Origin of the sequence: Pseudomonas sp. MM213 (assembly GCF_020423045.1) — a bacterium.
GTDB classification, from domain to species: Bacteria; Pseudomonadota; Gammaproteobacteria; order Pseudomonadales; family Pseudomonadaceae; genus Aquipseudomonas; species Aquipseudomonas migulae.
In genome coordinates this window covers 4,465,660-4,523,330 of the sequence record NZ_CP081943.1, presented here as the reverse complement: position 1 = coordinate 4,523,330, position 57,671 = coordinate 4,465,660, and the positions used below count along the sequence as shown (strand labels likewise).

Annotated in this window: 52 protein-coding genes and 1 pseudogene (2 of these 53 only partly in view); 40 read left to right on the top strand and 13 right to left on the bottom strand. The window is 58.9% G+C overall.

What is annotated here, in order from left to right; translation table 11 throughout:
- A protein-coding gene (locus K5R88_RS20705) for a D-hexose-6-phosphate mutarotase (protein WP_226298276.1) crosses the window boundary here: on the bottom strand, window positions 1-319 show its 5' portion. It extends 581 nt beyond the left edge of the window; only the first 319 of its 900 coding nucleotides appear in the window; the start codon lies at window positions 317-319; the stop codon falls past the left edge of the window.
- A 57-nt stretch (window positions 320-376) separates the two neighbouring features.
- Window positions 377-781 carry an acyl-CoA thioesterase gene (locus tag K5R88_RS20700; protein ID WP_007896491.1) on the bottom strand — a complete coding sequence of 135 codons (405 nt, stop codon included), beginning with the start codon at window positions 779-781 and terminating at the stop codon, window positions 377-379.
- Window positions 782-1,142: 361 nt separating this feature from the next.
- Between K5R88_RS20700 and K5R88_RS20695 the strand changes: the two genes are divergently transcribed.
- Together K5R88_RS20695 and K5R88_RS20690 are read left to right on the top strand one after the other, a co-directional pair.
- Window positions 1,143-2,441 carry an MFS transporter gene (locus tag K5R88_RS20695; protein WP_223450079.1) on the top strand — a complete coding sequence of 433 codons (1,299 nt, stop codon included), beginning with the start codon at window positions 1,143-1,145 and terminating at the stop codon, window positions 2,439-2,441.
- A 232-nt stretch (window positions 2,442-2,673) separates the two neighbouring features.
- Window positions 2,674-3,675: a phosphate ABC transporter substrate-binding protein PstS gene (locus K5R88_RS20690; RefSeq protein ID WP_008038131.1), complete on the top strand. Its 1,002-nt coding sequence runs from the start codon at window positions 2,674-2,676 to the stop codon at window positions 3,673-3,675.
- A gap of 61 nt (window positions 3,676-3,736) precedes the next feature.
- Here the strand turns inward: K5R88_RS20690 and K5R88_RS20685 are convergent, their stop codons facing one another.
- Window positions 3,737-3,883, bottom strand: a complete 147-nt coding sequence (locus K5R88_RS20685) for a hypothetical protein (RefSeq protein ID WP_157222763.1) — start codon at window positions 3,881-3,883, stop codon at window positions 3,737-3,739.
- A 44-nt stretch (window positions 3,884-3,927) separates the two neighbouring features.
- Between K5R88_RS20685 and K5R88_RS20680 the strand changes: the two genes are divergently transcribed.
- The 6 genes from K5R88_RS20680 (at window position 3,928) to K5R88_RS20655 (ending at window position 11,951) form a co-directional block, all read left to right on the top strand.
- Window positions 3,928-6,210, top strand: coding sequence for an ABC transporter permease subunit (locus K5R88_RS20680; protein ID WP_008030700.1), 2,283 nt, complete (start codon window positions 3,928-3,930; stop codon window positions 6,208-6,210).
- A 15-nt stretch (window positions 6,211-6,225) separates the two neighbouring features.
- Entirely contained in the window at window positions 6,226-7,896 is a 1,671-nt protein-coding gene (gene pstA, locus K5R88_RS20675; RefSeq protein WP_226298275.1) for a phosphate ABC transporter permease PstA, read from the top strand.
- A gap of 159 nt (window positions 7,897-8,055) precedes the next feature.
- Window positions 8,056-8,889, top strand: a complete 834-nt coding sequence (gene pstB, locus K5R88_RS20670) for a phosphate ABC transporter ATP-binding protein PstB (RefSeq protein WP_008030698.1) — start codon at window positions 8,056-8,058, stop codon at window positions 8,887-8,889.
- 71 nt (window positions 8,890-8,960) lie between these two features.
- Window positions 8,961-9,722 carry a phosphate signaling complex protein PhoU gene (gene phoU / locus K5R88_RS20665; RefSeq protein WP_008030696.1) on the top strand — a complete coding sequence of 254 codons (762 nt, stop codon included), beginning with the start codon at window positions 8,961-8,963 and terminating at the stop codon, window positions 9,720-9,722.
- A gap of 168 nt (window positions 9,723-9,890) precedes the next feature.
- Entirely contained in the window at window positions 9,891-10,847 is a 957-nt protein-coding gene (locus K5R88_RS20660; RefSeq protein ID WP_008038130.1) for a response regulator, read from the top strand.
- Window positions 10,848-11,054: 207 nt separating this feature from the next.
- Window positions 11,055-11,951, top strand: a complete 897-nt coding sequence (locus K5R88_RS20655; RefSeq protein ID WP_008038129.1) for a peptidoglycan DD-metalloendopeptidase family protein — start codon at window positions 11,055-11,057, stop codon at window positions 11,949-11,951.
- Window positions 11,952-12,065: 114 nt separating this feature from the next.
- Here the strand turns inward: K5R88_RS20655 and K5R88_RS20650 are convergent, their stop codons facing one another.
- From K5R88_RS20650 to phoB, 3 genes are all read right to left on the bottom strand, one after another.
- Window positions 12,066-13,406, bottom strand: coding sequence for a hemolysin family protein (locus tag K5R88_RS20650; RefSeq protein WP_008030693.1), 1,341 nt, complete (start codon window positions 13,404-13,406; stop codon window positions 12,066-12,068).
- Window positions 13,407-13,529: 123 nt separating this feature from the next.
- Complete coding sequence (gene phoR / locus K5R88_RS20645) at window positions 13,530-14,816, bottom strand: phosphate regulon sensor histidine kinase PhoR (protein ID WP_230427582.1); 1,287 nt, start codon at window positions 14,814-14,816, stop codon at window positions 13,530-13,532.
- 81 nt (window positions 14,817-14,897) lie between these two features.
- Complete coding sequence (gene phoB, locus K5R88_RS20640; RefSeq protein ID WP_007896474.1) at window positions 14,898-15,587, bottom strand: phosphate regulon transcriptional regulator PhoB; 690 nt, start codon at window positions 15,585-15,587, stop codon at window positions 14,898-14,900.
- A gap of 153 nt (window positions 15,588-15,740) precedes the next feature.
- On the opposite strand from phoB, the gene K5R88_RS20635 reads away from it, so the two are divergent.
- Complete coding sequence (locus K5R88_RS20635) at window positions 15,741-16,130, top strand: COG4315 family predicted lipoprotein (RefSeq protein ID WP_192228182.1); 390 nt, start codon at window positions 15,741-15,743, stop codon at window positions 16,128-16,130.
- A gap of 66 nt (window positions 16,131-16,196) precedes the next feature.
- Here K5R88_RS20635 and ubiA read toward each other — a convergent pair whose 3' ends face one another.
- Window positions 16,197-17,087, bottom strand: coding sequence for a 4-hydroxybenzoate octaprenyltransferase (gene ubiA, locus K5R88_RS20630; protein ID WP_226298274.1), 891 nt, complete (start codon window positions 17,085-17,087; stop codon window positions 16,197-16,199).
- Complete coding sequence (locus K5R88_RS20625) at window positions 17,087-17,638, bottom strand: chorismate--pyruvate lyase family protein (RefSeq protein WP_192417712.1); 552 nt, start codon at window positions 17,636-17,638, stop codon at window positions 17,087-17,089. The genes ubiA and K5R88_RS20625 overlap by 1 nt, the downstream gene beginning before the upstream one ends.
- Window positions 17,639-17,839: 201 nt before the next feature.
- Here K5R88_RS20625 and K5R88_RS20620 point away from each other — a divergent pair, with 201 nt between their 5' ends.
- The 3 genes from K5R88_RS20620 (at window position 17,840) to K5R88_RS20610 (ending at window position 19,644) form a co-directional block, all read left to right on the top strand.
- Window positions 17,840-18,007 carry a rubredoxin gene (locus K5R88_RS20620; protein ID WP_007954349.1) on the top strand — a complete coding sequence of 56 codons (168 nt, stop codon included), beginning with the start codon at window positions 17,840-17,842 and terminating at the stop codon, window positions 18,005-18,007.
- A gap of 20 nt (window positions 18,008-18,027) precedes the next feature.
- On the top strand, window positions 18,028-19,176 hold the full coding sequence (locus tag K5R88_RS20615) for an NAD(P)/FAD-dependent oxidoreductase (protein ID WP_207284973.1): 1,149 nt from the start codon (window positions 18,028-18,030) through the stop codon (window positions 19,174-19,176).
- Window positions 19,177-19,368: 192 nt separating this feature from the next.
- Complete coding sequence (locus K5R88_RS20610; protein ID WP_003213368.1) at window positions 19,369-19,644, top strand: HU family DNA-binding protein; 276 nt, start codon at window positions 19,369-19,371, stop codon at window positions 19,642-19,644.
- A 411-nt stretch (window positions 19,645-20,055) separates the two neighbouring features.
- Here the strand turns inward: K5R88_RS20610 and K5R88_RS20605 are convergent, their stop codons facing one another.
- The 5 genes from K5R88_RS20605 to K5R88_RS20585 form a co-directional block, all read right to left on the bottom strand.
- Window positions 20,056-20,451: a DUF6124 family protein gene (locus tag K5R88_RS20605; RefSeq protein WP_226298273.1), complete on the bottom strand. Its 396-nt coding sequence runs from the start codon at window positions 20,449-20,451 to the stop codon at window positions 20,056-20,058.
- Window positions 20,452-20,853: 402 nt separating this feature from the next.
- Window positions 20,854-23,190, bottom strand: coding sequence for a lipase family protein (locus tag K5R88_RS20600; RefSeq protein WP_226298272.1), 2,337 nt, complete (start codon window positions 23,188-23,190; stop codon window positions 20,854-20,856).
- Window positions 23,180-23,977, bottom strand: a complete 798-nt coding sequence (locus K5R88_RS20595; protein ID WP_226300275.1) for a hypothetical protein — start codon at window positions 23,975-23,977, stop codon at window positions 23,180-23,182. Before K5R88_RS20595 ends, K5R88_RS20600 begins: the two co-directional genes overlap by 11 nt.
- 525 nt (window positions 23,978-24,502) lie before the next feature.
- Window positions 24,503-25,351, bottom strand: coding sequence for a DUF4123 domain-containing protein (locus tag K5R88_RS20590; RefSeq protein ID WP_226298271.1), 849 nt, complete (start codon window positions 25,349-25,351; stop codon window positions 24,503-24,505).
- A complete protein-coding gene (locus K5R88_RS20585) occupies window positions 25,348-27,375 on the bottom strand; it encodes a type VI secretion system Vgr family protein (RefSeq protein ID WP_226298270.1) in 2,028 nt (675 codons plus the stop codon). The genes K5R88_RS20590 and K5R88_RS20585 overlap by 4 nt, the downstream gene beginning before the upstream one ends.
- A gap of 674 nt (window positions 27,376-28,049) precedes the next feature.
- Here K5R88_RS20585 and tssA point away from each other — a divergent pair.
- The 28 genes and pseudogenes from tssA to K5R88_RS20445 form a co-directional block, all read left to right on the top strand.
- On the top strand, window positions 28,050-29,606 hold the full coding sequence (gene tssA, locus K5R88_RS20580) for a type VI secretion system protein TssA (RefSeq protein WP_008038109.1): 1,557 nt from the start codon (window positions 28,050-28,052) through the stop codon (window positions 29,604-29,606).
- Window positions 29,607-29,638: 32 nt separating this feature from the next.
- Window positions 29,639-30,142, top strand: coding sequence for a type VI secretion system contractile sheath small subunit (gene tssB, locus K5R88_RS20575; protein ID WP_008030679.1), 504 nt, complete (start codon window positions 29,639-29,641; stop codon window positions 30,140-30,142).
- 25 nt (window positions 30,143-30,167) lie between these two features.
- Complete coding sequence (tssC, locus tag K5R88_RS20570) at window positions 30,168-31,643, top strand: type VI secretion system contractile sheath large subunit (protein ID WP_008030678.1); 1,476 nt, start codon at window positions 30,168-30,170, stop codon at window positions 31,641-31,643.
- A gap of 13 nt (window positions 31,644-31,656) precedes the next feature.
- Window positions 31,657-32,064, top strand: coding sequence for a type VI secretion system baseplate subunit TssE (tssE, locus tag K5R88_RS20565; protein ID WP_008038101.1), 408 nt, complete (start codon window positions 31,657-31,659; stop codon window positions 32,062-32,064).
- Between the two features lie 10 nt (window positions 32,065-32,074).
- On the top strand, window positions 32,075-32,587 hold the full coding sequence (locus K5R88_RS20560; protein ID WP_008030675.1) for a PAAR domain-containing protein: 513 nt from the start codon (window positions 32,075-32,077) through the stop codon (window positions 32,585-32,587).
- Window positions 32,584-33,387 (top strand): hypothetical protein, encoded by an 804-nt coding sequence (locus tag K5R88_RS20555; RefSeq protein ID WP_008030674.1) that lies wholly within the window; start codon window positions 32,584-32,586, stop codon window positions 33,385-33,387. The genes K5R88_RS20560 and K5R88_RS20555 overlap by 4 nt, the downstream gene beginning before the upstream one ends.
- Window positions 33,384-33,590, top strand: coding sequence for a hypothetical protein (locus tag K5R88_RS20550; RefSeq protein ID WP_008030673.1), 207 nt, complete (start codon window positions 33,384-33,386; stop codon window positions 33,588-33,590). The genes K5R88_RS20555 and K5R88_RS20550 overlap by 4 nt, the downstream gene beginning before the upstream one ends.
- A gap of 87 nt (window positions 33,591-33,677) precedes the next feature.
- Entirely contained in the window at window positions 33,678-34,043 is a 366-nt protein-coding gene (locus K5R88_RS20545) for a hypothetical protein (RefSeq protein WP_223450070.1), read from the top strand.
- A 124-nt stretch (window positions 34,044-34,167) separates the two neighbouring features.
- Entirely contained in the window at window positions 34,168-34,473 is a 306-nt protein-coding gene (locus tag K5R88_RS20540) for a hypothetical protein (protein ID WP_223450069.1), read from the top strand.
- A 276-nt stretch (window positions 34,474-34,749) separates the two neighbouring features.
- Complete coding sequence (locus K5R88_RS20535) at window positions 34,750-35,217, top strand: hypothetical protein (RefSeq protein ID WP_223450068.1); 468 nt, start codon at window positions 34,750-34,752, stop codon at window positions 35,215-35,217.
- 24 nt (window positions 35,218-35,241) lie between these two features.
- Entirely contained in the window at window positions 35,242-37,029 is a 1,788-nt protein-coding gene (tssF, locus tag K5R88_RS20530; RefSeq protein WP_008030663.1) for a type VI secretion system baseplate subunit TssF, read from the top strand.
- Window positions 36,993-38,000: a type VI secretion system baseplate subunit TssG gene (gene tssG / locus K5R88_RS20525; protein ID WP_008030662.1), complete on the top strand. Its 1,008-nt coding sequence runs from the start codon at window positions 36,993-36,995 to the stop codon at window positions 37,998-38,000. The genes tssF and tssG overlap by 37 nt, the downstream gene beginning before the upstream one ends.
- 13 nt (window positions 38,001-38,013) lie before the next feature.
- Complete coding sequence (gene tssH, locus K5R88_RS20520) at window positions 38,014-40,656, top strand: type VI secretion system ATPase TssH (RefSeq protein ID WP_223415122.1); 2,643 nt, start codon at window positions 38,014-38,016, stop codon at window positions 40,654-40,656.
- Window positions 40,657-40,666: 10 nt separating this feature from the next.
- The gene (locus K5R88_RS20515; RefSeq protein WP_008038096.1) at window positions 40,667-42,184 is read left to right on the top strand and encodes a sigma-54 interaction domain-containing protein; all 1,518 of its coding nucleotides are present in this window, start codon (window positions 40,667-40,669) and stop codon (window positions 42,182-42,184) included.
- A 93-nt stretch (window positions 42,185-42,277) separates the two neighbouring features.
- Window positions 42,278-42,418 (top strand): hypothetical protein, encoded by a 141-nt coding sequence (locus K5R88_RS20510; protein WP_008030659.1) that lies wholly within the window; start codon window positions 42,278-42,280, stop codon window positions 42,416-42,418.
- A 17-nt stretch (window positions 42,419-42,435) separates the two neighbouring features.
- Window positions 42,436-43,632, top strand: a complete 1,197-nt coding sequence (gene tagH, locus K5R88_RS20505) for a type VI secretion system-associated FHA domain protein TagH (protein WP_008030658.1) — start codon at window positions 42,436-42,438, stop codon at window positions 43,630-43,632.
- 5 nt (window positions 43,633-43,637) lie between these two features.
- Window positions 43,638-44,137: pseudogene (gene tssJ / locus K5R88_RS20500) on the top strand (type VI secretion system lipoprotein TssJ).
- Window positions 44,138-44,139: 2 nt separating this feature from the next.
- Entirely contained in the window at window positions 44,140-45,471 is a 1,332-nt protein-coding gene (gene tssK, locus K5R88_RS20495; protein WP_008030656.1) for a type VI secretion system baseplate subunit TssK, read from the top strand.
- Between the two features lie 5 nt (window positions 45,472-45,476).
- Window positions 45,477-46,352, top strand: coding sequence for a type IVB secretion system protein IcmH/DotU (gene icmH, locus K5R88_RS20490; protein ID WP_008030654.1), 876 nt, complete (start codon window positions 45,477-45,479; stop codon window positions 46,350-46,352).
- A 13-nt stretch (window positions 46,353-46,365) separates the two neighbouring features.
- Window positions 46,366-49,905 (top strand): type VI secretion system membrane subunit TssM, encoded by a 3,540-nt coding sequence (gene tssM / locus K5R88_RS20485; protein ID WP_008038087.1) that lies wholly within the window; start codon window positions 46,366-46,368, stop codon window positions 49,903-49,905.
- Window positions 49,905-50,633: a PP2C family protein-serine/threonine phosphatase gene (locus K5R88_RS20480; protein ID WP_008030650.1), complete on the top strand. Its 729-nt coding sequence runs from the start codon at window positions 49,905-49,907 to the stop codon at window positions 50,631-50,633. Before tssM ends, K5R88_RS20480 begins: the two co-directional genes overlap by 1 nt.
- On the top strand, window positions 50,630-51,631 hold the full coding sequence (locus K5R88_RS20475) for a serine/threonine-protein kinase (RefSeq protein ID WP_226298268.1): 1,002 nt from the start codon (window positions 50,630-50,632) through the stop codon (window positions 51,629-51,631). The genes K5R88_RS20480 and K5R88_RS20475 overlap by 4 nt, the downstream gene beginning before the upstream one ends.
- A gap of 28 nt (window positions 51,632-51,659) precedes the next feature.
- Complete coding sequence (gene tssI, locus K5R88_RS20470; RefSeq protein ID WP_226298267.1) at window positions 51,660-53,726, top strand: type VI secretion system Vgr family protein; 2,067 nt, start codon at window positions 51,660-51,662, stop codon at window positions 53,724-53,726.
- A gap of 11 nt (window positions 53,727-53,737) precedes the next feature.
- Window positions 53,738-54,544, top strand: coding sequence for a DUF4123 domain-containing protein (locus tag K5R88_RS20465; RefSeq protein WP_226298266.1), 807 nt, complete (start codon window positions 53,738-53,740; stop codon window positions 54,542-54,544).
- Window positions 54,544-55,110 carry a DUF3304 domain-containing protein gene (locus K5R88_RS20460; RefSeq protein ID WP_226298265.1) on the top strand — a complete coding sequence of 189 codons (567 nt, stop codon included), beginning with the start codon at window positions 54,544-54,546 and terminating at the stop codon, window positions 55,108-55,110. The genes K5R88_RS20465 and K5R88_RS20460 overlap by 1 nt, the downstream gene beginning before the upstream one ends.
- A gap of 390 nt (window positions 55,111-55,500) precedes the next feature.
- Window positions 55,501-55,863, top strand: a complete 363-nt coding sequence (locus tag K5R88_RS20455; RefSeq protein WP_226300274.1) for a DUF3304 domain-containing protein — start codon at window positions 55,501-55,503, stop codon at window positions 55,861-55,863.
- Entirely contained in the window at window positions 55,848-56,633 is a 786-nt protein-coding gene (locus tag K5R88_RS20450) for a DUF3304 domain-containing protein (protein ID WP_226298264.1), read from the top strand. Before K5R88_RS20455 ends, K5R88_RS20450 begins: the two co-directional genes overlap by 16 nt.
- On the top strand, window positions 56,618-57,671 hold the start of the coding sequence (locus tag K5R88_RS20445; RefSeq protein ID WP_226298263.1) for a T6SS phospholipase effector Tle1-like catalytic domain-containing protein. Its footprint extends 1,562 nt past the window's final position; 1,054 of the gene's 2,616 nt are visible here — the first part of the coding sequence; it begins with the start codon at window positions 56,618-56,620; the stop codon falls past the right edge of the window. Before K5R88_RS20450 ends, K5R88_RS20445 begins: the two co-directional genes overlap by 16 nt.

Here is a 57,671-nt window from a genome sequence, read left to right as displayed (position 1 = left end):
CGCTCAGTTCCCAGTCCATCGCCCGTACAAAACCGTGGGCACTCGGCGGTTCGTTGCTGACGCGCATCGCCTGAACGCTCTGCGGGTTGCGCGCAAGGTTGCCGAACCACGGCCAGCACACCGGCACGCCGGCGCGGATGTTCTTGCCGGTCTTGAACACGGCCTCGTCGTTGAGCCAGATCAGCGGCGGTTGGCCGGCCAATTGATAACTGAGGATGTGCGCACCTTGCTGGGCGACCAGCAATTCGGCCTGACCGTGGCGGATGCGCCAGCAGTTCAGTTCATCCAGTTTCACGGCTTCAACGTTGGGCGTGCTCATGGGGCAATTCTCGATCAGGAACAATGACTGCAATGGACCGCAAAACGCTCGCCGTGTTTAACGTGCGCGTGGCGGAACCGAACGGGTGCGACCGCTGCCGTCGATGGCCACGAACACAAACACGGCTTCAGTCACTTTACGCCACTCGCTGGACAGTGGATCGTCGCTCCAGACCTCGACCATCATCTGAATCGAGCTGCGGCCGATTTCCAGCGCCTGGGTATAGAAGGAGAGCTGAGCGCCCACCGCCACTGGCACCAGGAACGCCATACGGTCGATCGCCACGGTCGCCACGCGTCCGCCCGCGACTTTGCTGGCCATTGCGGTGCCGGCCAAATCCATCTGCGCCACCAGCCAGCCGCCGAAAATATCGCCGAAACCGTTGGTTTCACGCGGAAGCGCGGTGATTTGCAGGGCCAGGTCGCCTTGCGGGATTGGATCTTCTTGTTCGAGCTCTATCATTCCGGGGGTGCCTCTGACCCGTGACTCTTCATTGGTACTTCAGGTGAATAGCCGTCTCAGAAAAAACGATTCAGCCCCGAACATACTACGTTCGTCACGTTTTTCGTAAGGCGCCTAAAGGGAAACTCTGCGAAATCGACTGGTAGGCCAGCAGCGTCTTCGCACAGCAACCCTTTCAAACTGTTGCAAGATCCCGAGTATATCGGTCGGTAGACTCCGAGACGACCGTCCGGTTCTCATTTTGACCGTCAAATACGCACCTCTATGTGCTTTTTCGAACAATTTGCTATCGTGCCGGACCTGCCCAAGCCTCCGCCAGCGTTGTTGAGGTTGCAGATCCGACTATAAGAGAAGCCTTGCCATGACCACAGCGCCCTCGAGCATCGCGCAGCCGACCCAGCCCGCACGTCCGTTGACCCGCAATGACTACAAGACTTTATCGCTGTCCGCCCTTGGCGGTGCGCTGGAGTTCTACGACTTCATCATCTTCGTGTTTTTCGCCACGGTGGTCGGCAAGCTGTTCTTCCCGGCCGACATGCCCGAGTGGCTGCGCCTGATGCAGACCTTCGGCATCTTCGCCGCCGGTTACCTGGCGCGTCCGCTGGGCGGCATTGTGATGGCGCACTTCGGCGACCTGCTGGGTCGCAAGAAGATGTTCACCCTGAGTATTTTCATGATGGCGGTGCCGACCCTGATCATGGGTTTGCTGCCGACGTACGCGCAAATCGGCATGTGGGCGCCAATCCTGTTGCTGCTGATGCGCGTGATTCAGGGCGCAGCGATTGGCGGTGAAGTGCCCGGCGCGTGGGTCTTCGTTTCCGAACACGTGCCACAACGGCATATCGGCTACGCCTGCGGCACCCTGACGAGCGGTCTGACGGCGGGGATCCTTTTGGGGTCGCTGGTCGCCACCGCGATCAACAGCATTTACACCCCGGTGGAAGTGTCGGATTACGCCTGGCGGATCCCGTTCCTGCTCGGTGGCGTGTTTGGCCTGTTCTCGGTTTACCTGCGCCGCTGGCTGCACGAAACCCCTGTTTTCGCTGAGCTGCAACTGCGCAAGGCCCTGGCCGAGGAAGTGCCGCTGCGTGCGGTATTGCGCGACCATCGCGGCGCGATCGCGATTTCCATGCTGCTGACCTGGTTGCTGTCCGCCGCCATCGTGGTGTTGATTTTGATGACCCCGACGGTGTTGCAGACGGTCCACCACTTCTCGCCCACCACCGCCCTGCAGTCCAACAGCGTGGCGATCGTGTTCCTGAGCATTGGTTGCATCATTGCCGGCGCCCTCGCGGATCGTTTCGGCGCGGGCCGAGTGTTCGTGTTCGGCTGTGCCGCCTTGCTGGCCAGCTCCTGGACCTTCTACCACAGTCTGGCGGAGCATCCTGACTGGCTGTTCCCGATGTACGCCTTGACTGGCCTGCTGGTGGGCACCATCGGTGCAGTTCCGTATGTCATGGTCAAGGCATTCCCGCCGGTGGTGCGCTTCAGCGGCCTGTCGTTCTCTTACAACGTGGCTTACGCCATTTTCGGTGGCCTGACGCCGATGATCGTCAGCCTGCTGCTCAAGGAAAGCCCGATGGGCCCGGCGTATTACGTCGCGGTTCTGTGCGGGGTCGGAATTTTGGTGGGTGCGTATCTCTGGAAGAAGGGGCGCTGATCCCGAAATTGTCTGTAGCTGTACCGGCCCAAATCGCTAGCAGGCTAGCTCCCACATTGAAATGCATTCCAATGTGGGAGCTAGCCTGCTAGCGATTTGGGGCGCATGAATTATCCGGTAAAAACTCGAATACTGGCCTTTCATCCAATTGTCATATTTCAGCCATAGAGTGTTCACACGGCCTGCTGATACTTGGCCCCGACTAACACACCCTATCTGCTAGGAGTAAGGCATGAAACTGAAGCGTTTGATGGCGGCAATGACTTTTGTCGCTGCTGGCGTTGCGACTGCCAACGCGTTCGCCGCTGTTGACCCTGCTATCCCGAGCTACACCAAGACCACTGGTGTGTCGGGCAACCTGTCCAGCGTCGGCTCCGATACCCTGGCCAACCTCATGACCCTGTGGGCTGAGAACTACAAAAAAGAATACCCGAACGTAAACATCCAGATTCAGGCCGCTGGCTCCGCCACTGCGCCACCTGCGCTGACTGAAGGCACCTCCAACCTGGGCCCGATGAGCCGCAAGATGAAGGACACCGAACTGGCTGCCTTCGAGCAGAAGTACGGCTACAAGCCAACCGCTATCCCGGTTGCCGTGGACGCCCTGGCCGTCTTCGTTCACAAAGACAACCCGATCCAGCACCTGACCATGGAACAAGTCGACGCGATCTTCTCGTCCACTCGTCTGTGCGGTGCTAAAACCGATGTGAAAACCTGGGGTGACCTGGGTGTGACCGGCGACCTGGCCAACAAGCCGGTTCAACTGTTCGGTCGTAACTCGGTATCCGGCACCTACGGCTACTTCAAAGAAGAAGCCCTGTGCAAAGGCGACTACAAGCCAAACGTCAACGAACAACCAGGCTCGGCTTCGGTCGTGCAGTCGATCAGCTCCTCGCTGAACGGCATCGGTTACTCGGGCATCGGCTACAAGACCGCTAGCGTGAAGACTGTGGCCCTGGCCAAGAAAGGCAGCCAGGACTTCATCGAAGACACCGAAGAAAACGCCCTGAACGGCAAATACCCGCTGTCGCGTTTCCTCTACGTTTACGTCAACAAAGCCCCGAACAAGCCTCTGGCCCCGCTGGAAGCCGAGTTCGTGAAACTGGTTCTGTCCAAACAGGGCCAGGAAGTTGTAGTAAAAGACGGCTACATCCCACTGCCGGCCAAGGTTGCTGCAAAAGCACTGGCTGACCTGGGTCTGCAAGAAGGCGGCGCTGAAGTCGCAAAAAAGTAAAACCCTAGGTCCGGGTTGATCCCGGACCTGTAGGAGCAAAGCTTGCTCGCGAAAGCGGTGGTCAGTCGACATTGATACTGAATGTGACGACCCATTCGCGGGCAAGCCTCGCTCCTACAAGGCTCAGGGTTGCCATTTCCGGCAGCCCGGCCTCCCCAAATTTTTGATCCACTGCCAGTTCCCGCTGGCGGCGGATTTGTTGCGTCACTGCATTGTCATCTTTCTGTCATACAGGATCGCTAGGGTGTGCGCATGAATGATCTGGCCAATTCCACCATGACTACAAATCCCCCCAAGCGAATTGATTTCAATACGCCTGAGTTGCAACGCAAGCGCCGCATCCGCGCGCTCAAAGATCGCCTGACCCGCTGGTACGTCCTCGTTGGCGGCCTTGCCGTTCTCGGCGCGATCACGCTGATCTTCTTCTTCCTTGCCTACGTCGTCCTGCCCCTGTTCCAGGGTGCCGACCTGACCGCCAAGGAATCCATCACGCCCGCCTGGATGCAGGACGCCGGCAAGCCGCTGATGATCTCCCTGGAAGAGCAGAACCAGGTCGCCATGCGGGTTTCCGACAAAGGGCAGGCACTGTTTTTCGACATCGACAGTGGCGCCGAACTCAAGCGCGTCGATCTGCCGGTTCCGGCCGGCGCTACCGTGACCTCCATCGGCGAAGACCAACCGGGCCATCCATTGGTGGCGGTGGGCTTCTCCAATGGCCAGGCGCTGGTGTTCCGTCACACCTATAAAGTCAGCTACCCGGACGGCAAGAAGACCATCTCGCCGGCCGTCGAATATCCGTACGGCGAAACCCCGATTGCGCTGAACGAGGCGGGCGGTGCGCTGGAGCACGTCAGCCTCAACGCCACCGATTCGACCCTGATGCTGGTCGGTTCCACCGGTTCGCAACTCAATGTTCTGTCGCTGACCAGCGAAGAGAACATGATGACCGGCGAAATCACCAACGAGCAGAAACGCATCGATCTGCCGCAGATGACCGAGCCGGTGAAGAACATCTTCGTCGACCCGCGCCAACAGTGGCTGTACGTGATTAACGGTCGTGCCCAGGCCGACGTGTTCAGCCTGCGCGACAAGAGCCTCAACGGTCGCTACAAGCTGCTCGAAAACGGCGAAGCCGAGATCACCGCCAGCACCCAACTGGTGGGCGGTATCTCGCTGATCCTCGGCGACTCCAAAGGTGGCCTGGCCCAGTGGTTCATGGCTCGCGACCCGGATGGCGAACTGCGCCTGAAGCAGATCCGCACCTTCCAGATGGGCACCACGCCAATCGTTGAAATCACTGCCGAAGAGCGTCGCAAAGGCTTCATCGCCCTCGACGCATCCGGCAAGCTCGGCGTATTCCACAGCACCGCGCACCGCACCTTGCTGGTGGACCAGGTCGTGGAAGGCCAGGGCCTGTTCGGTCTGTCGCCACGGGCCAACCGCGTGATCGTGGAAGCCGGTGGCAAGATTCAACCGCTGCTGCTCGACAACCCGCACCCGGAAGTGTCGTGGAGCGCGCTGTGGAGCAAGGTCTGGTACGAGAACTACGACGAGCCTAAATACGTCTGGCAATCGACCGCCGCCAACACCGATTTCGAACCGAAGCTGAGCTTGTCTCCGCTGACCTTCGGCACCCTGAAAGCCGCGTTCTACGCCATGCTGCTGGCCGCGCCACTGGCCGTCGCTGCGGCGATCTATACCGCGTACTTCATGGCCCCGGGCATGCGCCGCAAGGTCAAGCCGGTGATCGAGCTGATGGAAGCGATGCCGACGGTGATCCTCGGTTTCTTCGCCGGTCTGTTCCTCGCACCGTATGTAGAAGGACATTTACCGGGCATCTTCAGCCTGCTGATGCTCTTGCCGATCGGCATTCTGGTGGCCGGCTTCGTCTTCAGCCGCCTGCCTGAATCGATCCGCCTGAAAGTGCCGGACGGTTGGGAAAGCGCGATTCTGATTCCGGTGATCCTGTTCGTGGGCTGGCTCTCCCTGTACATGAGCCCGTTCATGGAGAACTGGTTCTTCGGCGGCGACATGCGCATGTGGATCTCCCATGACCTGGGCATCACCTACGACCAGCGCAACGCACTGGTGGTCGGTCTGGCCATGGGCTTCGCGGTGATCCCGAACATCTACTCCATCGCCGAAGACGCCGTGTTCAGCGTGCCGCGTGGCCTGACCCTCGGTTCCCTGGCCCTCGGTGCCACGCCGTGGCAGACCATGACCCGCGTGGTAATCCTCACCGCCAGCCCGGGCATCTTCTCGGCGCTGATGATCGGCATGGGCCGTGCGGTCGGTGAAACCATGATCGTGCTGATGGCCACCGGTAACACCCCGGTCATGGAAATGAACCTGTTCGAAGGTCTGCGAACGCTGGCCGCCAACGTCGCGGTGGAAATGCCCGAATCGGAAGTCGGCGGCAGCCACTACCGCGTGCTGTTCCTCTCGGCGCTGGTGCTGCTGTTGTTCACCTTCGTCATGAACACCCTCGCAGAACTGATTCGTCAGCGTCTGCGCAAGAAATACTCGTCGCTTTAAGAAAGGTAGAAGTCTGTGAAACAGAACTCCCTGAATGGATGGTTCAAGAGCGGCGCCCCCGGCGTCTGGATCAGCGGTGGCGCGGTGTCCATCGCGGTCATCATGACCATTGGCCTGCTGGCGGTGATTGCCGTGCGCGGTCTGGGTCACTTCTGGCCGGCTGATTTGATTCACGCCAGCTACGACGTGCCGGGCCAGGCCAATCACCTGGTCATCGGCGAAGTGGTACAGAAAGAAGAAGTGCCGCGCGCGCGCCTGAAAAGCGCCGGGCTGCCGGTGCCTGACGAAGGCCCGGAGTTCATGACCCGCGAGCTGATCAAGGTCGGCAACCGTGACTTGAACGGCAACGACTTCACCTGGATCGTCGGCGAGTGGCTAACTAACCAAACCACCCCGCCTGAGCTCATGGCCATCGAGCGTCGCGAGTGGGGCAATTTCTACGGTTACCTGGTCAACGTCAAACAGGACGGCAAGGTTATTGCCGAAGGCGAAGCCGCGTGGCCTGAGTTGCAGGCCCGTGTTGCCCGCGTCAACCAGCTCGCCTCTCAGCTCAAGACCCTGGAAAAAGTCGACATCGGCGCGATCAACTCAGGCCTCGAACGCATCCGTCTGCACGGTCGCAAACTGGAACTGGCCGGCAAGCTCGATGCCACCGCGCAAGCGGACATGGAATCCGAGCGCGCCGAGCTGAACGCACGTTATCAGGACATCGAAGCACGCCTGAACGACCTGCACGCCCAGTTCAATCGCGACAGCCTGACGGCCCGCGATGCCAACGGCAAAGAGATTGAAATCGGCATCGGCAAAGTGGTTCACGCCTATCAGCCGAACGCCATGGGTACGATGACCAAGATCGGTTTCTACTTCAGCAAGGTCTGGGAATTCCTCAGCGACGACCCGCGTGAAGCGAACACCGAAGGCGGGATTTTCCCGGCCATCTTCGGCACCGTGATGATGACCCTGATCATGGCAATGATCGTGACCCCGTTCGGCGTACTGGCGGCGGTTTACCTGCGTGAATACGCCAAGCAGAACACGCTGACGCGGATTATCCGCATCGCCGTGAACAACCTGGCGGGCGTTCCGGCGATCGTTTATGGCGTGTTCGGTCTGGGCTTCTTCGTTTACGTGCTGGGCGGCTCGGTCGACCGGTTGTTCTTCCCAGAAGCGCTGCCGGCACCGACCTTCGGTACACCGGGTCTGCTCTGGGCTTCGTTGACCCTGGCGCTGCTGGCGGTGCCGGTGGTGATCGTGGCCACCGAAGAAGGTCTGGCGCGGATTCCTCGCACCGTGCGTGAAGGCTCGTTGGCCCTCGGCGCGACCAAGGCGGAAACCCTGTGGAAGATCGTGCTGCCGATGGCCAGCCCGGCAATGATGACCGGCATGATCCTCGCCGTGGCTCGCGCCGCCGGTGAAGTGGCGCCGCTGATGCTGGTGGGTGTGGTGAAACTGGCGCCGTCGCTGCCGCTGGATGGCAACTACCCGTACCTGCACCTTGACCAGAAGATCATGCACTTGGGCTTCCATATTTATGACGTCGGCTTCCAGAGCCCGAACGTCGAAGCCGCACGACCGCTGGTGTACGCCACAGCGTTGCTGCTGGTGCTGGTGATCGCGACATTGAACCTGTCGGCCGTTTATATCCGTAACCACCTGCGCGAGAAATACAAAGCGCTGGATAGCTAATTTAGCGCCGCTCCCTGTAGGAGCCAGGCTTGCCGGCGAAGGCGATTTCAAGGACGCCTTCGCGGGCAAGCCTCGCTCCTACAGGACGGCAACACCGCTGGCCCATTATGTGAGGCCAGCGGACAACCGAACCGAATTTGTCAGCACAGGGAGCTTCCCATGCAGCACGAAACACATACCCACGGCATCAACATGTCTGCCCTGGGCCGCGACAAACAGAGCCTGAGCCTTGCGCAGGAAACCGTGGCCATTGAAGTGCCGGGCCTGAGCCTGTTCTACGGCGACAAACAAGCGCTGTACGACGTCAGCATGAACATCCCGAAACAGCGCGTGACCGCCTTCATCGGCCCGTCCGGCTGCGGCAAGTCCACGCTGCTGCGCACCTTCAACCGCATGAACGACCTGGTTGACGGCTGCCGCGTAGAAGGTGAAATCAACCTCTACGGCAACAACATCTACCGCAAGGGCGAAGACGTGGCCGAGCTGCGTCGTCGTGTCGGCATGGTGTTCCAGAAGCCGAACCCGTTCCCGAAAACCATTTACGAAAACGTGGTTTACGGCCTGCGCATCCAGGGCATCAACAAAAAGCGCGTCCTCGACGAAGCCGTCGAGTGGGCGTTGAAAGGCGCGGCACTGTGGGACGAAGTCAAAGACCGTCTGCATGAATCGGCACTCGGCCTGTCCGGTGGTCAACAGCAACGTCTGGTGATCGCGCGCACCATCGCCGTGGAACCGGAAGTGCTGCTGCTCGACGAACCGTGCTCGGCACTCGACCCGATCTCGACGCTGAAAGTCGAAGAGCTGATCTACGAACTGAAATCGAAATTCACCATCGTCATCGTGACCCACAACATGCAACAGGCCGCGCGGGTTTCCGACTACACGGCGTTCATGTACATGGGCAAACTGGTGGAATTCGGCGACACCGACACCTTGTTCACCAATCCGGCGAAGAAGCAGACCGAAGACTACATCACTGGTCGCTACGGCTAGGAAGCTGTTGTTGCTCACTGAACTGACGCTGCGGTCCACCGCACCTTACCGGACGCTCCAAGGACGCCAACATGATTAGCAAAGAAGGCCTTACCCATCACATCTCCCAGCAGTTCAACGCTGAGCTCGAGGAAGTGCGCAGCCACCTCCTGGCCATGGGCGGGCTGGTCGAGAAACAGGTCAACGACGCGGTCACTGCGCTGATCGAGGCCGACTCCGGCCTGGCCCAGCAAGTGCGCGAGATCGACGACCAGATCAACCAGATGGAGCGCAACATCGACGAAGAATGCCTGCGCATTCTGGCCCGTCGTCAGCCGGCCGCGTCCGACTTGCGTCTGATCATCAGCATCTCCAAGTCGGTGATCGACCTTGAGCGCATCGGTGACGAAGCAACCAAGATCGCCCGTCGCGCCATCCAGTTGTGTGAAGAAGGCGAAGCCCCGCGCGGCTATGTCGAGGTGCGCCACATCGGCGACCAGGTGCGCAACATGGTTCGCGATGCACTGGACGCGTTTGCCCGTTTCGACGCCGACCTGGCGTTGTCGGTGGCGCAGTACGACAAGATCATCGACCGCGAATACAAGACCGCCCTGCGCGAGCTCGCCACCTACATGATGGAAGACCCACGCTCTATCTCGCGGGTCTTGAGCATCATCTGGGTGCTGCGTTCGCTGGAGCGCATCGGCGACCACGCGCGCAATATTTCCGAGCTGGTGATTTATCTGGTGCGCGGCACCGACGTGCGTCACTTGGGCCTCAAGCGCATGAAAGAAGAAGTTGAAGGCACAAGTGGTGAAACCGCTAATGTTCCGGGCAAAGTTGACGATAAGTAAGATTGCCCAAGTAAAGCGCCCGGCCTTTTGGCCGGGCGTTTTTGTTTACGGGTTTGTGAATTTGAATGCAGCACCCGCGAACGAAAAGTCCCGGCGTGACTGAAGGTTTATGGCGATGCGCCATCAGTAAAGCGGTATGCTTGCCGGGATTTTTTAAAGGGGTGATGGATGAGTAAGGTCAGTGTATTGGTCGTGGATGATGCGTCGTTCATTCGTGACCTGGTGAAGAAGTGCCTGCGCAACTACTTCCCGGGGATCCGGATCGAAGACGCGGTCAACGGCAAGAAGGCTCAGGCCTTGCTGGCGCGGGAAGCGTTCGATCTGGTCCTGTGCGACTGGGAAATGCCGGAAATGTCCGGCCTGGAACTGCTGACCTGGTGCCGCGAGCAGGACAATCTCAAGACCATGCCCTTTGTCATGGTGACCAGCCGTGGCGACAAAGAGAACGTTGTCCAGGCGATTCAGGCCGGTGTATCCGGCTACGTCAGCAAGCCGTTCACCAACGAACAACTGCTGACCAAGGTCAAGCAGGCGCTGAACAAGGTCGGCAAGCTCGACACCTTGATGAACAGCGCACCGACCAAAATGAACTCGGCGTTCGGCAATGATTCCTTGAGCGCGTTGACCGGCGGCAAGCCTGCCATGGCCAGCGTTGCACCTGCTGCTGCACCGATTGCCCGACCTGCCGCCGCTGCACCAGCGCCAGCACCCGCGGCGGCTGCCCCGTCCCGTGGCCTGCTCAACAGCCCGCCGGTAAAAGCACCGGCGGCGTCTGCAGCACCTACCGGTGGTCGTGGCCAAGGCCAATTGCGCCTGCCCAATGGCATTCAGCAATGCGTGATCAAGGCGTTGAGCCTCAAGGAAGCGCTGCTGGTGGTCAAACGCAGCGAAGCCCTGCCGCAAGTGCTCGACAGCGCCGTGCTCGATCTGGAGCAGGGCGACAACGCTGAAGTCGCCCGCCTGAACGGTTACCTGCACGCCATCGTCGCCCACGAGCAGAAACCCGACAGCGAATGGCTGCAACTGACGTTCCGCTTTGTCGACCAGGATGCGCAGAAACTGGATTACATCTCCCGTTTGATAGCACGTGGTACGGCGCAGAAGCATTTCGTTCCAGGCGCATAACCTTCGTCGCCTGACAGTCCGCCATCGCGGGCAAGCCTCGCTCCTACAGTACGGTGTGAACCTGTAGGAGCGAGGCTTGCCCGCGAAGGGGTCATCAGATTCACCACACATCCCCCCGACCTGCCCATTTTGAAACATCTGCCGACTACCCGGGTCCATTGCAGCTGCTAGGCTCATCCCCAGGCCTTACTCGACAGAATCCTGCCCATGCTCGCGCGCCTGCTGTTTTGCTGTGGTCTGTTCATGGCGTCCTCTACGGCCATGGCCATGACCATCTACAAATCCACCGATGCCAATGGCGTGGTCTCCTACAGCGACCGCCCCACGAAAGGCGCCAAGGTGTTCACTTTTCGTGATCGCATGGTCGAGCACCTTGAGCGTCAGGTGTACCTCGTCATCACCAAGAAAAAAGGCGTGGACAGTGTGTACGTGCGCAACGACCTGTACGCGCCGGTACAGATCGAGTTGAGTTTCGCCGGGCTGCAGAACGTCAGCGGTGCGCCGAGCCGACCGATTCGCCGGGTCATGCCGGCGCGCAGCAGCATTCGTCTGGCGCTGCTCACGGCGACGCGGGCCGAAAGGCCGCTCGCGTACACCCCCAGATTTGAATACTTCCTGGGTGATCCCTCAGGCGCCGCCATGGCCTATCGATACCCGTTCCCCTGGCGCGGTGGGCCGTTTCGGCTGAGTCAGGGCGCCAATGGCCAATACAGCCACTTCGGCCCCAAGAATCGCTACGCCATGGATATCGCGATGCCTGAGGGCACGCCGATCATTGCTGCGCGGGGCGGGGTGGTGGTGAAAACCGAGAACGCCCAGACCGGGCGCGGCAACGATCCGTCAGGCAATTTCGTGCGGGTGCTGCACGATGACGGGACGATGGGCGTGTACTTGCACCTCAAGCGAGGTTCGGTGAGTGTTCGCGAGGGGCAGCGGGTGTCGGTGGGCAGTCCGCTGGCGCTGTCGGGCAACACCGGCAACAGCAGCGGGCCGCACCTGCATTTTGTGGTACAGCGCAATACCGGGATGGGGCTGGTGTCGATTCCGTACCAGTTCAATCAACCGGTGGGGGCATTGCCCAACTTTGCGTTGGGCAAACAATGATGTGTTGCCTGGGCTGACGCCTTCGCGGGCAAGCCTCGCTCCTACAGACTCAGCGAAATCCTGTAGGAGCGAGGCTTGCCCGCGAAGGGATCGACATGGTTCCGGATCAGCCGATCAATCCAGCATCAACACCTTGGCCAAAATAATCTTCGGCCCTTTCATCTTCTTGATGATGATCCGCAAACCTTCAACTTCCAGCACTTCTTCCTCTTCCGGCACCCGTTTCAGGGATTCATACACCAGCCCGGCGAGGGTTTCGGCTTCGACGTGGTCCAGATCGATGCCCAGCAGGCGCTCGACCTTGAACAGTGGCGTATCGCCGCGAACCAGCAACTTGCCCGGCTGGTACGCGAGGATCCCGCGCTCGGCCTTGCGGTGTTCGTCCTGAATGTCGCCGACCAGCACTTCCAGCACGTCTTCCATGGTCAGGTAGCCGATGACGTTGCCATCGGCCTCTTCGACCAGTGCGAAGTGCGAGCCGCCTTTGCGGAACTGTTCCAGCAACTGCGACAGCGGCATGTGGCGCGACACGCGTTCCAGCGGTCGGGTCAGCTCAGCCAGGTTGAACGACTCGGGAATGTGGTCCAGCGCGGCCAGTTCCAGCAGCAGGTCCTTGATGTGCAGCAGGCCGACGAACTCCTGGCGATCGCTGTCGTACACCGGATAACGGCTGAACTTGTGGCGACGGAACATCGCCAGGATTTCCTTGAGCGGCGCGTTGAACTCCAGCGTCACCAGGTCTTCGCGGGAGTTGGCCCAGTCGACCACTTCCAGCTCGCCCATTTCCACCGCCGAGGCCAATACACGCATGCCTTGGTCGCTCGGGTCCTGGCCACGGCTGGAGTGCAGGATCAGTTTCAGTTCTTCACGGCTGTAATGGTGCTCGTGATGGGGGCCGGGTTCACCCTGGCCAGCGATGCGCAGGATGGTGTTGGCGCTGGCGTTGAGCAGGTAAATCGCCGGGTACATCGCCCAATAGAACAGGTACAGCGGCACGGCGGTCCACAGCGACAGCAATTCGGGTTTGCGGATGGCCCAGGATTTCGGCGCCAGTTCACCCACCACGATGTGCAGGTACGAGATGACAAAGAACGCGGCGAAGAACGACACGGCCTTGATCACTTCGGCCGACTGCACGCCGACGGCTTCCAGCAGCGGCTCGAGGATGTGTGCGAACGCCGGTTCACCGACCCAACCAAGGCCGAGGGAGGCGAGGGTGATACCCAATTGGCAGGCCGACAGGTAGGCATCGAGCTGACTGTGAACGGTGCGCAGGATGTGCCCGCGCCAGCCGTTTTTATCAGCGATGGCCTCGACCCGGGTCGAGCGCAGTTTGACCATGGCAAATTCCGCCGCAACGAAAAATCCGTTGAGCAACACCAGGATCAGAGCAAAAAGAATCATGCCGAAGTCGGCAAAGAGTGTTGCGAGGGTCAAGCCAGGGGAAGGGTCCATGATGGAGTTTTGCGGGTTCCGTGTATTCGAAAAGGGGGTCAATGCGGTGCCTGAAGGGCAGGCACAAGTCAGCCAATGTAGCGGCTGACCGGGTGCTTGCCTAGTGGCGAATGCTGGCCGGTATCAGTCGGCCGTGCTGATGACCCGGGATTTGGTGACCTGGGCGGGCGCGAAATGGCAGGTAAACGTACTGCCGTGGCCCGGCACGCTGCTGATTTCCATCCGTGCGCGGTGGCGCAGCAGCACATGTTTGACGATTGCCAGCCCAAGCCCGGTGCCGCCGGTGTTGGAGTTGCGGCTGGAATCGACGCGGTAGAACCGTTCGGTCAGGCGCGGCAGGTGTTTGCTGTCAATGCCGATCCCGGAATCCTGCACGCTCAGGTGCGCGCCTTGCTCGTCAGCCCACCAGCGAATGCGGATATTGCCTTCGGCCGGGGTGTATTTCACCGCGTTGAACACCAGGTTGGAAAACGCACTGCGCAATTCGGCTTCGCTGCCCTTGAGCAGAATCGTCGGATCGGCTTCCAGGGTGATGCGCTGGTTTTTCTGCCCGGACAGTTGCTGAGCGTCGCCCTTGATCGATTGCAGCAAGCCATCGATGGCCACGGGCTGGTTGTCCGACGGGTAATCGGTGGCTTCCAGCTTGGCCAGCAGCAGCAAGTCGTTGAGCAACGTCTGCATGCGCCCGCCTTGCTGCTGCATTTGCTGCAGGGCACGGGTCCAGCGCGGGTTCACGTCATCGACGTTGTCGAGCAGGGTTTCCAGATACCCGCAGATCACCGTCAGCGGCGTGCGCAGTTCGTGGGAAACGTTGGCGATAAAGTCTTTGCGCATCTGTTCCAGCTGATGGATGCGTGTCACGTCGCGCACCAGCATCAAGTGTTCGTTGTTGCCGTAACGGGTGATGTACAGCTGAATGCGCAGTCGATCGTTGATCGGCGAGGGGATTTCCAGCGGTTCGGCGTAGCTGTCCTGCTCGAAGTATTCCTTGAAGCGCGGATGGCGCACCAGGTTGGTCACTGGCTGGCCACTGTCCTGCGGCGTCTTGAGACCGAGCAGGGTTTCCGCGGCGCGGTTCCACCATTCGAGGTTGCCGTCGGTGTCGAGCATGATCACCGCGTCTTTCAACGCGGCGGTGGATTCCTGGACCCGGTCGATCACCGCTTGCAGGCGTCCGCGCACGCGTTGGTCGCGGCGTTGCAGGTGATAGATGCTGTCGAACACTTCGCCCCACAGGCCGTAGCCATCGGGCGGCGCTTCATCGGGTTTGTGCAGGCGCAGCCACTCGTGCAGACGCAGCAATTGCTTGAGGGTCCAGGCCAGGTAAAGGCCCAGGCCCGCAGCGAGGCTCCAGCCGTAGTAGCCGGTAATCAGGCCGATCACCAGGCAGGCGGTGACCAGTAGCAGCATGTGGCGAATCAGGGTGCCATGCCAGTTTTGGTTCACTTGAACGCGCGTCCTTGTCAGCTTGTCGGGCGGTAAAGGGCTGAATCAGGCTTTGGTGGAAAACCGGTAGCCGGTGCCGCGCACGGTTTGTACCAGATTTTCGTAGGCGTCACCGAGGGCTTTGCGCAGGCGACGGATGTGCACGTCGACGGTGCGTTCCTCTACATACACATTGCCGCCCCAGACCTGATCCAGCAACTGACCACGGGTGTAGGCGCGTTCCTGGTGGGTCATGAAGAATTGCAGCAAGCGGTATTCGGTCGGGCCCATCTCGGCGGGTTTGCCGTCGATGGTCACGCGGTGGCTGATCGGGTCCAGCAGCAGGCCGCCGACTTCAATCGGCGCTTCGCCATCGGTTGGGCCGGCGCGGCGCAGCACGGCTTTGAGGCGCGCAACCAGCTCACGAGGGGAAAACGGTTTGGTGATGTAGTCGTCGGCGCCGACTTCCAGGCCCTGGATCTTGTTGTCCTCTTCGCCCTTGGCGGTGAGCATGATGATCGGGATGTCCCCGGTCAGCTCATCGCGCTTGAGGCGGCGGGCCAGTTCGATACCGGAGGTGCCGGGCAGCATCCAGTCGAGCAGGATCAGGTCCGGTTTGCGGTCGACGATGATCGCGTGGGCCTGTTGCGAGTTTTCGGCCTCCAGGCAGTCATAGCCGGCCATTTCCAACGCAACGGCGATCATTTCGCGAATGGGCGCTTCGTCGTCGACGATCAGAATGCTCCTGCCAACCATGCCTTTAATCCTCTTGTCATTTAACTGTCTTGCGCCGCATTAGATAACGGAATTATTGCAGTCGTGTGACAGTATTTTAGTCGCCCGGCGATTGTCGCGAACCTGAACTAAGCTCTAAGTCCGAATCCTGACAACCACAAAAGGAAGGTTTCCATGAAGAAATACTCGCATTCCTTCAAGGCTTTGATGCTGACCGCAGCCCTGGCGTTGCCGGCAATGGCCTTCGCGGCTGAGCCTGTGATGATGAAAGACGGTGTGATGGCGGACCACAAGGGCATGACCCTGTACACGTTCGACAAGGACACCACCGCTGGCAAGTCGGTGTGCACTGGTGAATGTGCAGAGTACTGGCCACCGTTCAAGGCGGAAGCGGGCGCCAAGGCCGAAGGTGACTGGACAATCGTCACGCGTGACGATGGCACGATGCAGTGGGCCTACAAGGGCAAACCGCTGTACTACTTCAAGAAGGACGCGAAACCGGGTGACAAAACGGGCGACAAAGTGAAGGACGTCTGGCACGTGCTCCAAGGGCCGAAGATGTAAGGCCGATCCGAAATGGCGGCCTCGTTTCCGTAGGAGCGAGGCTTGCCCGCGAAGGCGTCAGCCGCCTCACCGCATCGCGTAATCCAAAACAATCCCCACAAAAATCGCCAACCCCGCCCAATGGTTGTGCAAGAACGCCTTGAAACACCGCATCCGGTCCTTGTCACGGGTGTACCAGAACTCCCACGCAAAACAGCCCGCCGCCGCCAGCAGTCCCAGGTGAAACCAGCCACCCAGCTCGAATTTCGACCCGGCCAGCAGCAGGCAACCCAACGCCAACCCTTGCAAGGTCAGGATGATCACCCGGTCCGCCTCGCCAAACAGAATCGCCGTGGATTTCACACCGATCTTCAAGTCGTCGTCGCGATCAGTCATCGCGTAATAGGTGTCATAACCCACCGTCCACAGCAGGTTGGCGATCCACAGCAACCACGCCGCCGCCGGCAGTTCGCCGGTTTCGGCAGTGAACGCCATCGGCATCCCCCAGGAAAACGCCGCGCCCAGCACCACTTGCGGGTAATAGGTGTAGCGCTTCATGAACGGGTAAGTGAAGGCCAGCGCCAAACCGCCGAACGACAACCACACCGTTGGCGCATTGGTGCACAACACCAGCAGGAAACTCACGCCCATCAGCAATGCAAAGAACACCAGCGCCTCTTTGGAGCTGATCTTTCCGCTCGGCAGCGGACGCTGTTCGGTGCGTTTCACATGGCCATCGACCTTGCGGTCCGCCCAGTCGTTGATTACGCAACCGCCGGCGCGGGTCAGCACCACGCCGAGCACGAAGATCACCACGTTGGCCAGCGACGGCGAACCTTTGCCGGCAATCCACAACGCCCACAGCGTCGGCCACAGCAGCAGGTAAATGCCGATGGGTTTGTCCATGCGCGTCAGCTGAATGAAATCCCAGGCCCGAGGGTTCAAGCGGTTCAGGGACTTGAGCAGGCTCTGGTACATCAGCAGTTCTCCGGATGGGCGCGGGTGGCGTGCCACAAGGTCGGCAGGAAAATCTCGGCCACCAGCACGCTCAAGGCGCCACGGTCGAAGCGCGAGCGACGGCCCCACAACTCAGGTGCCCGGCACTCCACCGGCAGCCACTCCTGAGGATAGTGACAAACCTCGATGGCGCGACGCTGAAACGCCTGATCGCAAAACAGCAACTCGCCCAGCGAGCGACTGCCCAACTCGTCCATGTGCAACCCGTCGCCCTGCAACGCGCTGCGTGCCGCCACGCTGCGGGCGAACACCCAAGCTTCACCGTGACCGCGCAGATACACCTCGCGCACCCAGCCTTCACTGTCTTCGGCCAGGTCCAGTGCCGCGCATTCGTCCGCGCGCAGCGGTTGCCAGCCTTCGAAAAGCGGCGTGACGCTGAAGCGGTCATTCGACAGACGGGTCAGCCGTCGGGTCAGCGAACCTTCGTCGAACAACCAGTCGAGGGTAGACGTGTCGGGGAGCGGCGAAAGTCGACTTTGGGGAAGCCAGAAAGGAGGTTTTGAGTGCGGCACAGTGAGTCATTATTGGCAGCAAATGAGGCGGCGAGCTTACCATGTCGGTCGGTGATTTTGATTGATCCGGCGCCCCATTGCGTCGAACAGGCTTGCATCTGCCGGGCCCGATCAGTACAAAACGCCCTGAGCCGGACGGCAGCGCTGCAACCATCGACCGTTCGCGCCGGCAATAAGCCTGAATCCTGAGGATGTACCTGAATGAAAAAGTGGCAATGTGTGGTCTGCGGCCTGATCTACAACGAAGCCGACGGCTGGCCGGATGACGGCATTGCGCCGGGCACCCTGTGGCAAGACGTGCCGGAAGACTGGCTGTGCCCGGACTGCGGCGTCGGCAAGATGGATTTCGAAATGATCGAAATCAACTAAGACATTTAGAGGAGTAAGGAATGAACGCACCTGTCGTGATCGTCGGCACCGGGCTGGCTGGCTACAACCTCGCCCGGGAGTTTCGCAAACTCGATAGCGAAACCCCGCTGCTGCTGATTACCGCCGATGACGGGCGCTCCTACTCCAAGCCGATGCTCTCCACGGGCTTCGGCAAGAACAAAGACGCCGACGGCCTGAGCATGGCCGAACCCGGCGCCATGGCCGAACAGCTGAAGGCTGAAGTGCGCACCCACACGCGTATCAGCGGCATCGACCCGGGCCACAAGCGCCTGTGGATCGGCGAAGAATCAGTGATCTACCGCGACCTGATCCTGGCCTGGGGCGCCGAAACCGTGCGCGTGCCAATCGAAGGTGATGCGGCGGACGCCGTGTTCCCGATCAACGACCTCGAAGATTACGCGCGCTTTCGTGCGGCAGCGGCCGGCAAACGTCGGGTGCTGTTGCTCGGTGCCGGCCTGATCGGCTGTGAATTCGCCAACGACCTGATCCTTGGCGGTTACGAGGTGCAACTGGTTGCACCGTGCGAACAGGTCATGCCGACCTTGCTGCACCCGGCGGCAGCCGCTGCGGTCCAGGCGGGGCTGGAAAGCCTCGGCGCACGTTTCCACCTCGGGCCGGTGCTCAACCGCTTGCAGCGTGTTGAAGAGGGTTTGGAAGCGCATCTATCGGACGGTCAGGTGATCCCGTGCGACGTGGTGGTCTCCGCCATCGGCCTGCGTCCGCGCATCGACCTGGCGGCCGCCGCCGGTGTGCAGGTCAATCGCGGCGTGGTGGTCGATCGCCACCTGAAAACTTCTCACGCCAACATCTACGCCCTGGGCGACTGCGCCGAAGTCGACGGGCTGAATTTGCTGTACGTGATGCCCCTCATGAGCTGTGCGAGAGCGCTGGCACAAACCCTCGCCGGCAACCCGACAGCCGTGAGCTACGGCGCGATGCCGATCACCGTCAAAACGCCGGTTTGCCCGTTGGTGGTTTCGCCGCCGCCACGGGGTTTGGAGGGTGTCTGGACCGTCGAAGGGCAGGGCGCTGACATCAAGGTTTTATGCCGCGATGCCGCCGGAAAACTGCTCGGTTATGCCCTGACAGGCGCGGCGGTGATGGAAAAACTCGCACTGAACAAAGAACTTCCGCCGCTGCTGGCGTAAATACCGGTCGTTCTGTCGGAATCACCCCGCTTTTGCCCCCACAAACGTCGCGCCGAGACTGGCGCGGCTCTTCCGTGCGTGCCATTCTCACTCCCGTCTGCCGCAGAGTAGAGCACCTGCGGCGCTTTGGGCGCTGTTCCAACGAGAACAGCACGGACATAACAACAAAAAACCGTCAAAGGGGCTTCACTAATGCGTAAACCAGAACTCGCCGCCGCCATCGCGGAAAAAGCAGATCTCACCAAAGAACAGGCCAACCGCGTTCTCAACGCCGTTCTCGAAGAAATCACCGGCGCCCTGCACCGCAAGGACAGCGTGACGCTGGTCGGCTTCGGCACCTTCCTGCAACGCCATCGCGGCGCCCGCACCGGCAAAAACCCGCAAACCGGTGAGCCCGTTAAAATCAAGGCCAGCAACACCGTTGCGTTCAAGCCAGGCAAATCGTTGAAAGACAGCGTTAATCCGTAACACGCACCGACGCCCGCATAGCGGGTGAGCGGAACAAAAAATGGGCACGCCAACCAGGTTGGGTGCCCATTTTTTATGGCCACGAGTTTCATGCCGGGCGCCCACGGATGAGACAACACAAAACCCTTGTAGGAGCCGGCTTGCTGGCGATAGCGGTGGATCAATCAACATCAATGTTGCCTGACACGCCGTCATCGCCAGCAAGCTGGCTCCTACAGTCCTATGTACCAGCGAATTCCCCACTCCCCCCGCAGCAATTCAGTGACAAGGGCCTCCCCATCTTTTGAGCTGACAACACTCACTGTAGGAGCCGGCTTGCCGGCGATAGCGCCCGATCAATCAACATCAATGTCGCCTGACACACCGCCATCGCCAGCAAGCCGGCTCCTACAGGTTTACGTGCGTAGCGAATCAGCCGGTTCGACTTTGTTGCCTGGCGAAAATCGCCGCCATTTCCGGATCATCGAGGTGATCCAGCGCTCGCTCCACCAACAAGTGCACCCCGTCGGCCATACGGCTGAGCGCCAGGGCTACGGAGCGGCGTGAGCCGTCCACATCGTCGGCAAGGTCGGCGGCGATGGCGCTGATGGACAGCAAGTCCTCCGAGGCGTTGGCGAGGAGGGCTTCGGTGTTGATGCCGGGGCAGACGCTGAAGAGCTGGCCGTTGCGTTTCGGTGGTTTTGGTTCGGTTGGCGGGAAGTGATGGTCGAGGGCGCGTTCGGCGGCTTCGTTGAGTTTGTTTGAGTCGGGGCTTTCGTATGGGGAAACCGGATCGATTTCCGGTGGGTTTGGTGTGACCTTGAACATGGTTACTTTCCTTTAGTAGGGCCGTGACCATTTCGCGACTAAACGAAAAGGAGGCGGCTGTGCGCAAGTTAGTCGACCGGTAAAGTCACCAAAAACCCGGCGCGCCCAAGGGCGCCATGCGCACAGCCACCATCAAGTGCAGGCAAACACCTGACTGGATGACACTTGTGCAACCGTAGATGACTAGCCGGGCGACTAAACCCGATCACTGATGAGCAGTGACACGAACCAAGTTACCGACCGCCCCCAAGGCGCACAAGCCGGCGGATTCTGGCGTAGCCGTAGGCAACGACGCAAGGTGTTGTAGCTCTCAGGAAGTAACTTACAAGGCTTTTAAACAAGCTCGGTCAAGTGGTGTTTAAGTGGCAGCGACACTGCCACTTTTTTTCTTTCGGGCAAGCGCTACACAATCGAATCAATATCCAAATGGAAGGGTTTGCCCACCGCATGCCCGCCCGTAATTGCCGCAATAGCCGCGCCATTGTCTTCCGGGGGTGACGGAATCATCGCCAGTGGATCGTGGGCAGTATTTTTCGGATGGGCTCTCCAACGTAGCAGGATTTCTTGCACCCACTCGGGCTGGTCGGCATGGCTGCCATAAACATCGGCCACGGTAACTGTGTGCTTGTGCGGCGCTTCCAGGCGAGCTTGGGTCATCCGGAGATTTTCGACTTCTTTTTCAAGATCCCTGATGTCTTGGGCATCTCGCTGAGGATTGGCATAAGCGCGAGACTGCCTTTCGATTTTCGTGCTCAATGCTTTCAGTTGCCCTCTGACGTTTTCCAGATTGGCGTTGACCCGTTCGAATTCCGTCAACGTCACCCGCGAACGTCTTTTTACCTGCGCTTCCTGCCAGCGGCGCAGGGTGGCCCAGCAGCCGGGAATGTAGCTGCCAACCATCGAGTGATGGCCGCCGTCTATTATCTGCCGCAGGAATGAACCACGCTTGGGCAAGCCATTGGTCTGTCGCAGCGCCTCGGCGTAGCCATGGTCGTTGATCGTACTGCAACCCGGTTCCCAGAGAATGGAGGATTTACGTCCATCGCCGAAGTCCACCGGCATGAAGTGACGTAATTTGCCGTGATGCCCATAGGGGTCACCCGTAAAGTTGATGATCCCGCCGATGAAGAAAGCCAAACCACCGACCGGGTGGAAGGCAAGTACCGCTCCATGGGTGGCATACACCGGAACGCGGTTGGACGGCGTGTTCATCCAGGTGGAAGGAACGCTCGGTACGGGGTCGTTGTGGAAGACGACGCGGTGGTGATGCAGCGGTTGTGCAGCCTCGATAAAGGTAGAGTCGGCGGCGCGGGGGGCGCCGTAGGTGTAAAGCACGATGTCTGGCGAGTATTGGGTGTCGCGTCGCAACATCTCCGCCAGTATCAGCGCCACTGCACCACCAAGACTGTGCCCGCAAATTACCAGCTTTTGTCCGCTGTAGAATTTTTCCAAATACTTCACGACAAACTTGTAGGCCACTTTCGCGGCCCGATAAAAACCGTTGTGCACCTTGCCATCCCCTTCCTCGAAGGGTACTTGGTGAGCATCCGCATCAAGCCAGGCGTCGGGCAACTTCTCACTGGTTCCCCGGACAGTGATCAATATCAACTCGTCGTGATGGCTGATAAAGGCCTGAGTGTCCGAGCTTTCCGCTAGTTTGCGATCATCGAGGAAGTGCAGCTTCGCCGGGTGTTCCTGCTCCTCACCCAACTCAGGGTCGTTGACCTCTGGATACAACTGCGGATCGAACGGCACCACTTCCAGACGTTTGGAGTAAGGCACCTCTTCATACATGGGGTAGAACTTCGCAGTCTGTGTGTCATCGACTTGCCATAGCTCATCAAATTGCGGCAAGGCATGACCGAACCAGTTGCCGCTGCTGGGCCGTAATGGAAATGACACGCTGTCGGTGGTTACGGGCTGGGTGTTCGGCTCTTGACCAAATTCGGTGTAACTCAACGTCGACATCAGTGCCAGTTGATAGAGGTTGAGTGCGCAAAACTCGTTGCCTGTCGACAACATCGGTCGCAGCGCTCTCATCGGGCGCACTTCCAACACATGATGTTTGTTCGGCAGTAAGGCAATGCCTTTTGGCTTGGGCGGCGGCGGGGCAAACCCCAGCTCGAACATGCCCATGTCTGCCGGGGTCATGACAGCGCCCATTCCTCCATCCGTGGCACCTTTATTCTGAAGCGTGAATGATCTGGTTTTTGCGGGCTGGCGGAACAGCGTGTGTAACACCGTGTTGGGTGGGGCGCTGCGCGAGGCCAAGGGGGGCAAATGCGCAACGTGCTTGACCAGTTCGCTCACTTCAACCTGGTAATAGGCTTCGGGATCAGCGAGGTCTTTTGCTGGATTTGCGAGAGTGCGTACGCCTGACTTGTCGAAAAAGTGGGTTTTTTCGGCGCGTACTTGTAGTTCTGTGATGGGGAGTGGGTAGTTCGGTCTTTCACGTAAAAACGAGTATGTTTTTTCACTCCCTTGATATGGCTGATTCAGCTTGAGCAATACCGGGCCACAGAAGTGGTTGTCTACCTTTCCAGCCCCGGTTGCATCGAGCTTTCCGGTGTAAACAGCATCCTCGTAATCAGTAACCTCGTAGGGCAAACCGGCATAAGGCTTGCCATCACCGAACTCGTCCACTAATTGAAAGCTCGTCGAATGACCTCGCAGTGGGCAAGCGTGGATATTGCCCCCCATAAATGGCACATCACTTACCGCTAAAGATTCAATGCTCATGGGGTTTGTTCCTTGTTTCCGTGCATCCCGGGTAAATGGTGCAAGTCCGTTCATCCACCAACTTGAAGGTGCTGAAATCCTCGTGATTGCCGAAGCAAAACGCGTATTGGTCTTCGAAGTTGTCGCCCATGCAGCGTTTCCATCCACCGGGCACTTTTACCCAAGTATCACCAATCGCAGGTAGTTCTTCCTCGGCCAACTTGATCTTCAGCCTCACGGTTTTGCCAGGTAGCTGGTTTAGGGTGTAAGCCGTGAAAGGGCGACCTCGGGCGACATTTCCCTGTTCATCCATTCTTTTGCAAGTAAGCAGTTTTATCAGGTAGCGCTTGGGGCCGACTGTGCGAAAAGCCCACTGGCACTCACCAAAGAACTCACCTACGCCGTCAGTGTTGAAAGTGCCCATTTGTCGCTCTAACAACTCTGGGCGCACAGCAATAACGGCATCGTCATAGCTCCGGTTGCCCCGTCCAGGGCCAAAGATGCCCATGACCTCGACCTCCACACGGTTCAACGCCAGCGGACAGCCGCTCACGGTTCTGTAAAGCGGGATCTCGGAAGTCGCTTCGTATTCCATGTAGACCTTGTTGAAACCGAGCTGAGTACCTTTCCCGCCCGGCACGGTGCACGTCTGCCCTTGGGCGGGCACGTAGTTGGCCGTCAGTTCGTACTTGAAGTCAGGCGGGAAATCGGGGACGAAGGTAAATGTCTCTCGCTTTCCAACAGCAGTACAACCCAAAGTAAGGGAAAGAGCAGCGGAGAGGGTTAAGCTTTGAATAACCCGTTTCACGTGCAAAGCAGCTCCACAGCACCCCAGCGCTTTTTGATGCTTCATAGGTTTTCATCCTTGTTTTCCGTGCAGCCAAAGTAAAAAGGGGGAAGTGTTGCGATCAGCCGGTATGTAGAAGGTCAGTTCCCTTCTGCGCTTACCTTTGATTACCCGGGGAATTTTCCACACAAAGCGTTCCCTTTGTAGCTATGAACTAAAGGTCCTAGAAACATAAGAGGGCCGCAGGCATAAAAATCAGAGTTGAATTTTTGGTCTTTGTACACCTTGCATACAGGCAGCATTAATGGGATTGGTAAAATTAGAGCCCATAGCGTAATCCCACACCACTCACGGGTTGTTTTGTCTCCGCTTCGTGTATAAGGATCAGGTGTTTTTAGGGTGTAACCAATGCAGCCAGTTAAAGAGGTCGTAATCAAAATTACGATAATTCTGTTTGCTGCTAATTTAATTATTTTCATATTGTCGTTTTTAAAGTTCGCATTGATTGGGTGATTTCGTACCTTTTTAAGGCGCTGACGACGCGCTTTATATGTCCGCATCTCCCTGCCAATACAGCACTTGCTGATACACCCGCTCAAAATGCGCCGCCGAGTCCTCTTCCGGCTTCGGTTGCCATGTCCTGGGCGGTAAGTACCCCGGTGCCTTCAAGCACTGAGTCAACAAAAAATGCACCTGCTCGGGTTGCTGCCAATTCCATAAATGGGCCAGTTGAATCAGGCCCCACAACCAGTCATCCACGTTCCGCTCTGCGGCGAGCCGAGCCAGGGCTTCGGTGTGCTCACGGACCAAATAGCGGCGCGTGTTATCGAACTGAACATTCGCGTAGACAATCTCCGGCGTCGGGGTTTTCAGCCACGCCGGCTCAAGGGGCAGCGGATGTTTGCCGGGGTCAGGGTTGTCCGTGACCGTCCATTGCTCGGCGTGCCAATAACAAACGCTGGCGATCGGCCCCAGATAATCGGCGTACTGCTCCGGTTGCAGATAGCTGAGGGCGCGCCCCAGTACGCGATTATCGTGGAAGCGATACAGCGCCAGATTCGGGCGCTCACCGACCACCAACCGGTCGCGCCAGTGAGCGACCAAAGCATCAAGGTCCGTGAGAGCGGCGCTTGCCAGCCAGCCCCAATGACACTCTGGCGTATCGAGCAGCGCCTGAATGACCGGATGTTTGACGGTCCCCAGCTGAAAAAGAACTGGGCCTGCTTGCGCCATTGAATTCGCCGCCGTGCCTATATACAGATTGCGGTACCGCTCGGCGCCCAGTTCCTTGGTTAACGCGTTGCGCTCGTCGAGATGACCGTCTGAGTCGAGCACCAGATAGAGTTCCCGTGCGGACCGGGATTGATCGAACAGCCATTGTTCAAGGGTATTCATGCGACTTCTCCGATGCTGCATTGGCCAGCAAGACAGGCCTCGCAAAGCGGGCAGTAGTCCGCCGCCTGCTGTCGGGCGCTGGCGACGATGGACATTGGGTTGGCGATAGCGGCATTCGCAGTGCGAGCCGGAACTTGTAGCGCCTGTAACGGCTGAATACCCGCCAGTGGCGCACCGCCCTCGACGATGGCCACGCTGCTGAAAATCCCGCCCGCGTTGATGACAATGTGGTGACCTCCCGCCGTGAGCGTCAGGCTCATGCCCGCATCGATCACTACGTTGGTGGCAGTGACATGAGCCTGTTGACCAGCCTGAATCACCAGCGAACCCGCGGACGTGGTGCTGCTGTTGCCGCTGATAGTGATCAACTCGTCACTGCCGATCACCGTGCTGCGCGCGCCTTGGGTGGTGTGTAATTCCTTGCCCCTGATCAGGCTGGTGCTGTTGTTATCCACCTGTTCGAAGCGGTCGTTGTTGATCAGGCTGTGGCTGTCGTTGAGGATCAGTTGCTCGATGTCGCGTTGTGCGCGTAGGTAGATTTTTTCCCGCCCGGCGCGGTCTTCAATCGACAATTCGTTGTAGCCGCCATTGCGCGGTGAGCTCTGGCTGCGCAGCACCGTTCTGGTTTTGTGCTCGGGCAGTGGATGCGCGACGGACATGACCTTGTTGGTCACACAACCGGTGATCAACGGTTGATCCGGATCGCCTTCCTGAAAAGTCACGACCACTTCCATCCCGACGCGCGGGATCGTCACCGCGCCAAATCCCTCGCCTGCCCAGCTAGACGCAACTCGTAGCCAGCAGCTGCTGTTTTCGCTATTGAGTTCTGCTCGATCCCAAGGCATTTCGACGCGAACCCGGCCGTATTCGTCGCAAAAAATTTCCTCTCCGGGCGGACCTGTGACACGAGCGGTCTGGCAGACCAACACAGGTTTTCGGGGGGGCAGAGGAGGGCGGTAGAGCACGTCTGACGGAATAGCGTTGAAGCTGTTGCGATAGCCTTGAGTGAAACCGTCCGTGGGTGGGGCGTCGCTGACGAATGCCTCTTCCAGAGATTGCGGTTGTTTCCCTTCGTGACGAAGGCTCATCAGCAACCACAAGCCGTTGCAGGTTGTGCGCGGGTGTTCAGTCAGGTCGAACAAGTAACCGCTACGCAGTGTCGGCTGATTGCTTGCTCCCTCGACCAACTGATAGTCGCTGCGGTGTCGCTCCAGTGCTTGGCGGACGAGTTGTTTGCCATGTTTCTCAGACTTCATTGGCAGCGGATAGCGGTAGTCTTCAAGCTCGGGGGTGAATTCGGCGGTGAAGCGACTTTCCAGCAACAGGCTCGGGCGTTTCAGGTCATAGTCGCGGCGTGTGACCGTGCTGGTGCGGGTGCTGAAACCCATGGCAAACCGGTGGACGACCGGATGCTCGGCGACCATGCCGGCGCCTTGCCGATAGGGGGTTGCGCCGAGAGTCGGTAAAAAGACCTGGTCGTCGGTGAACACCAGCAAATGACTTTCAGGCGAATGCTGGTGATGCCATGCAATACCGTCTTCAGCGCACAGACGCTGGACGAATTCGAAGTCACTTTCCCCATATTGGGTGCAAAACTCGCGCTTGACGCTGGTGCTGACATGGAAGGTAAACACATCCGTCTGCATGCCATGTTTTTGGAGAACCTGAGTGATGATTTGTGGCACGGTCAGATTCTGGAAAATCCGTTGGTTGTGGCTGAACTTTAAGTAGTAGAGGCTGGGGACCAGTGTCAGCTGATAGCGGGTCAGGCGCTTTCCGGATTCGCCCGCAACCACATTTTCGATATGGCCATGAATGCCCTCGCCGTTGAGGCCGAATTGGAGAAATGCGGGTTGGTTGAGCAAGCTTTCCAGATCGAAATCCGGATGCTCGCTGACCAGGTCAACCTGAATCGAATACAAGGCGCTGATGGTTTCCGTGCCTTCGAAGGCCAGCACTTTGAAGTCGTTGTGAACCGTCGGGATCAGGAGGGTGAAGTGGGCAACGTTGGCCGGTGCAAGCATGCGCTTATCCTTTTGCTACGTAGTCGCTCGTCCTTAAGCTGAAAGAAAAATCGGCGAAACCGAGCCATACGTGCCCGGATTAAGTCGCCAAAATGCCGGGCACGCTAACAAGGCATGCAAAGTATTGATGTAGGAAGGATCTTGAAGAGTGGTGTGATATTTCCCAGATACCCGAAGTTCCATTTTGGAACTTTGTTTTAAATTCAAAGTGGCCATCATAGTGATGGCACTTTTCTTATCGGCAGTTGTCACTCGTCGCTTTATTCATCGATGCCGTAACATTTCGGAATGCTCCTACATTTATATTTTTTAGTTTTTGGCATGCTGCGCGCCTGCCAAAGGGAGCAATCGGCAATGAATATGCGATTAATTCAGGTGAAAGAAGCGGAGGCCTCTACCTCAACGGTTTCAGGGCGTTGGGTCGAGCGCTGAATTATTAAACTGACATCAGGGATCCCCTTGCTACATATAGGGAGATCTCCTACGAGAGATAAACGCGCTTCGTCTTATTGTTTAATCGGGTGCTTGCTAGTGGCCATCATCGTGAGTACGATGCGCCCACTTTGAAAGAGCACGATCTCAATTGGATGAGACATTTCGCAGCTCTTTGATTCTGTCTCACGCCGTTGGAACTCCAATGAGCGTATGACCGTAATCCAAACTAAAGGCCATGGATGTCCTACTCAAGCAAACTTTCTGCTCATTACCTCGATCTCGCAAAAGCCTCTGTTTCCAAAGAGAATTTCGCGGGCGAGGATGTTCGCTTTTCGAGCGAATATGAGTCACTGGAAAGCGAGCTGGCCAAAGCCTCGTCCATGCACGAAAGCGGTCAGATCGACTGGCTGAAAATCCGTGAAAACAGCGAAAACCTGCTGCGCACCCAGTCCAAGGATTTGCGCGTCGGCGCCTGGCTGACCTGGGCCCTGTACCAGCGCGAATCCTTCCAAGGCCTGCTCGCCGGCCTCGGTTTGCTGCACTACCTGTGCGAAAGCCACTGGGCCGAAGTCCACCCGAACAAGGCACGTACGCGCTCCGCTGCGATCAGTTGGCTGGTGCCGCGTCTTGAGCAGGTGCTGACCGAAAACGTCGCGATCAAAGAGCAGTTGCCGATGTTCCGCCGTCTGGTGGAACACCTGGAAGGCCTCGACGCCGCGTGCACCGAGCACCTGGGTGACGACGCGCCGTTGCTGCTGCCAATCTCCCGCCGCCTGAAAAACATGGTGCAACGCGCCGCCGACAACCAGCCGGAACCAGGCGTGGTCGGTGCGGCCGTGGCTCAGGTCAAACAAGTCGCGACGCAACTGTTGACGCCCGGCGCGCCGATCGACAACGAAAAAGAAGCTCACAAAGCCCTGCGCGCGCAGCAAGAAAGCGCCCGGCCATTGTGCGCCTGGTGGCTCAAGCAGAAAGCCACCGACCTGCGTGCCCTGCGCCTCAATCGCACGCTGTTGTGGTTGCCCATCGACGCTGTCCCCGAGCGCAACGCCGAGCAGATCACCGTGCTGCGCGGTTTGCCGGCGGACAAGCTCAAGGCCTATCAGGACCGTTACGATCAAGGCAAATACGCCGACCTGTTGGTGGAACTGGAGGCGAGCCTGGCGAAGGCGCCGTTCTGGTTCGATGGCCAGCGAATGGTCTGGGAATGCCTCCAGGCACTCAACGCAGAAATGGCGATGCGCGAAGTGGAAATCCACTTCGCGCTTTTGGTTCAGCGCCTGCCCGGTATTGTCGAATTGCGTTTCCATGACGGCGCGCCGTTTGCCGATCCGGCTACTCGCGCCTGGATCAGCGCCAACGTCATGCCGCACCTGCAAAGCGCCAGTGCGCCGCGCAAAGTCGAAGTCGCCGACACCCAGCCCGCCTGGGAACTGGCCCTCGAAGAGGTCCTGCCGATTCTGCGCAAGGACGGCCTCAAGGCTGCCGTGCAAATCCTCAAGCAGGGCCTGCAAAGCGCCAACGGCGGGCGCGTGAGATTCTTCTGGCAGTTCGCCCTCGCGCGGCTGTGCTTCATGGCCAAGAAATACGAACTGGCCAAGACCCAACTCGAAACCCTCGACCAAACATTACAGGACTCAGGCCTGCACGCCTGGGAGCCCGATCTTGCGCTGGAAGTGCTGCATTTACTGCATAGCTGCTGCGAGTTGTTGCCGCAGAACCATGCCGTACGTGAACGCAAGGAAGAGATTTATCGCAGGCTGTGCCACCTCGATCTCGAAGTGGTACTCGAATAGGCCCCAGGGCCACAACCGCAAGGAGAAAAGCCATGGCCAAAGAAGGCTCGGTAGCCCCCAAGGAACGCATCAACGTCACGTTCAAACCTGCCACCGGTGGTGCCCAGGAAGAGATCGAACTGCCGTTGAAACTACTGGCAATCGGTGACTACACCCACCGCAAGGACGAACGCAAAGTCGAAGATCGCAAGCCGATCAGCATCGACAAGATGACCTTCGACGAGGTGCTGGCCAAGCAAGAGCTGCAGCTGACACTGAGCGTACCGAACCGTCTTCAGGAAGAAAGCGACACTGAAGAACTGGCCGTGAAACTGCGCGTCAACTCGATGAAGGACTTCAACCCGGCCAGCCTGGTCGAGCAAGTGCCTGAGCTGAAAAAACTGATGGAACTGCGCGACGCGCTGGTGGCCCTCAAAGGCCCGCTGGGTAACGCGCCTGCGTTCCGCAAAGCCATCGAAGGCGTTCTCGCCGACGACGAATCCCGCGGTCGCGTACTGGGTGAGCTGGGCCTGAACGCCGCAGCCCAGGACGTCTGAGTCTCCATCAGCCAAGGAAGCCAACATGAGCACGAGTGCAGCGCAGCAAAAGAGTAACGAGAACGGCGAATACAGCATTCTCGACAGCATCATCGCCGAAACCCGCCTGACCCCGGACGACGAAGCCTACGACATCGCCAAGCGCGGTGTGTCGGCCTTCATCGAAGAGCTGCTCAAGCCGCAGAACAACGGCGAGCCGGTCAAGAAAGCCATGGTTGACCGCATGATCGCCGAGATCGATGCCAAGCTCAGCCGTCAGATGGACGAGATCCTCCACCATCCGGACTTCCAGTCCCTGGAATCGTCGTGGCGTGGCCTGCAGTTGCTGGTCGACCGCACCAACTTCCGCGAAAACATCAAGATCGAAATCCTCAACGTCTCCAAAGAAGACCTGTTGGACGATTTCGAAGATTCGCCGGAAGTGATGCAGGCTGGCCTGTACAAGCACATCTACACCGCTGAATACGGCCAGTTCGGTGGTCAGCCGGTAGGCGCGATCATCGCTAACTACTTCATGTCCCCAAGCTCGCCGGACGTGAAACTGATGCAGTACGTGTCCAGCGTTGCGTGCATGTCCCACGCGCCGTTCATTGCCGCCGCCGGCCCGAAATTCTTCGGCCTGGAAAGCTTCACCGGCCTGCCGGACCTGAAGGATCTGAAGGATCACTTCGAAGGCCCGCAATTCGCCAAATGGCAGAGCTTCCGCCAGTCGGAAGACTCCCGTTACATTGGCCTGACCGTGCCGCGTTTCCTGCTGCGCAACCCGTACGACCCGGAAGAAAACCCGGTCAAATCGTTCGTGTACAAAGAAACCGTCGCCAACAGCCACGAGCACTACCTGTGGGGCAACACCGCCTACGCGTTCGGCACCAAGCTGACCGACAGCTTCGCCAAATTCCGCTGGTGCCCGAACATCATCGGCCCACAGAGCGGTGGCGCGGTTGAAGACCTGCCGTTGCACCACTTCGAAAGCATGGGCGAAATCGAAACCAAGATCCCTACCGAGGTATTGGTCAGCGACCGTCGTGAATACGAACTGGCCGAGGAAGGCTTCATCTCCCTGACCATGCGCAAAGGCTCCGACAACGCGGCGTTCTTCTCCGCAAGCTCGGTGCAGAAGCCGAAGTTCTTCGGCATCAGCGCAGAAGGCAAGGCCGCAGAGCTGAACTACAAGCTCGGCACCCAACTGCCGTACATGATGATCGTCAACCGCCTGGCTCACTACTTGAAAGTGCTGCAGCGCGAGCAACTCGGTTCGTGGAAAGAACGTACCGACCTCGAGCTGGAACTGAACAAGTGGATCCGCCAGTACGTGGCCGACCAGGAAAACCCGAGCGCCGAAGTTCGTGGCCGTCGTCCGCTGCGCGCTGCCCAGATCATCGTCAGCGATGTCGAAGGCGAGCCTGGCTGGTACCGCGTCAGCCTGAACGTGCGCCCGCACTTCAAGTACATGGGTGCCGATTTCACCCTGTCGCTGGTTGGCAAGCTGGACAAAGAGTAAGCGGAGCTAACTCATGACTGGATACGGCAGCCTTTTCGAACGCCTGGGTGGCGACGCGGACAAACGCGTCGGCTGGAGCCGCGAGGTTTCCGCCATGGCGTCCGTGGCTGCCCATCTGGCCAAGATGCTCAGCACCCGTGCGGGCAGCGTGCAAACGCTGTCCGATTACGGGCTACCCGATCTCAATGACATGCGCCTGAGCCTGCACGACTCCCTGAGTCAGGCCCGCCTGGCCATCGAAAGCTTCATCGAAGCCTACGAACCGCGCCTGAGCAACGTGCGTGTCATCTCCCTGCCGCGTGACAACGATCAGCTTCGTCTGTCCTTCAGCATCGAAGGCCTGCTGGAAGTTGATGGTTTCAAGCGCCAGGTCAGTTTCGCCGCGCGCCTGGATGGCAGCGGTCAAGTAAAGGTCACTTAAGGAGATTCGTATGTCCGGCAAACCAGCAGCACGCGTATCCGACCCCACCGCTTGCCCGCTCCCCGGCCACGGCACCAACCCGATCGCCGCCGGTTCCGGCGACGTCTTCTTCGACGGCCTCGCGGCCGCCCGCCAAGGCGATGCCTCGGCGTGTGGTGGTGCGATGTCGGGCGGGTTGGCGACGACGGTTTTGATTAACGGGAAACCGGCTGCGACGGTGGATTCCGTTGGGACTCATGGCAACAAGGTTACGGCCGGGTCCGGGACGGTGATTATCGGGAATTCGCATTCGCCGGTGCCGTTTGTGGCGCCGTTGCCGTTAATGCTGTTTACCCACACTCAGCATGTAGTGATGGAAGATCAGGATGGAAATCCTCTGCAGGATATTCCCTATCAGATCACTACGGCTAAAGGTCAGGTCATCTCTGGCCAGAGCGATGCGATGGGAAGAACCCAGTTAGTCGGTGGTAAGGAAGGTGAAGCCTTCGACTTTCACGCTGCGATTGGTGGGGCAATGGTATGAGTGCAGAAGTTCTATCTACATTAATGGCGCGCTCAATTGCACTTACCCCAAAGGAAGACAAAGCACCAAAAAAAGTTACTTACAAGGTGTTCTGGAAAACAACTGCTTTCTGGACTGATGCGGATATTGCTGACTATCACAAAGAAGCACCAGAGATAGCAGAACGGCTTATCGTAGAAAAATACTGGACTAAAGAGGGGGCGGTTAGCGGAAATAAATTCACCTGTGAAGATTTCGCACTCAGATTGCTTTGTGAATTTTCCTCTAGTCGCGGGTTGCCGATTAAGCTAAAAACCGGAGTAAGAACCTATAGAAATATGGAGAACTACTCTGCCGCTGAGCATGATCGCTACCTATCGCACATGTATGGTTTCTGCGAAATGGTCATGTTGACTTACGGCGCCCCAGATATGCAGCGAGTTGGCGAAAATACGTTATCGGTCGAGACAGCCGAGGCCTTGCTACCTGGAGATATCCTCGCTCAAGCATTGGACCGGCCCAAGGACATCGCCCACCACGTTCAAATTACCGTGAGTGTCAACGAGTCGAAAATCGAAATTAGGCAGGGCAACACAAGCGGAGTAAGCGTCCGTCCTTTCACTACGGTTCAAAAATGGCTTGGATCAAACATGGCTGATCCGCAAAACTCGGGCTACGCGGGAATGCCGATAGAGAAAGGATATTACACAAAGCATGCGGTGGGTTGGACTTACCGTAATGAAAGTACAGGGGCAATGGCTGAAGATTTCCTGAAGAAATTCCTGTTTTATAGGTGGAATTTTATGGAGTTCAACAAATGACTTTTCGAGACTATTTGGCAAGCGTTGCTGATAGCGATTTTTTTGGTGTGTTGGCGATTTTATGTTCGTTAGTGGCGCTGCTGGGGTTGTTTAGACAAGTCAGAGAAAGGCGCCTCCATAAAATTATGATGTATGTGTGTGTGCTGATAGTGCCGGTGATTCATATCATTGGTACTTATTACTTAAATCAGCCGCCGGCCTGAATGAGCCAGTTTTGTGAGTGGGGGGCGCGCAAAAAAAGGGTCTGTCCCCATTATCAATTTTGCTGATGACAAATTGGAAATAGACGAATGAAGATTCTGAAAAGACTAGCCATCTCACTCGCTATTATCTTTGTTCTGCTCGTAGTGGCGGTGTTTGCTCTGCTGGAGCGTGATGACGGAAAGGGGCCTGTATTGAAAGATCATCCAAATGCTTTTTGGAGCGGGGCGGAAGACGGTGGCTCCTTCTTTGAAATTACACAGTCGAGCCCCCCAAGCTACTACGTCGAATTACGCCATGAAAGCGGTGATATCTGGTCCAAAGGCTGGGTGACACATGTGAAGAAGGACGGGAGCCAGCTTTCTAACGAAGATTTTATGGGGTACGACGGAGGTGATGAAGTTTACTTGCAGGACGAAACTGCATTGAAGTTGAACCCGGCGTTGGTGAAGTAACATGACAGCATGCGCATTCCTTAACTTAACGGAAAAGGGGGCTGTCCTTAATGTTTGCTGGGTTTCAGGTGAGCAGCGCCGGCTCGAATTGGCAAAGACCCTCTATTCGCGGAGGCTTGCGTTGATGAGTAGTGCAACAAAAGTCAAAACTATGATCATCATGGCAGCCGCATTGATCGTACCGTTTGCATTGCTCGAAATTTATGCGGTTGTCCGGTTTGGATTTGCTGAACCTTATAGTTATTTGCTTTCCGTTCCATTGGGAGTGATTTCGTTCTTACTATTGCAGTTCGCTATTGGTTATGGGGTGGTTAAGGGGTGGGCGGTCTGCAGAATGCCTGGTAACTACTATTTATTGGTGCTTTGGATAGTCAGCTTGTTGGCGATATTTGTGCTTCCTGTGTGTTATTCAGGTGGGCCAATGTCGTGATTAGGTATTTTTATTTTTTTGTCTCTGCAATTTTGCTTTTTATGTCATTCACTGACCCAAAAACCAGATGGTTAGTGAGTGGTGCTGATGTTTACGGAAGTTTGTTTGTTTTTTGTGCGGTGCTTTATATCCCGCTGATGGCATGTGTTTTTTATTATTTTGTAAAAACAGTGGTAGTTGTTTTTAAGTCGAAGCGCTTACAAGGTGGATTTCATTCCTTGGTCGCTACCGCTGTAGGTGTTGTTACGCTTTATAGCTTCAATCACTGGGTGTTCAATGAAATTTACTAATGATCCAGCGCAGAACATCCAGAAAAGTGGAAGTTGCGCTTGTCCGAATTTTTTCAGGGTTGTGCTCTGGGTACCGTTATTGGTGTTGCTGCTTCTCATATTGATTGAGCAGAGCAACGAAAACGCGTCGGTTTTGAACTGGCATCAGATGCTGTTGATCTACGTCCTCGCATTCGGAGTCCCGGCCTATACCGCTTTCGCCCTGTGGGCAACGCGTGAGCTGAGCGGAAAAACCGAACAGCAGATCATCAAAAAAATCTGGTGTGCGCCGCTGATGTTCATCCCGTTTTACGCCGTCCCCTGGGTGATTTATGGGCTGGTAAACGCATTGATGGGTGATATGGCTGGCTTCGCAATGACGTTGGGCTGGCTGGCTTTTTTACCGTACCTGCTCATCGCCGGCTACGTGATTTCCGGTGTGACAGTCGCGCTCTACAGGACAGTTTTTTCATGAGATCCACCACCAGGAAGGTACCCCGTGTCCTTTAACCACTACTACCAAAGCGAACTCACCGCACTTCGCCAGTTAGGTCGTCGATTCGCCGAGCGTAGCCCGGCGTTGGCGCCTTTCCTCGGTCAGGCCGGCCGAGATCCAGACGTGGAGCGGTTGCTGGAGGGTTTTGCATTCCTGACCGGTCGCCTGCGTCAGAAGCTCGACGATGAACTGCCAGAGCTCAGCCATTCCCTGATGCACCTGCTGTGGCCCAACTACATGCGGCCGCTGCCAGCGTTCAGCATTTTGCAGTTCGACCCGTTGAAGCGTTCGGGGCCCGCGTTGAGGGTCGAGCGCGACACGCCAATCGAGAGCGTGCCGATCGATGACGTGCGTTGCCGCTTCCGTACCTGCTACCCGACCGAAGTCTTGCCGCTGGATCTGGCCGCGCTGAATTACTCGGTGAAGGGCGACGGTTCGCTGTTGAGCCTGCGTCTGGAGATGAGTGCTGACGGTCACCTCGGTGAGTTGGAACTGAGCCGCCTGCGTCTGCACTTCGCCGGTGAGCGCTACATCAGCCAGATGCTGTACCTGAGCCTGCTGCGCAATCTGGAAGGCATCGAGCTGATCCCGCTGGACGGCGCCGGCAAGCCCATCAACGGTGTCAACGGCACGCCGATGGCGTTCAAGATGCCCGGCGACCGTGTGCAGCCGGTGGGTTTTGCCGAAGAAGAAGCGTTGATCCCGTATCCGCTGAACACCTTCCGCGGCTATCGCTACTTGCAGGAATACTTCGCCTTCCAGGACAAATTCCTCTTCGTCGACATCAACGGTCTGGATCTGCTCAAAGCATTGCCGGAAGACACGCTCAAGCAGATGCGCGGCCTCGAATTGCGCTTCGACATTCGCAAGAGCGGCATCATGCGCATGCGTCCGACGCTGGATAACGTGAAGCTCTATTGCACGCCCATCGTCAACCTGTTCAAGCACGACGCCTTGCCGATCCGCCTCGACGGCAAGCAGGACGAATACCTGCTGCTGCCCGCCGAATTCGATCTGCAAAATTGCGGCGTGTTCTCGGTGGAAACCGTGACCGGCTGGAAGCCCGGCGGCCTCGGTTATCAGGAGTACGTGCCGTTCGAATCCTTCGAGCACGACCCGAGTTTCGACGTGCCCAACAGCCGTCCGCATTACAGCATTCGCCAGCGTTCCTCCTTGCTGCACGACGGCCTCGACACCTACCTGAGCTTCGGCATCCGCCACACCGAAGCCCATGAAACCCTGTCGATCGAGCTGATGTGCACCAACCAGAACCTGCCGCGCAAGCTCAAGCTCGGCGACATCTGCATGGCCTGTGAAGAGACGCCGGAGTTTTTGAGCTTCCGCAACATCACCCCGGCCACGTCGAGTTTCGCGCCGCCGCTGAACCGCGACTTCCTCTGGAAGTTGATCAGCAACATGTCGCTTAACTATTTGTCCCTGGCCGACGTCAATGCGTTGAAGGTGATTCTCGAAACTTACGATTTGCCGCGCTACTACGACCAACACGCGGAAAAAGTCAGCAAGCGCCTGCTCGGCGGGCTCAAGTCGATCAAGCACCACCACGTCGACCGGTTGCACCGAGGGTTGCCGGTTCGCGGGTTGCGCACCGAGCTGACCATCGACCCGGAAGGGTATATCGGCGAGGGCGACTTGTTCGTTTTCGCTTCGGTTCTCAACGAGTTTTTCGCGCTTTACGCCAGTCTCAATTCGTACCACGAGCTGCGGGTAAAAAGCACACAGGGAGAGGTGTACCAATGGACACCACGTATGGGCCTGCAGCCGCTTCTTTAAGCGGACTGACCCGAGGAATACGCGAGTACTCGCTGTTTCAGGCCGTGCTGCTGGTGATTGACCGGCTGCGCGAGGCCCACCCGCACCTGAGCGAAGACGACCTGTACGACCAGCTGGAATTCCAGGCCAACCCGAGCCTGGGTTTCCCTGGCAGCGACGTTGATCGCGTGGAGTTTTTCCAAGAGCACGGGCACATGCGTGCGCGCCTGCGGTTCAACCTGATCGGCCTGGTCGGCTCCGGTTCGCCGCTGCCGGCGTTCTACGGCGAACAGGCGTTGGGCGACAGCGAAGACGGCAACCCGACCCGCAACTTCCTCGATCTGTTTCACCATCGCCTGCAACGGCTGATGCTGCCGATCTGGCGCAAGTACCGCTACCGCGCAAGCTTCCAGAGTGGTGCCCTCGACCCGTTTTCGGCGCAGCTGTTTGCCTTGATCGGCCTTGGCGGCGAAGAGATCCGCAAGGCCCAGGAACTGAACTGGAAACGCCTGCTGCCGTACCTCGGCTTGCTCAGCTTGCGGGCGCACTCGGCGGCGCTGATCGAAGCGGTGCTGCGTTACTACTTCAAGCACGCCGAGCTGACCATCGAGCAATGCATCGAGCGCCGCGTGGAAATTCTCGACGAGCAGCGCAACCGTCTGGGCCGCGCCAACAGCCTGCTCGGCGAAGACCTGGTGCTGGGCGAACACGTGCGCGACCGCAGCGGCAAATTCCGCATTCACATCCGCGAACTCGACTGGCAGCGCTTTCACGAATTCCTGCCAATCGGTTTCGGCTACCAGCCGTTGTGCGCGCTGGTGCGGTTCACCCTGCGTGACCCGCTCGACTACGACATTCGCCTGGTGTTGCGCCAGGAAGAAATCCGCGAACTGCGCATCGGTGAGCAGAACGCCTGTCGCCTGGGATGGACCAGTTGGCTGGGCCGCGAAAAAGCGGACGGCGTGGTGACCCTGGGCAGCAAAATTCATTAAGGACAGATGACCAATGATCAACGTAGACCTGCAACAACTTATCCAGGCGCTGGACGCCGAAACCCGTCGTGATCTGGAAAGTTCTGCCGAACGCTGCGTCGCCCGTGGCGGCAGCAAGATACTCGTCGAAGATCTGCTGCTGGGCCTGCTGGAGCGCCCGCAAGGCCTGCTCGCACGCGCGTTGCAAGATGCCGAAGTGGATGCCGGTGAGCTGAGCGCCGCGCTGCAATCGCGAGTCGAGCACAGCGCCTCGCGCAACCCGGTGTTCGCCCCGGAACTGGTGCAGTGGCTGCAAGATGCGTTGCTGGTGGCCAACCTTGAACTGGGCCAGAGCCAGGTCGAGCAAGCCGCGTTGATCCTCGCGCTGCTGCGCAATCCGATGCGCTACGCCGGCAGCCGCTACCAGTCGTTGCTGGCCAAGCTGAACATTGAGCGCCTGAAAGAATTTGCCCTGTCGCAGAAAGAGCAACCGGCCACCGGTAAGCCTGCCGTACCGGGCGAATCACTGCTGCAGCGCTTCACCCACAACCTGACCCAACAGGCCCGCGACGGCAAACTCGACCCAGTGCTGTGCCGTGATGGCGCGATCCGGCAGATGGTCGACATCCTCGCCCGTCGCCGCAAAAACAACCCGATTGTGGTCGGCGAAGCTGGCGTCGGTAAAACCGCGATTGTCGAAGGTTTGGCTTCGCGCATTGCCGCCGGTGAAGTGCCGCAAGTGTTGAAAGGCGTCGAGCTGCTGTCGCTGGACATGGGCCTGTTGCAGGCCGGCGCCAGCGTCAAAGGTGAATTCGAGCGTCGCCTCAAAGGCGTGATCGACGAAGTCAAAGCCTCGCCGAAACCGATCATCCTGTTCATCGACGAAGCCCACACGTTGATCGGCGCGGGCGGCAATGCCGGCGGTTCCGATGCGGCCAATTTGCTCAAACCAGCCTTGGCCCGTGGCGAGTTGCGCACCATCGCCGCCACCACATGGGCGGAGTACAAGAAGTACTTCGAAAAAGACCCGGCCCTGGCCCGTCGTTTCCAACCGGTGCAACTGCACGAACCGACCGTCAGCGAAGCGGTGACCATCCTTCGTGGTTTGGCTCAGGTGTACGAGAAGAGCCACGGCATCTACCTGCGCGACGACGCGGTGGTGGCGGCGGCGGAATTGTCCGCCCGTTACCTCGCAGGCCGTCAGCTGCCGGACAAAGCCGTCGATGTGCTCGACACCGCCTGCGCCCGTGTTCGCATCAGCCTCGCCGCTGCCCCGGAAAGCCTTGAACGTCTGCGTGGCGAACTGGCTGAAGGGGGCCGTCAGCGCCAGGCGCTGCGTCGTGATGCCGAAGCCGGTTTGTTGATTGATCACGAAGCGCTGGATGCTTTGGAAGATCGTCTGGCCGCCGCCGAAGACGAAATGGTCGCCCTCGAAACGCTGTGGACCGAGCAGAAAGAACTGGCCGAGCGCTTGTTGGATCTGCGTCAGCAACTGGCCAAGGCTCGCGAAGCGGCTGCCGTCGAACCGACCGTCACGGTTGAAGAAGACGCCGAAGGCACCGTGATCGAAACCCTTGAAACGGTGAATGACGTCGCGTCCCTCGAAACCGCGCTCAACGAAACTCACAAAGCCCTGACCGATGCTCAGGTCAAAGAACGCCTGGTCAGCTTCGAAGTCTGCCCGCGTCTGGTCGCCGAAGTCATCAGCGCCTGGACCGGCGTGCCGCTGGCGCAACTGGCCCGCGAACACAACGCCAAGGTCGCCAGTTTCGCCACCGACCTGCGCACGCGCATCCGTGGTCAGGAACAAGCCGTGCACGCACTGGACCGCTCGATGCGCGCCACCGCTGCCGGCCTGAACAAACCGGATGCACCGGTGGGCGTGTTCCTGCTGGTGGGCCCGAGCGGCGTCGGCAAGACCGAAACCGCGCTGGCCCTCGCCGATTTGCTGTACGGCGGTGATCGTTTCATCACCACCATCAACATGTCCGAGTTCCAGGAGAAGCACACCGTGTCGCGCCTGATCGGTGCACCGCCGGGCTACGTCGGCTACGGCGAGGGCGGCATGCTCACCGAAGCCGTGCGGCAGAAGCCGTACTCCGTTGTGTTGCTCGATGAGGTCGAAAAGGCTGACCCGGACGTGCTCAACCTGTTCTACCAAATCTTCGACAAAGGCGTGGCCAACGACGGCGAAGGCCGCGAGATCGACTTCCGTAACACGCTGATCCTCATGACCTCGAACCTGGGCAGCGACCGCATCAGCGACCTTTGCGAAAACGGTGCACGGCCAACTGCCGAAGTGCTCGAAGAAACCATTCGCCCGGTGCTCAGCAAGCACTTCAAACCGGCGCTGCTGGCGCGGATGCGTGTGGTGCCTTACTACCCGGTCGGCGGCCCGGTGCTGCGTGAGCTGATCGAAATCAAACTCGGTCGTCTGGGCGAGCGCCTGAACCGTCGTCAGCTGGATTTCACCTACTCGCAAGACCTCGTCGATCACCTGGCCGAGCGCTGCACCCAAAGCGACAGCGGCGCGCGTCTGATCGACCACTTGCTGGACCTGCACGTACTGCCGCTGGTGGCCGACCGCTTGCTCGACGCGATGGCAACCGGTGAAAGCCTCAAGCGCGTCCACGCGACGCTCGACGGTGGCGCCAGCGTGACCTGCGAGTTCGCCTGAGGTGGGTGTGATGTTCACTCAAGTGCCGCAGCCGCTGGTGTATGCCGAAGCGTTGCTGGCGCAGTTCGCCAGCCTGTCGCGCGCGGCGGACGGCGCTGCGCTGCTGGGTGACTTCGTGCGCGGGGTGGCGGAACTCAGCGGTTGCGAGTTGACGCAGCTGTACCTGCTGGACGCGACCCACACGTGCCTGGGGATGAACGCCGAGTGCCTGAACGGCATTCTGCAGCCGCGCGAATCGGCAAGCTTGCCGGCGGATTACAACGGTGAACAACTGCTGCAATTCGCCCTGTGCCAGAACCGCGTGGTGAGCCTCGGCGAACTGAGCGGCAGCCTGCACGAAACCAGTTTCCTGCCGCCGCAGGCCACGCCGTGGCAGTCGCTGCTGTGCGTGCCGCTGGTCAATCAGCAGAAGGCGGTCGAAGGTTTGTTGCTGTGCGCCAGTCGTCGGCACATGGACCTGCAAGGCTTCGCCGATTCCCTCGGGCAACTGGGGTCGTTTGTGCTCGGCCAACTGCATCTGCTGCAACGTCTGCGTCAGCCGGTCGGTGATGCACGGCCATTGAAAGCCAGCATCCCGAGTGCCAGTGGTTACGGCTTGATCGGCAAGAGCAAGGCCATGCGCGAAACCTATTCGCTGATCAGCAAAGTCCTGCACAGCCCGTACACCGTGCTGCTGCGCGGCGAGACCGGCACCGGTAAGGAAGTGGTCGCACGCGCCATTCACGACTGCGGCCCGCGCCGTTCCCAGGCGTTCATCGTGCAGAACTGCGCGGCGTTCCCCGAGAACCTGCTGGAAAGCGAACTGTTCGGCTACCGCAAAGGCGCCTTCACCGGCGCGGATCGCGACCGCGCCGGGCTGTTCGACGCGGCCAACGGCGGCACCTTGTTGCTCGATGAAATCGGCGACATGCCGCTGTCGCTGCAAGCCAAGTTGCTGCGCGTGTTGCAGGAGGGCGAGATCCGCCCGCTGGGTTCCAACGACACTCACAAGATCGACGTGCGCATCATCGCAGCGACGCACCGGGATTTGTCGGTGCTGGTCAGCGAAGGCAAATTCCGCGAGGACTTGTACTACCGCCTCGCGCAATTCCCGATTGAGTTGCCGGCCCTGCGTCAGCGCGAAGGCGACATCCTCGACCTGGCCCGGCACTTCGCCGACAAGGCCTGCTCATTCTTGCAGCGCGATGCGGTGCGTTGGTCCGATGCGGCGCTGGATCACCTGTCCGGTTATGCCTTCCCCGGCAACGTGCGCGAACTCAAAGGCCTGGTCGAGCGCGCGGTGTTGCTGTGCGAGGGCGGCGAGTTGCTGGCCGAGCATTTCTCCCTGCGCATGGAAGCCGTGCCGGAAGACAACAGCCTGAACCTGCGTGAACGCCTGGAGCAGGTCGAACGCAGCCTGTTGCTCGATTGCCTGCGCAAAAACGACGGCAACCAGACCCTCGCTGCCCGCGAACTCGGGCTGCCGCGTCGCACGCTGCTGTACCGCCTCGGGCGCCTGAACATCAATCTCGGTGACTTCGATGGCTAGGCAAATGACCGTCGATTTCACCTCATTCGCTTCTGATAGCGCCGCCCGAACGGGCCGGCGCTTTGTGCTTTGTCTACCCCTGGAGACCCTCTGATGTCTGTTCGTCACTGGCAAGCCGTCCTGCTGACCCTCGTCGTTCTATGCGGCCTTGGCGGCTGCAGCGGCAATTACAAATTCAACGACAACACCTATCGCCCATTGGGTGATCCGCAGGCGGTCAATCGCGGCAAGTGACCGCAAGGAGTATCACCATGGAATTGGTTTTCGAAATGCTGAACACCAAGCAGTTCGTGCCCACGGAGCTGTGCCAGAAGACCTTCAAGCAGGCCGGCGGCGTGATTGGCCGGGGCGAGGATTGCGACTGGATCATCCCGGACCGCAAGCGCCACCTGTCCAATCACCATGTGGACATCAGCTTTCGCGAAGGGACGTTCTTCCTGACCGACACCAGCAGCAACGGTGTCCAGGATGGCGGGAGCGGCGCACGCTTGCGCAAGGGCGAACCGATGCGCATCGAGCATGGCAGCACCTACGTGCTGGGTGATTTCGAGATCCGTGCGCGGCTGGTGCGTGACCCGGCGACCTTCGACGTCGAAGTCGGTCGCCCACAAGCAGCGGGCAGCATCATCCCGGATGACGCGTTCCTTGACCTCGATCCGCTGAACGCCCTTGATCAGCAAGAGCGCGTGTACTCGGAAATCGAAGAGTTGATCACCCCGAGCACCACGATCGAGGACACCCGTCAGCGCGCCGACTATGCGCGCATCGACATGGAAAGCCTGATGGTGCCGGAGTTGATCAACGCCCCCGCCGAACCTGCGCCAAGCCCTGTCGCAAAAGCGCCTGAGCGCCAGAGCGAAGGTTTCTGGGAGCACTTCGGTGCAGCGCTGGGCGTGGACCTCAAAGGCCTCGACCACGACGCCCGCGAAGCCCTGGCGCTGAACGCGGCACGCCTGCTCAAGCAAAGCGTCGGCGGTTTGCAGCAGAGCCTGCGCACCCGCAGCGAACTGAAAAACGAACTGCGTCTGGCCCAGACCACCGTGCAAGGCACGAACAAGAACCCGCTGAAATTCGCCGTCGATGCCGGTGAAGCGCTGGGCATTTTGTTGCAGCCGAACAAGCCGGGCCAATTGCCGGCCGAGCAGTCGATCTCCCGTGCGTTCCGCGATTTGCAGGCACATCAGGTGGCCTTGCTGACCGCCAGCCGCGCCGCCGTTCGCGGCACGCTGGAACACTTCTCGCCGCAGCAACTGACCCTGCGTTTCGAGCGCGACAACAAGCCGTTGCTGGCCACCTCCGGCAGCCGCTGGAGAGCGTACGGTCGTTATCACCAGGCCCTGCGTCAGGACGATGACTGGAGCGAACGCCTGCTGGCCCGCGACTTCGCTCAGGCCTACGAAGAACAGATCCGCCTGATTTCCACCCTTCACACCGACCACCAAGGATGATGCGCATGTCTCGCTGCTCGACCGCTTTTTCAAGATGCTGACTGCGTTCGCGGTGCTGGTGCTGCTGGCCGGTTGTTCGTCGCTGTCGCCGTATTCCAAAGTCACCAAGGTCAACCTGAAGCTCACCGGCAGCGATCAGCTGAACCCGGACCTCAACGGGCGCCCGTCGCCGGTTGTCGTGCGTCTGTTCGAGCTCAAGCACCCGGTGACATTCGAGAACGCCGACTTCTTCAGCCTGTACGAGCGCGCCAAGGAATCCCTGGCCCCAGACCTGGTGGCCAGCGAAGAACTCGAACTGCGCCCGGGCGAAACCATCGAGCTGAAACTCAGCGTGGAGGAGGGCAGCCGTTACGTCGGGATCCTCGCGGCCTACCGCGACCTGCCGGAAACCAAATGGCGCTACACGGTGCAAGTCACCCCGCTGGAAGTCACCGAGGCTGACCTGACCCTCGACCAGGCCGGTATTCGCAACAGCAACGAAAAGCTCGCCAAGGCGGATGACTGATCATGAATTCCCATAAAGTCATTTGGCAGGAAGGCATGCTGCTGCGTCCGCAGCACTTCCAGCACAACGATCGCTACTACGACCACCAGATGAAAACCCGCACGCAGTTGTTGGGCAGTTACACCTGGGGTTTCCTCAATCTCGACATCGATTTGCAGTTCCTCAACATGGGCAAACTGGTGATCAGCCAGGCCTCGGGGATTCTGCCGGACGGCAGCCTGTTCGAACTCGGCGGCAACACCGAGCCACTGGCGCTGGACGTGCCGCCGAACACCGGCAACACGCCGATTTACCTGGCGTTGCCGCTGGTCACCGGTAACCACATCGAGTCGCGCCGCCCGGAGCAATCCGACGTGCTGGCGCGCTACACCGCGTACGAAGCGGAAGTGGCCGACTCCAACGCCGGCGACGATTCCGCCAGCCAGGTCAGCTGCGGTCGCCCGGACTTCAAACTGTTGCTCGGCGAGCAGCAGAGCGATCAGGCCTACGTGAAGCTGAAGATCTGCGACGTGCTCGACACCACGCCCGACGGCGTGATCAGTCTCGATCCGGATTTCGTGCCGACCTACATTCAGGCGCATTCCTCCAGCTATTTGCTGTCGTGCCTGAAAGAAGTGATCAGCATGCTCGGTCACCGGGGCGACACCATCGCCGAGCGCATCCGCTCCAACGGCAAGGTCGGTGGCGCGGAAGTCGGCGACTTCATGATGCTGCAACTGATCAACCGCACCGAGCTGCTGCTGCGTCACTACCTCGGTCTGGAACAGGTTCACCCGGAAGAGTTGTACCGCACGCTGCTGACCATGCTCGGTGATCTGGCGACCTTCTCCAGCGACAGCAAGCGCCCGCGTCTGGACAGCCGTTACCAGCACAGCGACCAGGGTGCGAGCTTCCGCAAACTGATGGAAGCGATCCGTCAGGTGCTGTCGATGGTGCTCGAACAGCACGCCATCGAACTGGTCCTGCAAGCGCGTCAGTACGGGATCATCGTCTCGCCGTTGCACGACCACAAACTGCTGGGCTCGGCGTCGTTCGTGCTCGCGGCCAGTGCCAACTGCGATTCCGAAGAACTGCGCCACCGCTTGCCGGCGCACCTCAAGGTCGGCCCGGTGGAGCGCATCCGCCAACTGGTCAACCTGCACCTGCCGGGCATCAAGGTCAAACCGTTGCCGGTGGCCCCACGGCAGATCGCGTTCCACTCCAACAAAACCTATTTCATTCTCGAACTCAGTTCCGAAGACCTGGCACAACTGGAGCGCTCCGGCGGCTTCGCGTTCCACGTGTCCGGCGAATTCGCCGAGCTTGAATTGAAATTCTGGGCCATCAGGAACTGACCGACATGATCAAGGACATGGAACACCATCAGGACGATAAAACCGTCTTGCTCGACCGCCAGGGCCACGGCCCGGCGCAAAGTCCGCTGACCGACTTCGCCGCACCGCCGCGTTTCGAACAACTCGAAGAGCGGATGATCTACGCCGCGCGCCTGCGCCCGGCAGAGACCTTCAACATCAGCCTCAATTCGCTGGTGGCCGCCGGTTCCGACCTGTTGTCGGAAGTGGTTCGCCTCAAGCACAGCGACAGCCGCGAAGACATGTACGCGCTCAACGAGCGCCTGACCGCCGGGCTGAAACTGTTTGAAGTGCGCGCGCTGCACAACGGCGCCGAAAGCAGCCAGGTGATGGCTGCGCGTTACGTGCTCTGCACCGTGGTCGACGAAGCCGTCGTGACCACGCCGTGGGGCAACGAAAGCGAGTGGTCGCAGATGAGCCTGCTCAGCAGCTTCCACAACGAAACCTTCGGTGGCGAGAAGTTCTTCCAGCTGCTGGATCGCCTGTCGAAAAACCCGGTCAAGCACCTGCCGATGCTGGAGCTGATGTACCTGTGCCTGTCCCTCGGTTTCGAAGGCAAGTACCGCGTGCAAGCGCGCGGCATGCTCGAACTCGAAGGCATCCGCGACGCCTTGTATCGGCAGATTCGTCAGCTGCGCGGCGACGTGCCGCGTGAACTGTCGCCGCATTGGGAAGGCTTGAACGACCAGCGTCGCAGCCTGGTGCGCATCGTGCCGGCGTGGATGGTGGTGCTGTTCACCGTGGTCTGCCTGGTGGTGATGTATTCGGGGTTCGCCTGGGTCTTGGGCGAGCAGCGCGACACCGTTCTGCAACCTTATCAGCCGCTGGATTCCGCCGCGGCCCAGCCGCTGTCGCAGCCGTAAACAGGGACGTGTGATGAAAAAGTTTTTCAAGAAAGTCGGCGCGTTCGTGCGCCAGACCTGGGTCTGGACCTTGCTGCTGGTGCTGTTCGTCGCGCTGCTGGTCTGGTTTGTCGGGCCGCTGCTGGCCGTCGATGACTACAAGTTCTGGGAAGGTTCGACCTCCCGCCTGCTGACCATCAGTGTGCTGTTCCTGATCTGGGGCCTGACCATGGTCTTCGTCAGCTGGCGTGCCGGTGTGCGCAAGAAAGCGGTCGAAGAGACTGAGGATGGACAGGATCGTATCCGCCGTGAAGAGTTGATCGACGAAGAGCAGAAGGAGTTGAAGGAGCGTTTCAAGGACGCCCTGAAAACCCTGAAGACCTCGAGCCTCTATCGCGGCCGCAGCGAGCGCTGGCGCAGCGATTTGCCGTGGTACTTGCTGATCGGCCCGCAGGGCAGCGGCAAGACCAGCCTGCTGGACTTCTCGGGCCTTGAGTTTCCGATCAACAAGATCGACCGCAAACTGACCCGCGACACCCTCGGCACCCGTCATTGCGACTGGTACTTCGCCGACCACGGTGTGCTGATCGACACCGCCGGACGTTACCTGACCCAGGCGGATGCCGAAGTCGACGGCAGCGCCTGGAGCACTTTGCTCGACCTGCTGCGCAAGCGTCGTCGCAACCGTCCGTTGAACGGCGTGCTGGTGACCATTCCCGTGGAATTGCTGCTGGGCGCTAACGAGCAGGATCTGGAGACGCTGGCGCGTCAGGTGCGTGCGCGCCTGCAAGACGTGCATCAGAAACTGCACGTCGATGTGCCGATCTATCTGGTCCTCAGCAAGGCTGACCAGTTGCTCGGTTTCGACGAGTTCTTCGACCAGCTGACCCGCGAAGAAAGCGATCAGGTGCTCGGCACCAGCTTCCGCAAAGAGCAGAGCGGCACCGACGTCACCGTGCTGCGCGCCGAGTTCGAAGAGCTGCTGCGTCGCCTGAACAGCCAGGTGATCATGCGCATGCACCAGGAGCGCGACACCCAGCGCCGTGGCCGCATCCTCGATTTCCCGCATCAACTGGGGCAGATCGGCGAGCGCCTGTGCCTGTTCGTCGACATGGCGTTTACCGGCAACCGTTACCAGCGTGTCAGCCAGTTGCGCGGTTTCTACCTGACCAGCGCACCGCACCTGACCCAGGAAATGGACCAGACCACCGCCGGCATCGGCGCCAATCTGGGGATCAATTCCGGCGTATTGCCGACCCTGCGCAGCGGCCGTTCGCGGTTCATTCACCATTTGCTCAGCCGTGTGATTTTCCCTGAGGCCGATCTGGCCGGTCTGGACAAGCGTGAACGCAGCCGCATCCATTGGGGCCAGCGTGCGTTGTACGTCGGTGCGTTGGCGGCGTTGGGCCTGTTCGGCCTGCTGTGGGCGAGCGGTTTCTCGGCCAACTATGAGCGCCTGGAAAACCTGCGCAACCTGGCACAAACCTGGACGCAACAGCGCTCGGCCCTGACCGCACGTGATGATTCGATGGCGGTGCTGAAGACCCTCGACACCAGCTACGCAGCGACCCAGGTGTTTCCGAAAAAGGGCGACGTGGGTTACCACGAGCGTGGCGGTCTGTATCAGGGTGAGGACGTCAACCCGGTGGTCAAGGCGGCTTACGAGCGCGAGCTCGAAAAGCAATTGCTGCCGAAGGTCGCGACCCTGCTGGAAGGGCAGATCCGCGCCAACATGAAGGACCGCGAACGCCTGCTCAACAGCCTGCGCGCGTACCTGATGCTGAACATGAAAGACCGCCGCGATGCGGTGTGGCTCAAGGATTGGGTCGCGACTGACTGGTCCCTGCGTTACGCCGGCAACACGGCGGTGCAGAACGGTCTGAACACGCACTTCGAGCGCTTGCTCAAGCTTCCGTTTATCTACCCGCTGAACGATCAACTGGTGGCTCAGGCGCGTCAGGTATTGCGCAGCGAGTCGCTGGCCAACGTGGTTTACCGGATGCTGCGCGAGCAGGCCCGAGACCTGCCGGAATACCGTTTGAGCCAACACCTGGGCCCGCAAGGTGCGCTGTTTGTCGGCACCGATTACGTGATCCCGGGCTTCTACACCCAGCAGGGTTATCAGCAGTATTTCTCGGTGCAGGGCAGTGCGCTGGTCACCGATATCCTGCGTGACAACTGGGTGCTGGGCGAAGGTTCGGGCATCAGCGGCATGGACTTGCGTCGCCTGATGGTCGAACTGGAGCAGCTGTATTTCCGCGACTACGCCAACTTCTGGAGCGAAGCCGTGGGCCAGGTTGCACTGCCTCCGATCAGCGATTTCAGTGAGGGCGCCGAGCAACTGGCGGGCCTGACCTCGGCCAACTCGCCGGTGCTGCAACTGCTGGTGGAAGTGCGCGAGAACACCCGGTTCCCGGCAGAAGCCGAGGCGGTCGATCAAGCGGCTGATGCCGCTGCCGCACTGGGCGAGCAGAAAGGCAAGTTGGGCAAGCTGGGCAAACTGGCGTCTGCCGCCGCGGACAAAGCTTCGGACATGGCGGCGATCAAAAACCTGCCGGACACCGCGAAGAAATCCCTGCAACGCCGCTTCGAACCGCTGCACCGTTTGCTGGATGACAACAACGGCCCGGCCGCTGATTTGACCCCGGCGCTAACGGCGCTCAACGACCTGCAAATGCAACTGTCGAGCCTTGCGCGCGCCAGTGCGCCGGAGCAGGCCGCGTTCGAAATGGCCAAGACCCGCATGAGCGGCCAGCGTGATGCGCTGAGCAACCTGCGCAATGCCTCGAACCGTCTGCCGCGCCCGGTCAGCGTGTGGTTCAACGTGCTGGCCGAAGACACCTGGCGTCTGGTGCTCAACGATTCCTACCAGTACCTGAACCAGCGTTATCAAAGCGAGCTGTATAGCTTTTACGGCAAGGCGATCAACAAGCGCTACCCGTTCAGCGCCCACAGCACCAGCGACGTGGCGATCAGCGACTTCCGCGAGTTCTTCAAGGCGCAGGGCATTGCCGATCGCTTCTTTGATACCTACATGCGTCCGTTCGTGAGTGGCGATCCAGGCAACTACCGTCTGCGCAGCATTGACGGTCACAGCATGCCGATCTCCAAGGTCTACCTCGACCAGATGGCCGCGGCCCAAGTGATCCGCCAGAGCTTCTTCTCGATCAACCCGGCGGAACCGCAAGTGCAGTTCAAACTGGAGCCGTACACCCTCGACCCGGCCGTCAGCCGTTCCGAGTTCAAGTTCGGCGACAAGACCATCGAATACCGTCACGGCCCGATTGTGCCGGTGTCGTTCAAATGGCCGACCGATGCTGAAGACGGGCGCACCAGCCTGGTGATGGACAAGATGGCGGGCCGCCCGATCGGCATCGAGAAGAACTCCGGCCCGTGGTCGCTGTTCCGTCTGTTCGACCTGATGCAGACCGAGTACCTCAGCGGTCGTGACGTGCTGGTGCTGAAGGCGGACGTCGGTGGCCTGCGCGCCAACTACTTGCTGACCAGCCAGCGCACGCCGAACCCGTTCGACATGGGCGTGCTGCGCACCTTCCGTATGCCGGTGCAGCTCTGATGCTGGTTGCCAGTTCCTGGCGCAGCGCTGCGCGCACCGATGCCGGCAAGGTTCGGGCGCGCAACGAAGATGCTTTCCTTGACTGTCCGCAGCAGGGGCTGTGGGTGGTCGCGGACGGCATGGGCGGTCATCAGGGCGGCGACGTTGCCAGCCAGTTGATCGTCGCCAGCCTGGCGGAGTTGCCGGCGCAGGATGACTTCGACGAACGACTCAAAGGTATTCGCCAGTGCCTGCACTGGCTGAACCGCCGCTTGGGTCAGGAGTTGACCGTCACCGCCGGGCGCCACGACAGCATCATGGGCAGCACCGTCGTGGCGCTGCTGGTGGAAGGCAATCGCGCGGCCTGCATTTGGGCCGGCGACAGCCGTTGCTACCTGTGGCGCGGCCAGCGTTTGTATCAGCTGTCCAAGGACCATTCGCTGCAACAGCAACTCATCGACGAGCAACAGATGAGCGTCGAAGACGCCAGCGCGCATCCCGCCGCGCATGCCTTGACCCGTGCGGTCGGGGCGGCCGAGCAACTGACGCTGGACGTGCTCGAACTCGAGGTTTACCCCGGCGATGCGTTTCTGTTGTGCAGCGATGGTTTGTACAACGGGCTGAGCAGCGATGCCTTGGGTAGCGCCCTGAGCCTGACCGCGCCGCATGTCGCGCTTGAGCGTCTGTTTGACGGCGCGCTGCGTGGTTCGGCCCGGGACAACCTGACTGCCGTGGTGATCCGCCAATGACCCAACTCATGCCGCCGCTCGACGACCTGCTGATGAGCGAAGAGCAAGCCAATAACCTGACTTACTTTGCGTTTGCCAAGTCGCATCAAGCTGAGCCCGCGTTGGCGCCGACAAGGGCCAGTGTCGGTGAACTGCCAGACGTGCTGGCAGGGCGTTACCGCATCGAGCGTCTGCTCGGTGCCGGTGGCATGGGCGCGGTTTACCGTGCGCGGGACTTGCTGAGCGAACAGTTCGGCGATCCCGACCCTTACATCGCGCTGAAAATCCTCAGCGAAGAATTTGCCGAATCGCCGGACGCCAGCGCCTTGCTCTACAGCGAGTTCGCCCTGACCCGACGCCTGCGCCACAACAACGTGCTGCGCCCGCACACCTTTGAAGTGGACACCGATTGCCAGCGTGCCTTCATCACCATGGAACTCATGCGTGGGCTGACCCTGGACAAACTGCTCTGCGAACGGCCACTCGGCCTGCCGTGGAAAGAACTGCGCGACATCGCGCTGCCGCTGCTCGACGCACTGGCCTACGCCCACGCGCGCGGCGTGCTGCACGGCGACATGAAGCCAAGCAACGTGATGCTCAGCGAAGAAGGCGTGCGTCTGTTCGACTTCGGTCTGGGCCAGGCCGAGGAGGGCATCCTGCCCGGCCTGCCACACCTGAGCCGCGACCGCTTCAACGCCTGGACCCCAGGCTATGCCGCACCGGAACTGCTCGAAGGCCAGCCGATGTCCGCCAGCGCCGACGTCTACGGCGTGGCCTGCGTGCTTTACGAATTGGCGGGCGGCAAACACCCGTTCCGCCGCTTGCCCTCGACCCAGGCCCGTGACGAACACCTGGAACGCGAGCTGCACGCCCCGAAAAATCTACCGAAACACTGCTGGCCAGCCCTGCGAACGGCGCTGGCATTCGATGCGGCCGATCGAACGATCACCGCCGCACAACTGCGTGACGCCATGGGCGCCACTTTGTCTTTGCTGCAACGTCTGCGACTTCGGGCGTAACGGATGACTACCGAACAGGGAGCAAGCAATGTTCAACTCAGCTAACGAAACGCACTTCAGCCTGACTGTCGAAGACTACGTCGGCGACCTGCAAGTTCTGTCGTTCACCGGCACCGAAGGCATCAGCCAGCCGTATCGCTTCGACCTCGAACTGGTCAGCGAAAACCCCGATCTGGACCTGGAAAAACTCCTGCACAAACAGGCATTCCTAGCGTTCGATCCGCAGGGCAGCGGCATCCACGGCCAGATCTACCGCGTCGCCCAGGGCGATGCCGGCAAGCGCCTGACCCGCTACAAAGTCTCCCTGGTGCCGCACCTGCAATACCTGCATCACCGCACCAACCAGCGCATCTACCAGCAGATGTCCGCGCCAAAAATCATCGCGCTGATCCTCGAAGAGCACGGCATCAAGGGCAACGCCTACAACTTCCAGCTCAGCCAGCCATGCCCGGACCGCGACTACTGCGTGCAGTACGACGAAACCGACCTGCACTTCGTCCAGCGCCTGTGCGAAGAGGAAGGCATTCACTACCACTTCCAGCACAGCGCCAAAGCTCACCTGCTGGTGTTCGGTGACGACCAGACCGTGTTCCGGAAACTCGGCCAGCCAACCGCGTACGTGCAAGGCAGCGGCATGGTCGCCGACGAACCGGTGATCAAAGGCTTCAAACTGCGCCTGGAAACCCGCACCAGCCGCACCACCCGCCGCGACTACGACTTCGAAAAACCACGGCTGCAACTCGAAGCTGCCTACAAGCCTGATGTTCAGAGCGACGAACCAGACCTCGAAGACTACGACTACCCCGGCCGCTTCCTCGACCGCGCGCGCGGCAAATTCCTCAGCCAGCGCATCCTCGAACGCCACCGCGCCGACTACCAGCAAGCCGAAGGCCACGGTGATCAGACCCGCTTGATCAGCGGCCACTTCCTGGAAATGTCCGACCACCCACGCACCGAGTGGAACGACCTCTGGCTGCTCACCGAAATCGTCCACGAAGGCAAACAGCCGCAAGTCCTCGAAGAGTCCGTGACCAGCGACACCACCGACAACAAAGACGACTTCCACCAGGGCTACCGCAACCGCTTCCTCGCCACCCCATGGGCCGTGTTCTACCGCCCGGCACTGCAACACCCGAAACCGCGAGTACTCGGCAGCCAGACCGCCAAAGTCACCGGCCCCGCCGGCGAAGAAATCCACTGCGACCAATACGGCCGCATCAAAGTGCAATTCCACTGGGACCGCGAAGGCCAGGCCGACGACAAAACCAGCTGCTGGATGCGCGTCTCCTCAAGCTGGGCCGGCGACCGCTACGGCGCCATCGTCATCCCGCGCATCGGCATGGAAGTCCTCGTCACCTTCCTCGAAGGCGACCCCGACCAACCGTTGGTAACCGGTTGCCTGTACCACAAGGAAAACCAGGTTCCCTACGAACTGCCCGCCAACAAAACCCGCAGCGTCTTCAAAACCCTCAGCTCACCGGGTGGCGGCGGGTACAACGAACTGCGGATTGAGGACAAAAAAGGGGCGGAGCAGATCTTCATCCACGCCCAGCGGGATTGGGATGAAAACATCGAGCACGACCAGAAGATTCGCGTCGGCAATGAGCGGCACGACACAGTGGTGAAGAACACCTACACCGAGCTGAAGGCTGAAGAGCATCGCACCACGATTGCTGATCGCAAGGTTGAGACACGGGTGGATGATCACCTGACGGTTGGGCAGAACCAGCATGTGAAGTTGGGGACTGCGCAGCTGACTAGCGTTGGGAAAGAGATTCACCTGAAGGCTGGGGCGAAAATCGTCATCGAGGCCGGCTCGGAACTGACCATCAAGGGCGGTGGCAGCTTCATCAAACTGGATGCCGGTGGCGTGACCGTGGTCGGGCCGATTGTGAAGATCAATGCCGGCGGTTCGGCAGGCTCGGGGACCGGAATCGGCATCAAACCGCCGATACTGCCAGGCGCAGCGGACAAGGACATCGCCGGCGCCGTGCCGCCTCAGGCTCTCGGCAACGCACCGATGGCGCCGCCCCCGGTTTGCAAGGAATGCCTGGCCCGGGCCAAACGTAACGCCCAGGCCCTGGCCGCACGATAAAGGACGACTTCATGTACACAAGCAACGTGCACTGGCTGGATGAGTTATGGGTCAACGCCCTGCAACTGAAACAGTCGCACCTCGACCTGTTGATCGACGCAACCAGTCTCGACTACCCGCTGCTGCAAGAACTGGCGGAGCAGCCCGACGGGCCAAAACTGGCCAAGCTGTTTGAAAACACCCCGGAAGTCGCCATTGCCGATTTCGGCCCGCTGCTGCTGCGCGTCGACACGGCCCAACGCGCCTGGCTGAAAACCTTCATCAGCGCCGTCGACTGCAACAAACACGTCGTCGCCCTGTTCAGCCCTTGGGCGTTCGATGCGCTGGCCGAACACCTGCGCGGCTACACCCAGGCAAAATGGAACCAGGGCCGCTCCGAAGGCGTGCTGCGCTACTACGACCCGCGCATGCTGCTGCCCGTCGCCGAAACCCTGACCCCGGTACAAAGCAACGCCTTCCACGCCGCCGTCATCTCCTGGCACTGGCTCGACCGCGACCAACACCCACAAAGCCTGCCCGGCAACTACGTCCGCCACGCCCCCACACCGGCCAACGGCCCTGTCATGTTCGACCACCCACAAGTCGCCAACCTGCTCGCCTGGACCGAAGCCGACGCCTACCGCATCGACCGCTGCGCCGTGCCGCAAAACTACGGCTTGAGCCGTAATGAGGGGCTTATTCGCCATTTGTATCGCAGCCAGATCGCGGCAAATCAGAAGGGGTTGAAGGAACCGGAAGAGCGGGAACCGTTTATTGAACAGTGGTTGGTGGAGAATTCGCCGTTTGTGATTGATGAGCCGCCGAAGGCGTTGATTTGATGAGTGGGGGTGCTTGTGGGCCGGTTGAGGTTGCGGGGGCGGCGATGTCTTCGTGGTGGGTTCGTGGGTGGGTTTTGATGGGGTTGGTGGTGTTGAGTGGGTGTCGTAGTGGGCCTGAAATGGTCGGTGCTCCCGTTAAGGGCTTTAACCATACCTCCGCAGAAATAATGGGATTCACGATCAATGGTGCTGGCGGTCCGCGAATCCCACCCAATCAGGGCGGAGGAAATGAAATGTGCTGCAGCACACTTCCTTTGCAATGGCGTCCGGGCCTTAGAGCGACTATCGAATGGGACAAAGATCCAAATCCATACGAATCGGTCGAGCGTGACCAGTACGGACAAATTACAAAAGAGATAGTTGTTCGTCATTCTGCTGGTTACTCTCACCATAAAGCGACGGTCGAAATTCCTAAGTACGCTAAAGAACTTTGTGCTTTGCAGGTTCATTTTTTGCCGTGCGATCAGGTAAGGGTTTCTACTACCTGCTTTCCTCCGGGTCACACGAACTATCCAGATAAAGCGTATTTTCAAGTTAAGGAGTCGATGATATGTCCGGCTCTTTGAGCGAAGCTATACCTGTGGCAGGAAATAGAAACTTTGTCGGGCAATCAAATAGATGTATTTGCAGGAAGCAATACGCCCGGTTCTTCGGGTGTTTGATTAACTGCCTGAAGAACATGGAGGAGTCGAAGGTATGTCGATATTGAATGATGTAGTTAAAGGCATATGCTGGTGTGCGGCTGTTATGCAAGACGTTTTTTTGCGCAAATTTTGCTTGGAGCTAAGAAAGATCAGTTTCAATATGATGGCGCGGTCATTAGCTCTTGTATTCAGCATGTTCGGTGTAAGCGCTTGCAATGCTGGACCTGAAATGGTGTCTGCACCGGTTACTGGTTATAACCACACCTCCGCGGAAATTATACGGTTTAGTATTAATGGAGCGGGTGGCCCCGGATTCCACCAAATGCTGGTGGAGGAGCTGAAGTTTGCTGTGGCGCACTCCCTCTTCAGTGGAATCCGGGAGTTAGAGCAATCATTGAATGGGACAAAGACCCCAATCCATACGGGCCCATTAAGCGTGACCAAAACGGACAAATTCTAAAAGAGGCATTGGTTCGTCACTCCGCTGATTACTCTCACCATACAGCGATGGTTGAGGTTCCGAAGTATACTGAGCAACTTTGCGCGCTACAGGTTCACTTTCTACCGTGCGATCAAGTAAAAGTTTCTACAACTTGCTTTACCCCCGGGCATCCGGATTATCCCGATAAAGCCTATTTTCAAGTTAAGGGGTCGAAGATATGTCCGGTTCTTTGAGCGAAGCTATACCTATGGCGGAAAATAGAAACTTTGTCGTGCAATCAAATAGATGTATTTGCAGGAAGCAATACGCCCGGTTCTTCGGGTGTTTGATTAACTGCCATGATGAACATGGAGGAGTCGAAGGTATGTCAAAGCTTATAAGCAAAGGTAACAACTCGCGTGATGACAAATTTTTGTCATCTGCCAAATTTCTGCGGGGGCTGCACGTACCCGTGAGAATGATGCCCTTTATTAGTAATATTAAGTCACGTTGCATGCGTTTGGCATTGTTGTTGGTCGGCACATTTACTATTGTTGCCTGCCAAGCAGAATCAAAAATGCTTTCTACATCGGTAACCGGTTATAACCATACTTCCGCCGCTATTAATAGATTTACCGTCAACGGTGCTGGAGGACCTAACATAGGCCCGCATCAAGGTGGAGGTAGCGAAGTTTGTTGTGGGGTTGTGCCAAGAGTATGGACCCCAGGTTTGAGGGCTATTGTTGAATGGGAGAAAGACCCTAATGCAAGACCTTCTGCCAAATGGCCGCCACTTGGTACGGATGCGTACCGTGCAGAATATAAAAAACATGCGGCGCAATATACCCAGCATTCAGTAACTGTCGAAATTCCAAAATACGATACGGCGGGTTCTTTGAAGGTGCATTTTTTACCGTGCGATCAGGTTCGTGTCTCGGCAGACAATATTAAACGTGGCGATCCGGCTTATCCCTTTAACTTCCCAATGAATATGGAGGAGCCTAAGGTATGTCCAAACAAATAAGCGCGGAAATTAAAAAACAAGCTGCATCTGTGTCGGTACCGCCAGCGTTTCCAGCACAAGGGCGTCTGCCAAAAGACCCGAATCAACTTTCAGAGAATATTCGTAAACAGAAGGCTGATGAAACACGATTTACTAACCAGCAGCGAAAACTATTACAGTCTAAAGGTGATGTTCAAAGTGGGCCGTCATGCAGTAAGACGTTACATATAACTATTGCGTTCGACGGAACCAATAATAATGATCTCGCTGATAGCTCCTCGAGTCCTTCATCATGCAGTAATATTGCTCGTATCTTCCACGCAAGTTTAGGGTCGGACCCAACAATACAAACAGGATACTTTCGTTATTACAGTCCGGGAGTCGGGACAACATTTCCAGAGATCAATGAAGTCGTTCCAGACTCATTTGGGCTAATAGGTGCAAATGGTGGTGAAAACCGAATTAATTGGGGGCTGACTCGTTTGATTTCAGCACTAAAGGATTCGGTACCGGGCCAAACGCCATTCTCGCCTGACGAAACAAAAAGTCTGGTAGAGGGAATGGCTACTTCTTGGCTAGGCACCGTCATGACGGCAGGTCTAATGGAGAATGGTGAGAAAAAGCGTGAAGCAGTTATGCGTCCGCATATCCAGGATCTGGAAAAAGCGCTCAAGAAACTCGATGAGGGAGACCATAAGCCTCGAATCTTAGCGATGCGTCTATATGTGTATGGATTTTCCCGTGGTGCGGCTCAAGCGCGAACCTTCGCTAACTGGCTTCAGACATTGACGCGCTGCTCAGGGGAGAGTGGGGTCGTGGAATACCTCTTTGCGGGTTTGCCGCTGTCCATAGAGTTTCTTGGACTCTGCGACACCGTGGCGGCGGTTGGTCTTGCTGACAGTGCGCCATTCGCTGCTGGGCATATGGGGTGGGCTGACGGCACTATGCGGTTGCCTGAAGATGCGATTATCGAGAGTCAAGACACAACAGTTCCCGAGGACCGTCACTTCCTAAAGCGCTGCGTACATTTAGTTTCGGCTCATGAGCAACGTGCTAGTT

Excerpts from the sequence above, each read along its gene's own strand:
- K5R88_RS20650 (WP_008030693.1), bottom strand. The coding sequence starts at position 13,406 with ATGGACCCTTCCCCTGGCTTGACCCTCGCAACACTCTTTGCCGACTTC.
- K5R88_RS20550 (WP_008030673.1), top strand. The coding sequence starts at position 33,384 with ATGACTTTTCGAGACTATTTGGCAAGCGTTGCTGATAGCGATTTTTTT.
- K5R88_RS20605 (WP_226298273.1), bottom strand. The coding sequence starts at position 20,451 with ATGTTCAAGGTCACACCAAACCCACCGGAAATCGATCCGGTTTCCCCA.
- K5R88_RS20515 (WP_008038096.1), top strand. The coding sequence starts at position 40,667 with ATGTTCACTCAAGTGCCGCAGCCGCTGGTGTATGCCGAAGCGTTGCTG.
- tssB (WP_008030679.1), top strand. The coding sequence starts at position 29,639 with ATGGCCAAAGAAGGCTCGGTAGCCCCCAAGGAACGCATCAACGTCACG.
- K5R88_RS20450 (WP_226298264.1), top strand. The coding sequence starts at position 55,848 with ATGTCCGGTTCTTTGAGCGAAGCTATACCTATGGCGGAAAATAGAAAC.
- K5R88_RS20600 (WP_226298272.1), bottom strand. The coding sequence starts at position 23,190 with ATGAGCATTGAATCTTTAGCGGTAAGTGATGTGCCATTTATGGGGGGC.
- phoB (WP_007896474.1), bottom strand. The coding sequence starts at position 15,587 with ATGGTTGGCAGGAGCATTCTGATCGTCGACGACGAAGCGCCCATTCGC.
- phoU (WP_008030696.1), top strand. The coding sequence starts at position 8,961 with ATGATTAGCAAAGAAGGCCTTACCCATCACATCTCCCAGCAGTTCAAC.
- pstB (WP_008030698.1), top strand. The coding sequence starts at position 8,056 with ATGCAGCACGAAACACATACCCACGGCATCAACATGTCTGCCCTGGGC.
- tagH (WP_008030658.1), top strand. The coding sequence starts at position 42,436 with ATGGAATTGGTTTTCGAAATGCTGAACACCAAGCAGTTCGTGCCCACG.
- K5R88_RS20590 (WP_226298271.1), bottom strand. The coding sequence starts at position 25,351 with ATGAATACCCTTGAACAATGGCTGTTCGATCAATCCCGGTCCGCACGG.
- tssE (WP_008038101.1), top strand. The coding sequence starts at position 31,657 with ATGACTGGATACGGCAGCCTTTTCGAACGCCTGGGTGGCGACGCGGAC.
- ubiA (WP_226298274.1), bottom strand. The coding sequence starts at position 17,087 with ATGTACCAGAGCCTGCTCAAGTCCCTGAACCGCTTGAACCCTCGGGCC.
- K5R88_RS20535 (WP_223450068.1), top strand. The coding sequence starts at position 34,750 with ATGAAATTTACTAATGATCCAGCGCAGAACATCCAGAAAAGTGGAAGT.
- K5R88_RS20560 (WP_008030675.1), top strand. The coding sequence starts at position 32,075 with ATGTCCGGCAAACCAGCAGCACGCGTATCCGACCCCACCGCTTGCCCG.
- K5R88_RS20585 (WP_226298270.1), bottom strand. The coding sequence starts at position 27,375 with ATGCTTGCACCGGCCAACGTTGCCCACTTCACCCTCCTGATCCCGACG.
- tssM (WP_008038087.1), top strand. The coding sequence starts at position 46,366 with ATGAAAAAGTTTTTCAAGAAAGTCGGCGCGTTCGTGCGCCAGACCTGG.
- K5R88_RS20620 (WP_007954349.1), top strand. The coding sequence starts at position 17,840 with ATGAAAAAGTGGCAATGTGTGGTCTGCGGCCTGATCTACAACGAAGCC.
- K5R88_RS20480 (WP_008030650.1), top strand. The coding sequence starts at position 49,905 with ATGCTGGTTGCCAGTTCCTGGCGCAGCGCTGCGCGCACCGATGCCGGC.
- tssH (WP_223415122.1), top strand. The coding sequence starts at position 38,014 with ATGATCAACGTAGACCTGCAACAACTTATCCAGGCGCTGGACGCCGAA.
- K5R88_RS20690 (WP_008038131.1), top strand. The coding sequence starts at position 2,674 with ATGAAACTGAAGCGTTTGATGGCGGCAATGACTTTTGTCGCTGCTGGC.
- tssC (WP_008030678.1), top strand. The coding sequence starts at position 30,168 with ATGAGCACGAGTGCAGCGCAGCAAAAGAGTAACGAGAACGGCGAATAC.
- K5R88_RS20655 (WP_008038129.1), top strand. The coding sequence starts at position 11,055 with ATGCTCGCGCGCCTGCTGTTTTGCTGTGGTCTGTTCATGGCGTCCTCT.
- icmH (WP_008030654.1), top strand. The coding sequence starts at position 45,477 with ATGATCAAGGACATGGAACACCATCAGGACGATAAAACCGTCTTGCTC.
- K5R88_RS20555 (WP_008030674.1), top strand. The coding sequence starts at position 32,584 with ATGAGTGCAGAAGTTCTATCTACATTAATGGCGCGCTCAATTGCACTT.
- K5R88_RS20615 (WP_207284973.1), top strand. The coding sequence starts at position 18,028 with ATGAACGCACCTGTCGTGATCGTCGGCACCGGGCTGGCTGGCTACAAC.
- K5R88_RS20660 (WP_008038130.1), top strand. The coding sequence starts at position 9,891 with ATGAGTAAGGTCAGTGTATTGGTCGTGGATGATGCGTCGTTCATTCGT.
- K5R88_RS20540 (WP_223450069.1), top strand. The coding sequence starts at position 34,168 with ATGAGTAGTGCAACAAAAGTCAAAACTATGATCATCATGGCAGCCGCA.
- phoR (WP_230427582.1), bottom strand. The coding sequence starts at position 14,816 with ATGCTGCTACTGGTCACCGCCTGCCTGGTGATCGGCCTGATTACCGGC.
- K5R88_RS20545 (WP_223450070.1), top strand. The coding sequence starts at position 33,678 with ATGAAGATTCTGAAAAGACTAGCCATCTCACTCGCTATTATCTTTGTT.
- K5R88_RS20610 (WP_003213368.1), top strand. The coding sequence starts at position 19,369 with ATGCGTAAACCAGAACTCGCCGCCGCCATCGCGGAAAAAGCAGATCTC.
- tssK (WP_008030656.1), top strand. The coding sequence starts at position 44,140 with ATGAATTCCCATAAAGTCATTTGGCAGGAAGGCATGCTGCTGCGTCCG.
- K5R88_RS20510 (WP_008030659.1), top strand. The coding sequence starts at position 42,278 with ATGTCTGTTCGTCACTGGCAAGCCGTCCTGCTGACCCTCGTCGTTCTA.
- K5R88_RS20695 (WP_223450079.1), top strand. The coding sequence starts at position 1,143 with ATGACCACAGCGCCCTCGAGCATCGCGCAGCCGACCCAGCCCGCACGT.
- tssG (WP_008030662.1), top strand. The coding sequence starts at position 36,993 with ATGGACACCACGTATGGGCCTGCAGCCGCTTCTTTAAGCGGACTGACC.
- K5R88_RS20635 (WP_192228182.1), top strand. The coding sequence starts at position 15,741 with ATGAAGAAATACTCGCATTCCTTCAAGGCTTTGATGCTGACCGCAGCC.
- K5R88_RS20700 (WP_007896491.1), bottom strand. The coding sequence starts at position 781 with ATGATAGAGCTCGAACAAGAAGATCCAATCCCGCAAGGCGACCTGGCC.
- K5R88_RS20680 (WP_008030700.1), top strand. The coding sequence starts at position 3,928 with ATGAATGATCTGGCCAATTCCACCATGACTACAAATCCCCCCAAGCGA.
- tssA (WP_008038109.1), top strand. The coding sequence starts at position 28,050 with ATGTCCTACTCAAGCAAACTTTCTGCTCATTACCTCGATCTCGCAAAA.
- tssI (WP_226298267.1), top strand. The coding sequence starts at position 51,660 with ATGTTCAACTCAGCTAACGAAACGCACTTCAGCCTGACTGTCGAAGAC.
- K5R88_RS20460 (WP_226298265.1), top strand. The coding sequence starts at position 54,544 with ATGAGTGGGGGTGCTTGTGGGCCGGTTGAGGTTGCGGGGGCGGCGATG.
- K5R88_RS20465 (WP_226298266.1), top strand. The coding sequence starts at position 53,738 with ATGTACACAAGCAACGTGCACTGGCTGGATGAGTTATGGGTCAACGCC.
- K5R88_RS20475 (WP_226298268.1), top strand. The coding sequence starts at position 50,630 with ATGACCCAACTCATGCCGCCGCTCGACGACCTGCTGATGAGCGAAGAG.